Source organism: Bradyrhizobium sp. 14AA, assembly GCF_054185205.1.
Genome location: NZ_JAVAYM010000029.1, coordinates 1 through 57,671 on the forward strand (window position 1 = coordinate 1; position 57,671 = coordinate 57,671).

48 protein-coding genes, 1 tRNA gene and 2 pseudogenes are annotated in these 57,671 nt (G+C 64.5%); 25 read left to right on the top strand and 26 right to left on the bottom strand.

Features of this window, described 5'->3' with window-relative positions; genetic code table 11:
- Nucleotides 1–142 precede the first annotated feature (142 nt).
- A complete protein-coding gene (locus RAD15_RS36840) occupies nt 143–838 on the bottom strand; it encodes a hypothetical protein (RefSeq protein ID WP_458183627.1) in 696 nt (231 codons plus the stop codon).
- 195 nt (nt 839–1,033) lie between these two features.
- Here RAD15_RS36840 and RAD15_RS36845 point away from each other — a divergent pair, with 195 nt between their 5' ends.
- Both RAD15_RS36845 and RAD15_RS36850 read left to right on the top strand, forming a co-directional pair.
- Nucleotides 1,034–2,017, top strand: coding sequence for a LysM peptidoglycan-binding domain-containing protein (locus RAD15_RS36845; RefSeq protein WP_458183628.1), 984 nt, complete (start codon nt 1,034–1,036; stop codon nt 2,015–2,017).
- Nucleotides 2,018–2,162: 145 nt separating this feature from the next.
- Complete coding sequence (locus RAD15_RS36850) at nt 2,163–3,446, top strand: Spy/CpxP family protein refolding chaperone (protein WP_458183699.1); 1,284 nt, start codon at nt 2,163–2,165, stop codon at nt 3,444–3,446.
- Here the strand turns inward: RAD15_RS36850 and RAD15_RS36855 are convergent, their stop codons facing one another.
- From RAD15_RS36855 to RAD15_RS36865, 3 genes are all read right to left on the bottom strand, one after another.
- Entirely contained in the window at nt 3,447–4,274 is an 828-nt protein-coding gene (locus tag RAD15_RS36855) for a hypothetical protein (protein ID WP_458183629.1), read from the bottom strand.
- A 277-nt stretch (nt 4,275–4,551) separates the two neighbouring features.
- Nucleotides 4,552–6,999, bottom strand: coding sequence for an adenylate/guanylate cyclase domain-containing protein (locus RAD15_RS36860; protein WP_458183630.1), 2,448 nt, complete (start codon nt 6,997–6,999; stop codon nt 4,552–4,554).
- Between the two features lie 247 nt (nt 7,000–7,246).
- The gene (locus RAD15_RS36865; protein WP_458183631.1) at nt 7,247–9,322 is read right to left on the bottom strand and encodes an AsmA family protein; all 2,076 of its coding nucleotides are present in this window, start codon (nt 9,320–9,322) and stop codon (nt 7,247–7,249) included.
- A gap of 234 nt (nt 9,323–9,556) precedes the next feature.
- On the opposite strand from RAD15_RS36865, the gene RAD15_RS36870 reads away from it, so the two are divergent.
- On the top strand, nt 9,557–10,231 hold the full coding sequence (locus tag RAD15_RS36870) for a Crp/Fnr family transcriptional regulator (protein WP_458183632.1): 675 nt from the start codon (nt 9,557–9,559) through the stop codon (nt 10,229–10,231).
- A 158-nt stretch (nt 10,232–10,389) separates the two neighbouring features.
- Here the strand turns inward: RAD15_RS36870 and RAD15_RS36875 are convergent, their stop codons facing one another.
- The 4 genes from RAD15_RS36875 to RAD15_RS36890 form a co-directional block, all read right to left on the bottom strand.
- Nucleotides 10,390–13,533, bottom strand: a complete 3,144-nt coding sequence (locus RAD15_RS36875; RefSeq protein WP_458183633.1) for an efflux RND transporter permease subunit — start codon at nt 13,531–13,533, stop codon at nt 10,390–10,392.
- Nucleotides 13,533–14,462 (bottom strand): efflux RND transporter periplasmic adaptor subunit, encoded by a 930-nt coding sequence (locus RAD15_RS36880; RefSeq protein ID WP_458183634.1) that lies wholly within the window; start codon nt 14,460–14,462, stop codon nt 13,533–13,535. Before RAD15_RS36880 ends, RAD15_RS36875 begins: the two co-directional genes overlap by 1 nt.
- Before the next feature lie 191 nt (nt 14,463–14,653).
- On the bottom strand, nt 14,654–15,325 hold the full coding sequence (locus tag RAD15_RS36885; protein WP_458183635.1) for an OmpA family protein: 672 nt from the start codon (nt 15,323–15,325) through the stop codon (nt 14,654–14,656).
- Nucleotides 15,326–15,472: 147 nt separating this feature from the next.
- Nucleotides 15,473–17,017, bottom strand: coding sequence for a caspase family protein (locus tag RAD15_RS36890; RefSeq protein WP_458183636.1), 1,545 nt, complete (start codon nt 17,015–17,017; stop codon nt 15,473–15,475).
- 356 nt (nt 17,018–17,373) lie between these two features.
- On the opposite strand from RAD15_RS36890, the gene RAD15_RS36895 reads away from it, so the two are divergent.
- The 3 genes from RAD15_RS36895 (at nt 17,374) to RAD15_RS36905 (ending at nt 19,346) form a co-directional block, all read left to right on the top strand.
- A complete protein-coding gene (locus tag RAD15_RS36895; RefSeq protein WP_458183637.1) occupies nt 17,374–18,180 on the top strand; it encodes an N-acyl homoserine lactonase family protein in 807 nt (268 codons plus the stop codon).
- Between the two features lie 271 nt (nt 18,181–18,451).
- A complete protein-coding gene (locus RAD15_RS36900) occupies nt 18,452–18,829 on the top strand; it encodes a VOC family protein (RefSeq protein ID WP_458183638.1) in 378 nt (125 codons plus the stop codon).
- 172 nt (nt 18,830–19,001) lie between these two features.
- Complete coding sequence (locus RAD15_RS36905; protein WP_458183639.1) at nt 19,002–19,346, top strand: YciI family protein; 345 nt, start codon at nt 19,002–19,004, stop codon at nt 19,344–19,346.
- Between the two features lie 18 nt (nt 19,347–19,364).
- Here the strand turns inward: RAD15_RS36905 and RAD15_RS36910 are convergent, their stop codons facing one another.
- The 4 genes and pseudogenes from RAD15_RS36910 to RAD15_RS36925 form a co-directional block, all read right to left on the bottom strand.
- Nucleotides 19,365–20,084 carry a class I SAM-dependent methyltransferase gene (locus RAD15_RS36910; RefSeq protein ID WP_458183700.1) on the bottom strand — a complete coding sequence of 240 codons (720 nt, stop codon included), beginning with the start codon at nt 20,082–20,084 and terminating at the stop codon, nt 19,365–19,367.
- An 85-nt stretch (nt 20,085–20,169) separates the two neighbouring features.
- A pseudogene (locus RAD15_RS36915) lies at nt 20,170–20,259 on the bottom strand (MarR family winged helix-turn-helix transcriptional regulator); the annotation flags it as partial.
- Between the two features lie 171 nt (nt 20,260–20,430).
- Nucleotides 20,431–21,459 carry a c-type cytochrome gene (locus RAD15_RS36920; RefSeq protein ID WP_458183640.1) on the bottom strand — a complete coding sequence of 343 codons (1,029 nt, stop codon included), beginning with the start codon at nt 21,457–21,459 and terminating at the stop codon, nt 20,431–20,433.
- 131 nt (nt 21,460–21,590) lie between these two features.
- Entirely contained in the window at nt 21,591–22,130 is a 540-nt protein-coding gene (locus RAD15_RS36925; protein WP_458183641.1) for a MarR family winged helix-turn-helix transcriptional regulator, read from the bottom strand.
- A 110-nt stretch (nt 22,131–22,240) separates the two neighbouring features.
- Here RAD15_RS36925 and RAD15_RS36930 point away from each other — a divergent pair, with 110 nt between their 5' ends.
- The 5 genes from RAD15_RS36930 to fahA all read left to right on the top strand — a co-directional run bounded on the left by RAD15_RS36930 (nt 22,241) and on the right by fahA (nt 27,955).
- Nucleotides 22,241–23,869: an FAD-dependent oxidoreductase gene (locus RAD15_RS36930; RefSeq protein WP_458183642.1), complete on the top strand. Its 1,629-nt coding sequence runs from the start codon at nt 22,241–22,243 to the stop codon at nt 23,867–23,869.
- An 8-nt stretch (nt 23,870–23,877) separates the two neighbouring features.
- Complete coding sequence (locus RAD15_RS36935; RefSeq protein ID WP_458183643.1) at nt 23,878–24,114, top strand: DUF2783 domain-containing protein; 237 nt, start codon at nt 23,878–23,880, stop codon at nt 24,112–24,114.
- 36 nt (nt 24,115–24,150) lie between these two features.
- Nucleotides 24,151–25,107 (top strand): MBL fold metallo-hydrolase, encoded by a 957-nt coding sequence (locus RAD15_RS36940; RefSeq protein ID WP_458183644.1) that lies wholly within the window; start codon nt 24,151–24,153, stop codon nt 25,105–25,107.
- Between the two features lie 2 nt (nt 25,108–25,109).
- Nucleotides 25,110–26,456, top strand: a complete 1,347-nt coding sequence (gene hmgA / locus RAD15_RS36945; RefSeq protein ID WP_458183645.1) for a homogentisate 1,2-dioxygenase — start codon at nt 25,110–25,112, stop codon at nt 26,454–26,456.
- A gap of 224 nt (nt 26,457–26,680) precedes the next feature.
- Nucleotides 26,681–27,955: a fumarylacetoacetase gene (gene fahA / locus RAD15_RS36950; RefSeq protein ID WP_458183646.1), complete on the top strand. Its 1,275-nt coding sequence runs from the start codon at nt 26,681–26,683 to the stop codon at nt 27,953–27,955.
- A 135-nt stretch (nt 27,956–28,090) separates the two neighbouring features.
- Here fahA and RAD15_RS36955 read toward each other — a convergent pair whose 3' ends face one another.
- The 5 genes from RAD15_RS36955 to RAD15_RS36975 form a co-directional block, all read right to left on the bottom strand.
- Nucleotides 28,091–28,402 carry a DUF1272 domain-containing protein gene (locus tag RAD15_RS36955; protein ID WP_458183647.1) on the bottom strand — a complete coding sequence of 104 codons (312 nt, stop codon included), beginning with the start codon at nt 28,400–28,402 and terminating at the stop codon, nt 28,091–28,093.
- A gap of 104 nt (nt 28,403–28,506) precedes the next feature.
- Nucleotides 28,507–29,643, bottom strand: coding sequence for a CaiB/BaiF CoA transferase family protein (locus RAD15_RS36960; protein ID WP_458183648.1), 1,137 nt, complete (start codon nt 29,641–29,643; stop codon nt 28,507–28,509).
- Between the two features lie 198 nt (nt 29,644–29,841).
- Nucleotides 29,842–30,642: an FAD binding domain-containing protein gene (locus tag RAD15_RS36965; RefSeq protein WP_458183649.1), complete on the bottom strand. Its 801-nt coding sequence runs from the start codon at nt 30,640–30,642 to the stop codon at nt 29,842–29,844.
- Between the two features lie 15 nt (nt 30,643–30,657).
- A complete protein-coding gene (locus RAD15_RS36970; RefSeq protein ID WP_458183650.1) occupies nt 30,658–33,000 on the bottom strand; it encodes a xanthine dehydrogenase family protein molybdopterin-binding subunit in 2,343 nt (780 codons plus the stop codon).
- An 86-nt stretch (nt 33,001–33,086) separates the two neighbouring features.
- Nucleotides 33,087–33,572 (bottom strand): (2Fe-2S)-binding protein, encoded by a 486-nt coding sequence (locus tag RAD15_RS36975; protein ID WP_458183651.1) that lies wholly within the window; start codon nt 33,570–33,572, stop codon nt 33,087–33,089.
- A gap of 533 nt (nt 33,573–34,105) precedes the next feature.
- Between RAD15_RS36975 and RAD15_RS36980 the strand changes: the two genes are divergently transcribed.
- The 6 genes from RAD15_RS36980 (at nt 34,106) to RAD15_RS37005 (ending at nt 39,544) form a co-directional block, all read left to right on the top strand.
- Nucleotides 34,106–34,555, top strand: coding sequence for an SRPBCC family protein (locus RAD15_RS36980; RefSeq protein WP_458183652.1), 450 nt, complete (start codon nt 34,106–34,108; stop codon nt 34,553–34,555).
- A 283-nt stretch (nt 34,556–34,838) separates the two neighbouring features.
- Entirely contained in the window at nt 34,839–36,554 is a 1,716-nt protein-coding gene (locus tag RAD15_RS36985) for a PQQ-dependent methanol/ethanol family dehydrogenase (protein WP_458183653.1), read from the top strand.
- 133 nt (nt 36,555–36,687) lie between these two features.
- Nucleotides 36,688–37,875, top strand: coding sequence for a c-type cytochrome (locus RAD15_RS36990; protein ID WP_458183654.1), 1,188 nt, complete (start codon nt 36,688–36,690; stop codon nt 37,873–37,875).
- A 153-nt stretch (nt 37,876–38,028) separates the two neighbouring features.
- Nucleotides 38,029–38,715, top strand: coding sequence for a response regulator (locus RAD15_RS36995; protein ID WP_458183701.1), 687 nt, complete (start codon nt 38,029–38,031; stop codon nt 38,713–38,715).
- Nucleotides 38,712–38,843, top strand: a complete 132-nt coding sequence (locus tag RAD15_RS37000; protein WP_458183655.1) for a hypothetical protein — start codon at nt 38,712–38,714, stop codon at nt 38,841–38,843. The genes RAD15_RS36995 and RAD15_RS37000 overlap by 4 nt, the downstream gene beginning before the upstream one ends.
- Nucleotides 38,843–39,544 carry a response regulator gene (locus RAD15_RS37005; RefSeq protein WP_458183702.1) on the top strand — a complete coding sequence of 234 codons (702 nt, stop codon included), beginning with the start codon at nt 38,843–38,845 and terminating at the stop codon, nt 39,542–39,544. The genes RAD15_RS37000 and RAD15_RS37005 overlap by 1 nt, the downstream gene beginning before the upstream one ends.
- Nucleotides 39,545–39,555: 11 nt before the next feature.
- Here the strand turns inward: RAD15_RS37005 and RAD15_RS37010 are convergent, their stop codons facing one another.
- The 5 genes from RAD15_RS37010 to RAD15_RS37030 all read right to left on the bottom strand — a co-directional run bounded on the left by RAD15_RS37010 (nt 39,556) and on the right by RAD15_RS37030 (nt 43,543).
- Complete coding sequence (locus RAD15_RS37010; protein WP_458183656.1) at nt 39,556–40,431, bottom strand: alpha/beta fold hydrolase; 876 nt, start codon at nt 40,429–40,431, stop codon at nt 39,556–39,558.
- A 93-nt stretch (nt 40,432–40,524) separates the two neighbouring features.
- The gene (locus RAD15_RS37015) at nt 40,525–40,986 is read right to left on the bottom strand and encodes a carboxymuconolactone decarboxylase family protein (RefSeq protein ID WP_458183657.1); all 462 of its coding nucleotides are present in this window, start codon (nt 40,984–40,986) and stop codon (nt 40,525–40,527) included.
- Between the two features lie 53 nt (nt 40,987–41,039).
- Nucleotides 41,040–41,453 (bottom strand): cupin domain-containing protein, encoded by a 414-nt coding sequence (locus RAD15_RS37020; protein WP_458183658.1) that lies wholly within the window; start codon nt 41,451–41,453, stop codon nt 41,040–41,042.
- 24 nt (nt 41,454–41,477) lie between these two features.
- On the bottom strand, nt 41,478–42,818 hold the full coding sequence (locus RAD15_RS37025; protein ID WP_458183659.1) for an epoxide hydrolase family protein: 1,341 nt from the start codon (nt 42,816–42,818) through the stop codon (nt 41,478–41,480).
- A 47-nt stretch (nt 42,819–42,865) separates the two neighbouring features.
- Nucleotides 42,866–43,543, bottom strand: coding sequence for a VOC family protein (locus tag RAD15_RS37030; RefSeq protein ID WP_458183660.1), 678 nt, complete (start codon nt 43,541–43,543; stop codon nt 42,866–42,868).
- Between the two features lie 192 nt (nt 43,544–43,735).
- On the opposite strand from RAD15_RS37030, the gene RAD15_RS37035 reads away from it, so the two are divergent.
- Entirely contained in the window at nt 43,736–44,197 is a 462-nt protein-coding gene (locus tag RAD15_RS37035) for a MarR family winged helix-turn-helix transcriptional regulator (protein WP_458183661.1), read from the top strand.
- A 103-nt stretch (nt 44,198–44,300) separates the two neighbouring features.
- Here RAD15_RS37035 and RAD15_RS37040 read toward each other — a convergent pair whose 3' ends face one another.
- Nucleotides 44,301–45,650 carry a hybrid sensor histidine kinase/response regulator gene (locus tag RAD15_RS37040; RefSeq protein ID WP_458183703.1) on the bottom strand — a complete coding sequence of 450 codons (1,350 nt, stop codon included), beginning with the start codon at nt 45,648–45,650 and terminating at the stop codon, nt 44,301–44,303.
- 5 nt (nt 45,651–45,655) lie between these two features.
- The gene (locus RAD15_RS37045) at nt 45,656–46,822 is read right to left on the bottom strand and encodes an FIST N-terminal domain-containing protein (RefSeq protein ID WP_458183662.1); all 1,167 of its coding nucleotides are present in this window, start codon (nt 46,820–46,822) and stop codon (nt 45,656–45,658) included.
- Nucleotides 46,823–47,106: 284 nt separating this feature from the next.
- Here RAD15_RS37045 and RAD15_RS37050 point away from each other — a divergent pair, with 284 nt between their 5' ends.
- Nucleotides 47,107–49,146: a methyl-accepting chemotaxis protein gene (locus tag RAD15_RS37050; RefSeq protein WP_458183663.1), complete on the top strand. Its 2,040-nt coding sequence runs from the start codon at nt 47,107–47,109 to the stop codon at nt 49,144–49,146.
- A gap of 425 nt (nt 49,147–49,571) precedes the next feature.
- Nucleotides 49,572–51,605, top strand: coding sequence for a methyl-accepting chemotaxis protein (locus tag RAD15_RS37055; protein WP_458183664.1), 2,034 nt, complete (start codon nt 49,572–49,574; stop codon nt 51,603–51,605).
- Nucleotides 51,606–51,794: 189 nt separating this feature from the next.
- Here RAD15_RS37055 and RAD15_RS37060 read toward each other — a convergent pair whose 3' ends face one another.
- Nucleotides 51,795–52,163 (bottom strand): DUF3175 domain-containing protein, encoded by a 369-nt coding sequence (locus RAD15_RS37060; protein ID WP_458183665.1) that lies wholly within the window; start codon nt 52,161–52,163, stop codon nt 51,795–51,797.
- Nucleotides 52,164–52,343: 180 nt separating this feature from the next.
- Between RAD15_RS37060 and RAD15_RS37065 the strand changes: the two genes are divergently transcribed.
- The 3 genes from RAD15_RS37065 (at nt 52,344) to RAD15_RS37075 (ending at nt 56,363) form a co-directional block, all read left to right on the top strand.
- Nucleotides 52,344–53,828 carry an MFS transporter gene (locus RAD15_RS37065; protein WP_458183704.1) on the top strand — a complete coding sequence of 495 codons (1,485 nt, stop codon included), beginning with the start codon at nt 52,344–52,346 and terminating at the stop codon, nt 53,826–53,828.
- A 3-nt stretch (nt 53,829–53,831) separates the two neighbouring features.
- Nucleotides 53,832–54,650 (top strand): trehalose-phosphatase, encoded by an 819-nt coding sequence (otsB, locus tag RAD15_RS37070; RefSeq protein WP_458183666.1) that lies wholly within the window; start codon nt 53,832–53,834, stop codon nt 54,648–54,650.
- A gap of 252 nt (nt 54,651–54,902) precedes the next feature.
- Complete coding sequence (locus RAD15_RS37075; RefSeq protein ID WP_458183667.1) at nt 54,903–56,363, top strand: trehalose-6-phosphate synthase; 1,461 nt, start codon at nt 54,903–54,905, stop codon at nt 56,361–56,363.
- A 186-nt stretch (nt 56,364–56,549) separates the two neighbouring features.
- On the opposite strand, the gene RAD15_RS37080 is transcribed toward RAD15_RS37075, so the two are convergent.
- The gene (locus RAD15_RS37080) at nt 56,550–56,891 is read right to left on the bottom strand and encodes a hypothetical protein (RefSeq protein WP_458183668.1); all 342 of its coding nucleotides are present in this window, start codon (nt 56,889–56,891) and stop codon (nt 56,550–56,552) included.
- 195 nt (nt 56,892–57,086) lie between these two features.
- On the opposite strand from RAD15_RS37080, the gene RAD15_RS37085 reads away from it, so the two are divergent.
- Together RAD15_RS37085 and RAD15_RS37090 are read left to right on the top strand one after the other, a co-directional pair.
- Nucleotides 57,087–57,176 (top strand) — tRNA-Ser (locus RAD15_RS37085).
- A 97-nt stretch (nt 57,177–57,273) separates the two neighbouring features.
- Nucleotides 57,274–57,450: pseudogene (locus RAD15_RS37090) on the top strand (DUF6538 domain-containing protein); the annotation flags it as partial.
- Nucleotides 57,451–57,671: the final 221 nt, after the last annotated feature.

A 57,671-nucleotide genomic window follows, 5' to 3' on the forward strand; every position in this document is an offset into this window, starting at 1 on the left:
CTCATGCAGCGCCGCCGTATCGACAGCTTGCTCCAACCACCCACGATCAGCCAAGATCAGCCCCAGATGTGCCTAAGTCTGGCTCAAACCTAAACCGGACACCCGTGGGACAAGCCCGGGCATGACGATCGCGGCGTAATTCTTACCGCTTGATCTCCCAGTTCAGCGCTTCCGCATTGCCCTTGGCAAACATCGTCGGCACGTCGAACTTGCCGGTCTTGAGGTCATAGCGGCATTTCCAGTCGGCCAGTCCCTTCACGGCAACGTTCTTCGGATGCTTGTCCATTGCGCCCGACAGCGAGATCAGGAGGTAGCGGTTGTTGGGCCAGTCGACGCCGAGCCAGCGATAGGCATCTTCGGTGCCCTTCATCAGATTGGCCGAGATGTGATAGTCGAGCTTCATGTTCTTCGTGTCGGGCCGGTTGTGAAAATAGGCCCAGGCGAGATCGCTGAGCGACTTCTTCGTCGCGTTCACGAAGGCGCCGTTCTCGACATGATAGAGGAACAGATCCTGCGAGCCCGAACCGGTCTTCTGCATCCGCACCAGCCATTGCGAGTCGCTGGTGAAGCGGAAGCCGGCGCCATAGCCCTGCTCGGGCTTCAGCTCCGTCATCTGATCGCCGCGTCGCGCCCAGACCTGCCATTTGACGCCGAAAAGGTCTTCACTGTCCTTCATGTACTGCTCGAGCTTGGTGGCACCGTCGGGCGAGGTGAAGGCGAGGTCGGCGTTGTCAGTGAGGACGAAACCGGGCGGCGGGCCCGATGCGGCCAAGGCGGGTGAAGCGGCCAGCGTCAGGGCAAGCGCCAGCCATTGTGCGGGACGGCAAAATGCTTTCACGGGGAAAATCCCTAAAAAAATGCCGCGATGCGGCCTCGCTCATTTGACGCCGATGGGGCCGCGCCGGTTCATCCCCTGGCGCGCTGGAGCGAAAGACTCATCATCCCTTCGAACGTCTTGCTGCCGTAGCCAAATCGGCGCAATTTGCCGCCTTCGGCTGATTTGCGACCCAGCGTTCGCCAAGGTTCTGTTCTGATGATCACCGTATCCAAGGCCCTCATTGCATTCTGTCTGCTCGCATTGGCCGGCACCGTGCTGGTGATCGGCCCCACAGAGCTGCGCCGCCTGCTGCCCGGCGGGACGCAGAAAGAGATCGCCACGGCCATCAAACCGGAAGCCAAGGTCGAACCGAAGCCGGAGGAGCCGAAGCTCGCGGCCAGTGCGCCGCCGGCATCCGTCGCCGCTCCTGTCCCTGCCCCTGAGCCGAAGGCGAGTGCGATGGCCGAGACCCAGAAGCAGGTCGCGGCGCTGGCCGATATCGCACCGGTCAAGCCGCCGCCGGCGGCTGCCGATAGCGGTCCTCGTTTCGACGTCGCGCGCGTCGACGATCACGGCGAGGCGGCCGTGATCGCGGGCCAGGCCACGCCGGGCGCCAAGGTCGAGCTGCTGCGCGACGGCAAGCCGCTCGACACGGTGGTCGCCGATGCCTCGGGCCAGTTCGTGATGACCCCGCCGCAGCTTCCCTCGGGTACCTACGAGCTGACGCTGCGCGCCAGGGCGCCGGACGGCACCGTCACACAATCCGGCCGCAGCATGACGGTGACCGTCGCCGAAGCCGCGCCGCCGCCGCCGCGCCCCGCGCCGGTCGCGAAGCAGGCCGACAAGCCGGACGAAAAATCGGACGTCGTGGCATCCCTGCCGTCAACGCATCTGGCCTCGGCGCCTGACAGACCCCGGCCGAGATTGACGGGCGCACCGAAACCCAGGGCCATGGCGCGGGTGCCGGCGGCCACCACGGTCGCATCGGCTTCGCCGGCGGACGTCCTCAACACGGCACCGGCGGAAACAGGCGGCAACCGGGTGATCTCCCGCGGCGACAGCCTGTGGGCGCTCAGCCGGCTCGCCTATGGCGACGGTGCCCGCTACGCGGTGATCTTCAACGCCAACCGCGACAAGATCCACAATCCGAACCTGATCTACCCCGGTCAGACGTTCGTGTTGCCGCAAAAGGCGCAGTAAAACCGCGTCCGCGCTGCGCTTGCGCGTTGCGACGCTTTGCCCTCTGTGCCGGCGGAACATTTGGTTCCCCTGCGCGTCATCTCGGTGAGACGCAATGCGCGCTCGCGCGCGGGAGGAGGGCCAGGAAGTGGCCGGCTCTGTGGGCATGTCGGGATCACGCATGGGACTGGCGCTGGCCGGCGCTGCCCTCGTCATTGCGGCAGTGCTGCTGCCCAACAGGGCCGAGGCGCAGTTCGGACTGCGCGGCGGTCCGCTCGGTGTTGCGCGCTTCGCCGTTGGTCACGTGATCGGCCTGTCGCGCTTGCGCCATGCCCGCATGGCGGTGCGTGGTGGCCGCTATCGTTCCGCTGCGTTGCGGTCCCAGGATCCCCGTGGTGTCGAGCGCGGGCAGCCTTCCAATCCCTACATCATCCGTGCGGCGCTCACGGCGCAGGCTGCGCTGTCGGGCTGGCACGGTGGCCGCAGCCCGCAGGGCTGGTGGCGCCATCCCGACGGCAGCTATGGCTGGGCCGGCCCGGTGTTCTGGCCGTTCGCGCATGACGACCTCACCACCGCAATCGTGTTCGGCGACAGCACCAGCCTCTCGCTCTACGGCTATGGCGACATCTACGCCGCGATCTTCGCGCCCTATGCGGCCACCGAGCTTGCCGCCTACACCGCGCCGCAAGGCAGGCGCGGCCGAAAGGTCCTCTCGGCTGAGGCGATCTGCGATGCCAGCGACACCGGCGGCCTGCCGGTCGATCGCATCGCCGCGACTGTGGCACCCAACGAGTTGCAGCGCGCAGCGCTCGACGAGCTCGCGGCCGCCTGGAATGCGGCGCGCGACACCATCCGCGCCGCTTGCCCGGCGCAGGCGCCCGCGACGGCCGCGGAGCGCCTCGGCCTGATGCGCGAGCGCATCGAGGCGATGATCAAGGCAACGGATGCGATCGAAGCGCCGCTGGCGAAGTTTGCAGGTCTCCTCAACGACGACCAGAAAGCCAGGCTCAATGCCCTCGCCAATGATCGTCGCGCCGTGCTGGCGTCTCGCCAACCCAAGGATCAGTCCAAGGACGCACAGGCTGCCGCCGCGTGCCGGCCGGACTACGATCCCCGCTACGACGAAAAGGCGCAGCGCCAGTATGAGCAGCTCATGCAGCAGCAATGGCCCGCGGACGAGATTGCCTCCACGCTCCGCCTCGACGAAACCGCCCGCGCCCGCCTCGACGTGCTCCAGGACACCACGCTGCGCACCATGGAGACACTGAGCGCCTGCCCTGCGGAGGCCGCCGCGACACCGCTGGCCCGCCTCGCGGCCGTGAAGGCACGGCTGGCGACGATGCTGCAGGCAGTGAACGGCGTCACTGATGCGCTCGATGATTTCGAAGCGGATCTGAGCGACGAGCAGAAGGCGGGCTTCGAGGCGATCGGGCCGAAGCGGGGCGCGTGATCACCCGCACGCCCAGTCGAATTTCATATCCCTAAAATCGAGCTGCGCGTTGCCGCCGCCGAAATTGTAGCCGCCGAAATATTCCTCGAACTCGATGTAGAACGGGCTCATCTCCGGCACCGCCTGACAGGGCCGCATGGTGCCGCCGAGATGATTGTGGGCGTGGTCCTTGCCCCAATCGTGCAGGCGGTAATTGTCGCGGCTCGGCACGCCGCCGACGTAATAGTAGAACGGCTGATAGCCGGTCGGCGCAACGCGGCTTGTGTACTCGTCCTGCGGCGCCTTGCCGGCATTCGGATCGGTCGCGCGTGGGACGATCGCGATCGCGCGGGTCTCGTCGAGATCGGCGCGCGGGGCGCTGGCAAACATCTTCTTGGCGTAGGGCGCGGCAGTCTCGAAGAAGGCACTGGCGCCGCCGACATCGAGCCAGCGCGGCCGGTCGGCCGTCGCCAGCGCGAGCGGCGTCGGCGGCGTCGCGAACGGGCCTTCGTATTCGCTTTTCGTCAGCAGCAGCGCGGCATATTCGTAGTCGAGGATGTCGGTCATGCGCGAGAGCCGCGGATGCGAGGCGCGCGCCTGCACGGCCTCGCGGATTTCAGGATCGTCGGGCGCGCCGCCGTCATTGTGGTCGGGCGCGGTGGCAAAGAACGACACCGCGACGATGTCCTCGCCATGCACGCGGTAATCCTCCGGCAGCAGCAGCGTGAAGCCGTGCATCAGCGGATATCCGGTGACGGGATCGAGCGGCCATTGCTCGCTGCTGATGCCCGGCGGCAGGCCGTAGACCCAGCCCTGGTCGCGCGCGCGATCCGCGGGCCGGTCCAGCATCTGCAAATCATACGCACGCGAAGGCAAGGCAAGCGCCACAGATCGTCTCCATCGGAATTCCGCCTCGCCGTTGAGGCGATGGTTAGTCGCGGGGAGGAGGGATGTGGTTCGCATTCCCAACTGTCATCGCCCGCGAAGTGTTTAGACTGGGGACATAGCTGACGCCTGTTCGGACACATCACTGACAGGTTGGCCATTGGTCAAGCCGGGGCATGACAGCGGAGTGTTGAGTGTATGCCAGTGGTCACATCAGGGCTGCGACGCCCGCCGAAGGCGCTTACATCCTTCGCCTTGCCGCGGCAGCATCCACGACGTTGTCCACTTCCTCGCGCCAGTTCAAAATCTCCATCGCCAGCACCGGGTGATTGAAGCCCTTGAGCTGGAGATCGTCGAGCGCGCGGGCTTCCACCCAGGGCTCGACGATGCCGTAGACGCGGCGGCTGACCACGATCTGGTTGGGCTTGGCTTCGCCGCAAAGGCGCGAGGCGAGGTTGGTGACACTGCCGATCGCGGCATATTCCAGCCGCTGCTCGAAGCCGACCTGGCCGAGCGTGGCATAGCCGAGCGCGATGCCGATGCCGAAGCCGAGGCTGTGCCCGCGGTTGCGCCAGCGCTCGGTCAGCGGGCCGATGGTGTCGCGCATCTCCACCGCCATCTTCACGGCGCGCTGGGTGTGATCCTCGAACTGGATCGGCGCGTTGAACAGGATCATCACGCCGTCGCCGGCATATTTGTCGAGCGTGCCCTCATATTTGAAGATCAGCTTGCCGAGCGCCGCGTGATATTCGCGCAGCACGTTCATCGCCTCTTCCGGCTCGGTCGCTTCCGTGAACGCGGTGAAGCCGCGCAGGTCGCAGAACACCACGGTCACTTCGCGGCGCTGGCTGGTCAGCAGCCCCTCGGGGCTGTCGGAGGAGGCGATCAGCTGCGCCACCTGCGGCGCCAGGAAACGCTCGAGCTTGCGGATCCGCTCGATCTCGCCGAGCTGGGTCTTGACGCGCTCCTCCAGCGACTTGTTCCAGTCTGTCAGCTGCTCGGTCTGCACGCGCAGTTTGTCGGCCTGGGCGCGTACGGTCTCGTTCGCCGTCTCCAGGGCGTGGCTCTTGTGATCGACCTCGGTGAACAGCCGCGCATTGCGCATCGCCAGCACGGCCTGGTTGGCAAAGGTGCGCATCAGGCCGGTGAGGCTGCCGGCGAACTCGCCGCTGGCGCGGCGCAGCATCACCAGCGAGCCGAGCGTGCCCTGCTGGTCCACCAGCGGCACCACAAGCACCGAATGAAAGCCGGCATTGATCGCGACGTCGCGCAGCGGCTGCTCGGTCGCATGGTCGAGATCGGCAATCGCGATCGGCTCGCAGCTCGCCGCGGCATCGCTCAGGATATTCTGGCCCTCGTCGATGGTGAGATGCGCGCCGTCGGCGGATTTGTCGATGCCGTTGGCCTCGACCAGGTTGAAGCGGCGCGTTCCGGCATCAAAGCCATAGATCAGCACCGCATCGGCCTGGGTGATCTCGATCGCGCGCGCCGCGATCGTCGGCAGCACCGCGTTGAGATCGAGCGAGGAGGCGACCGCGCGGCCGACCTCTTCCAGCACCTTGAGCTCGTTGATCGACTGCGCGAGATCGCGGGTGCGCTCCTCGACCTTGGTCTCCAGGTTCGAATAGGTTTCCTGGATCTGGCCCGCCATGCGGTTGAACTGGCCGGCGAGGTCCTCCAGCTCGTCGGAGGTGTGCACGTCGATGCGGTGATTGAAATCGCCCTCGCCGAGCTTGTGCGCGCCGTCGCGCAGCGCGGTGATCGGAATGATCATGCGGCGGGCGAGCAGCGTGCCGGCGAGGATCGCGACCATGAGGCCCATGCCCATCAGCAATGCGATGCGCACAAGCTGGTCGCGGATCGGCATCAGGGCCTGCGTGGTCGGCTGCTCGAACATCACGCTCCAGCCGAGCTTCGGCACCGTGCTCGCGGCGCTCATCACCGCATGGCCGTTGAAGTCGGTGCCCGACGTGTCGGGCTCGTGGCCGGGCGCGATCGCGGCCGCCACCTGCGGCAGCTTCGACAGGTCCTTGCCGATTTCGGGCCCCTTCGACGACGTCGCCAGCACGCGGCCGCGCGGATCGACCACATAGGCGAAGGCGGCCTTGCCGACCTGGGCGTCGGACAGGAAGTCGGAGAGGAAGCTGAGATCGATCTCGGCCACGGTGACGCCGGCGTTGAAGCCGGAATGCGCCACCGAGATCGACATGAACGGCGTCCGGTCGACGAACCAGGCCGGCGCATAGCTGACGCCGCGGGCGACGGTGTCGGTGAAACGCATGTCGCGGGAGAGGTCGGCATTGCTGCCCGTCGTGGTCGACTGGCGCGAGACGCGCAGCACCTCGCGGCCCTCGCCGTTGAGCTGGAACAGCTGGTTGACGACCGAGACCTGGTGCAGGAGCGAGGCGTAGTCGGCCCGGCGCTTCTCGAGCGTGTCCTGGCTCGCCCGCGTCACCCAGCTGATCTGGCGCTCGAGTTCGGAGATCGACTGCTCCATCCGCCGGGCGGCGGACTGCGCCTTGTCCTCCAGCCCGTCGGTCAGCGACGTCCTGGTGGCGCGATAGGAGATCCATGTCTCCATCGCGCCGTTGACGGCGAGCACGAACACGACGAGGCCGACGAGGGAGACGACGTATTTGGCGAACAGGCCCTCGCGCAGAAACCGTGTCTTGTCGTTCGCTCCAGCCATCCCGATCCTCTTGCGCCGCCTTCGACGCCGGCGCTACGGGCCGTACAGGCCCCCGGAGCCTTCTACCACAATTTGGGCCGGCGGACCGTCCGGCACCGGCGGACCGGCTGGCGTGGTTACCCCGCCGTGGACGCCGGGGCGGGTGTAGGGGCGGTGAAATGTTGCCGCCTCATCCGTTCGGAGGAAGCCGTGGGCGGGCAAGCCGCTGTAAGGGATCGCGGTGAAGTCCAGCGCGTTGGTCCGCCCATCATCGATTGAAGAGCTGCCGCAGCACGTCGTTCATCGGCTGACTGTCCTGCTGCGCCACCGGCGGGTCCTCCAGGGCCGGAGACGCGGGCGAGGCCTGCGGTGCCGGTGTGGATGGCGTTGCCGGCAGGCCGCGGCTGCGGCCGGTGCCCGTGCTGGCTCCTGCGCCAGCTCCCGCGCCGCTGGAAAGCCCCTGCTGGATCAAATTGCCGATGGCCTCGCCCAGGGGGCCGCCGAGCAGATTGTTCTGCCCCGGCTGCTGCTGGGTTTGCGGATTGGCATTGCCGGTCGCATTGCCGCCCGGCGCGGCGGCGCCGCCGAGCCCAAGGTTACCAAGGCTGCCCAGGATGTTGCCGAGCCCGGCGCCATCGGGGCCGAACAGGCCCTTGCCCATCTCGCGCAGCTTGGCATAGGCGGCGTCCGGATTGTCCAGCATGCCGGCCATATCAGGGTAGATCCGCGGCTGCGACCAGGTGCCCTGGATCATCACGGGGATGCCGAAGCCGACCGGCTCGGAGGTGCGGCCCTGGCCTTCGGTCGTCATCACCAGCTTCGGCTCGACGCGAAAGCCCATCATCTTGGTGTCGAGCGCGATGGTGCCGGCGCCGGTGACGCGCACCAGCGGACCGATCAGATTGAGATCGGTCGTCACCGCCTGGCCCTTGTCGATGCGGAAGGAGGCCGAGAGCTGCGACAGGTCGGTGCTCTGCTCCCGGCTGGGGTCCTGGTTTTCCTGCCAGCCGGACAGCGTGCCCGACGTCAGCGAGCGGATCATCTGCGCGACGTTGATGCCGCGGATCGCGCCGTCCTGGAAATTGACGAAGGCCGTGCCCTGCATGTTCGCCATCAGCGCGCGCTGGCTGGTGCCGGCGCTGCGCAACGCGAGCTTGGCCTGCATCTTGCCGTCGATCCGGTCGAATTCGGCGAGGCCCTGGAGCAGCGGCAGCGCGCGCACGCCGACGAGGTCGGAATGCATGGCAAAGCTCGGTGCGCCGGTGGTCGCATCCAGGATCACTTCGCCCGAGACCTGGCCGCCATAGGCGCCGAGATTGGCGGTGCCGGCTTTCAGCACGCCGCCGGCGAGTTTTGCGTCGAGCGCCAGCGGCGCAAGGCGCGCATCGCCGATGACGGCTTCGTGCGCGGAGATCCTGATCTGCGCATCGACATAATTGAGCCCGGAGACGTCGATCGGCGCATTGCTCCAGGGCTGGCCGGCCGCGCCATCGGGCGTTTTTGCCAGGGGAATCGCGAGCCGCTGGAAGTCGAGATCAACCTTCACCAGAGGCTTGCTCGCGATGTCGACGGAAGCCCAGCCGTTGAACGCGCCCTCGCCGAGCGAGCCACTCACGCCGTTGATCATCATGACATCGCCGTTCAGCCGCATCTCGGCATGACCGGTGAGCTGGGACTTCAGCACATCGGGCATGTCGATGGCGAACTCCACTGGAACAGTCGGCCGATCGGCTGGCGGCGCCGGCGTGGCCGCCTTGATGTCGAACTTGGTCGGGTGCTCGCCGACACGCGCGGTGCCGGTGATATTGACCTTGCGGTCGCGGCCGACGACGGCCTCGGCGTTGATGGCGCTGATGCGGCCCTCGACGCGATCGCGCAGGCGCGCGAAGGCGATTTCGCCGTCGATGACCTTGACGCGATCGATGGTCGCGCCGTCCGTGTCGAGCGCGAGCGGCTTCGACGAGGCGCCGGCATTCGGCAGACGTTCGCGCAGCAGCGGCTGGTAGATCACGGGATGGGTGACGACGAGCTCGCCGATCTTCGGGCGGCCCGACCACACGCTGGACAGCGACATGTCGGCCTGCACGCTGTCGACCGTCAGACGGGTGATGCCGCTGCGGTCCTTCGGGTCCTGGAGCGTGAGGTCGTTCAGCGTGACGTTCAGCGTCGGCCACAGGCTGATCTTCGTGGTGCCGTCGATCGACAGGCGGTAGCCGGTTGCGCTCTCGACCCGCGAGGCAATCGTCGAGGTCAGGAAGCCCGAGGGGATCCCGACCACCAGCAGGAGTGCGATCACGATGATGACGGCGGCCACCGCCGCGCCGGCGAATTTCACTGCTCTCATGTCGACTTTCCAACGACGGATGATTGCCGTCGAATCCGGCAGATTGCCCGTTCTTTGCGCCTGAGTTTATCCCCGGACGGGAAGTGGCTCCAAGCGCGTAAAAATAGTCGAGGGGTGCTGCAAAGTTATGTGACTTATGACACACTTCTCCGGCGCGGTTTTACGCGATCCTGATGTTGATGGTTCCAAGCGATTTGCCAAGCAATTGACGAGTAGAATCACAAGGACATTGAAATGAGCAAGCAGGCCGAGTTTGCGGTCATCCTGAAGATGAACGCGATGTTCGCCGATCTTGGCGCGGACGAACTGCAGCGATTGTCCAATCTCTGCCATACCCAGCATCTGGGCAACGGCGAGGTGCTGTTCCAGAAGGGCGATGCCGGCAACGCGCTGTTCGGCGTGCGCCGCGGCCAGGTCCGCATCGAGACCGGCGCCTCCGACGGCAGCCGGCTGACGCTGAATTTCATGGGCCCGGGGGACCTGTTCGGCGAGGTTGCGGTGCTGGACGGCCAGAGCCGCACCGCGGACGCGACCGCGGGCGAGGCCAGCGAATTGTTCGTGCTGCGGCGCGAGGATTTCCTCGGGTTCCTCGAACGCGAGCCGAAGGTCGCGATCAAGATCATCGCGTTGCTGTGCCAGCGGATCCGCTGGCAGAGCGAACGCATGGAGGAATCCATGCTGCAGCCCCTGCCGGTGCGGCTGGCGCGGCGGCTCTGCGCGCTCGCGGCCGATTTCGGCTCCGAGGTTCACATCTCGCAGGAGCAGCTCGGCGTCTTCGTCGGCGCCGCCCGCGAAAGCGTCAACCGCCAGCTTCAGGCCTGGCGCAAGGAAGCGATCCTCGACCTCCAGCGCGGCCGCATCCTGCTGAGGAACATCACCAAGCTGACGGCGATCGCGCGGAACGAGTAGGCTGCCTCCGGCACGTCATGCAACGTCGGTAAACTCAGATCGCGGGCACGGGCGACGGCATATCGTCGCCCATCGTCGTCGCTGAATTCGACGAGCGCTGCCTTATTGTCGAGCTCTTCGAGGATCGTGCCGGCGTTTTGTCCCGGCTCCCGTGAACTCTACTCCGCGGCCGGATGGACGATATTCTTTGGCACGGGCGGCGTCGCCGCGGCTCCGTGATGACCATCGGTCTCCGCATCCTCGCTGTGCACGATCAGCCGCTTGCCGAAGCGCCAGATCAGCGCGCCGAGATCGTCCATCACCATGAACATCGCGGGCACGAACACCAGCGACAGGATGGTCGAGAAGATCAGGCCGCCGATCACCGCGAGTGCCATCGGCGAGCGGAATTCGCCGCCGGCGCCGACCGCGAGCGCGCTCGGCATCATGCCGGCGGCCATCGCGATCGTGGTCATCACGATGGGGCGGGCGCGCTTCATGCCGGCGTCGATCATTGCCTCTTCGCGCGGCTTGCCGGCGTGGATGGATTCGATGGCGAATTCCACCAGCATGATCGCGTTCTTGGTGACGATGCCCATCAGCATCAGGATGCCGATCCACACCGGCGTCGTCAGCTGCTTGCCGGTGATGAGCAGGGCCGCGATGGCGCCGCCGATCGAGAGCGGCAGCGAGAACAGGATGGTGATCGGCTGCAGGAAGGTGCCGAACAGCAGCACCAGCACGGCGTAGACCATCATCAGGCCTGCCGTGATGGCGGTGGCGAAGCCGTCGGACAGCTCGTTCAGGCTTTCGGCGTCGCCGGAGGGCGAGACCTTCACGCCCTTCGGCAGACTCTTCATCACCGGCAGCTCGGAGATCTTCTTGGTGGCATCGCCGAGCGCGGCGGAGCCGACGAGGTCGGCCGCGACGGTCGCCTGCCGCTCACGATCGTAGCGGTTGATGCTGGTCGGACCCTGGTCGAGCTTGACGTCGGCGATGACCGAGAGCGGCACGCCGCCCTTCTCGCCGTGCTCGCCGAGTGGCACGCGCAACTGCTCCAGCGTCTTCAGATTGCCGCGCGCGGCATCCTCGAGCTGCACGCGGATCGGCACCAGCCGGTCGCCGACGTCGAACTTGGCGAGCGCAGGTCCGACGTCGCCGATGGTGGCGACGCGGATGGTCTGCGACAGGCTTTCGGTGGAGACGCCGAGCCGTGCGGCGAGATCGGCGCGCGGTTCGATACGCAGCTCGGGGCGTTCCAGCGAGGTCTCCGAGATGACGTTGGAGATGGTCGGAATCCGCTTCATCTGCGTCGCAAGCTCGCTGGCGACGTTGTTGACGATGTTGGGGTCGACACCGGTCACCACCAGCGAGATCGCGCGGAGACCGTTCTCGTCCAGGAACCAGAAGCGGATGTCCGGAACGTTCTCCAGCTCCTGACTGATCGAGAATTCGAGCTCGCGCTGGGTGATGTCGCGGCTGTCCTTGGGCGTGTAGTTGATGATCAGGGCGGCGCGCCGCACTTCCTGGGTCCCCGGCGGGACGCGCCCGCCGTCGACGAAGATGCTCTTCACCTCGGGCCGCTTGCGCAGGCGCGCGACGATGTCCTCGGTGACCTTTTCGGTGTAGGCGAGCTGGGTGCCCGGCGGCAGCTCGAGGGCCAGCAGCGAGCGGGCGCTGTCCTGTGCCGGCAGGAAGCCCTGCGGCAGCAGCGTGATGCTCCAGATCGAGGCGGCGAAGACGCCGAAGCCGGCCAGCACCGTGATGAAATAGTGCTTCACCGACCATGCCACGATCCTGTGATAGGACCGCAGCACGCGGCCGGGCGGCGGCTCTTCGTGATGGCCATGCTTGAGGAAGTAGGCGGCGAGCACCGGTGTGACGAAGCGCGCCGCGAGCAGCGAGAAGAACACCTGCACCGAGACGGTGATGCCGAACTGCTTGAAGAACTGTCCGGCGATGCCCGACATGAAGCTCGCGGGCGCGAAGATCGCGATGATCGTCAGCGAGATCGCGATCACCGCGAGGCCGATCTCGTCGGCGGCTTCGAGTGCGGCACGATAGGGCGACTTGCCCATGTTCATGTGCCTGACGATGTTCTCGATCTCGACGATGGCGTCGTCGACGAGAATACCTGTCGAGAGCGTGATGGCGAGGAAGCTGACGAGGTTCAGCGAGAAGCCGAGCAGGTCCATCGCCCAGAACGCCGGGAAGATCGACAACGGCAGCGAGATCGCCGCGATAATGGTGGCGCGCAGGTCGCGCAGGAACAACAGCACGATGACGACGGCGAGGATGGCGCCTTCGAACAGGGTCGAGATGGCCGCGTGGTAATTGCCGTTGGTGTATTCGACCGAGGTGTCGATCACCTTCAGGTCGACATCGGGATAGGCGGCCTTCAGCGCGTCGATGCGCTTCTGCACGGCCTCGGCGACCTTCACGTCGCTGGCACCCTTGGACCGCTTGATGCCGAGCGCCACCACCGGCTCGCCGTTGAAGCGGGCGAAGGTACGGCGGTCGGCGATGGTGTCGGTGACGGTGCCGAGATCGTCGAGCCGGACCTCGCCGCCGCCGAACAACGGGATCATGGTGCCGGCGAGGTCGCCCAGCGTCTTGGCGCCGGCCAGCGTGCGGATGGCCTGGTCGTTCTTGCCGATCTCGGCGCGGCCGCCGGCGACGTCGACATTGGTGCCGCGCAGGCTCTGGCTGACATTGACGGCGGTCAGCCCCATCGCCTGCAAACGGTCGGGATCGAGCGAGACCAGGATCTCGCGCTCGACGCCGCCGATGCGCTCGACCTGGGCGACGCCGCGGACGCCCTGCAGCGCGCGCTTGACCACGTCGTCGACGAAATAGGAGAGCTGCTCCGGCGTCTTGCCGGGCGAGATCGCGGCATAGGTCACGATCGGCAGGCCGATGACGTCGACGCGCTGGATCAGCGGCTCGGTGACGTTCTGCGGCAGGTTGGAGCGCACGCGCGTCACCGCGTCCTTGACGTCGTTGAGCGCGCGGTCGGTGTTGGTCTCGAGCGCGAACTGGATCGTGGTCACCGACAGGCCGTCGGTGATCTGCGAGGTGATGTGCCTGACGCCCTCGACGCCGGAGACGGCGTCTTCAACCGTCTTGGTCACCTGGGATTCGAGTTCGGCCGGCGCTGCGCCGAACTGCGAGACCGCGACCGAGATCACGGGAATGTCGGCCGAAGGCAGTCGCGTCACCGCGAGCTTGGTAAAGGACGTCCAGCCGAGGATCAGGAGGATGATCGAAAAGACGACCGACGGCAGCGGATTACGGATCGACCATGCCGAGATATTGAGAGCCATCAGCGTACCCGCGTGCGATCGAGTTCATCGGCGAACATGGTCTTGATCTGGTCGCCGTCATGCAGTGAAGAGCCGGCATCGGCCACGACGATTTCGCCGACGTCGAGCCCTTCCAGGATTTCCGTTGCGGTGTCGGACGACAGTCCGACCCGCACCTTGCGCGTCTCGACAATGTTGCCTTTGACGACCTGTACGGTGAGATGGTCGATGGCGGTCTTGGGAACCGCGACGCCGCAGCTTCGCTTGGCGTCGATGGAGGCGCGGGCGAACACGCCGACCTTCAGCGAGGGATTGTTGGTGACGCTGATGCGGACGCGGCCGAGCTGCGTCGTGCGGTCGATCTCGGGCGCCACCAGGCGGACCCGGCCGATCAGGTCGGGCGCGTCGTCGCGGCTGATGCGCACGGTCGCGCCGGAGCTGAGCTTGGGCATGTGCACCGCCGGGACCTGGGCGTCGAGCTCGATCTCGCTGTTGACGGCAATGCGGAACATCGGGCCGGCCTGCGGCGAGGCCGGCGCGCCGACGATGGTGCGGACTTCGGTGACGAGGCCCGGCGCGGGCGCCTTCAGCGAGATCGGGCCTTGCGGGCCGGGGCGCTGCGGCTGGCCCGGGATCTGCGGCGGCGCCGTCAGGCGCGCCAGCTCCTGGTTGTCGGTGACGACAGTGCCCTCGGTCACGAAGAGGTCGGTGACCCTGGAACCTTCCTGGTCGGCGACGACGACGGCCTCGCGGCGCGGCACGAAGAAGCCGGTCACCCGCACCAGATCGGAGAAGCACGCATTGGTCGACTTCGTCACGATGACGAGCGCCTCGCCCGGCGTTTCCTTCGCCTCGGGACGATGCCGATGCTCGAACAGGTAGTAGCCGACGCCGAGCACGACGACGAACGCCACGGTTCCGGCAGGCTTGAGATATTCCTTGAAATTCATCGCCGGATCGTCCTGGCCTGGCTCACGGCCATCCGCACGCGGTCCATAGAGAGCGTTCCCCTGAAATAAAGCAGCGTCCCGCAAGGCTGCGGGACGCGCTCTGGAAGCGAGACTTTACACCACATCACGACTTGGCACGTCTAAGGATTGGCACTTCTAACGATTGGCACTTCAAAGCAGTGACGTCGTGCTCACTTCGATGCGGTGGTCTTGTTTTCCATGTTGACGACCTGCACGCGGCGATTGACCTCCGCCATCGGCTGGCCGGGGTCCTTCAGCTTGCTCTTGCCGTAGCCGACGGTGACGAGATCGGTCGCCGAGATGCTGTACTTCTCGACGAGGTAGCGCTTGATCGAATCCGCGCGGCGCTCCGACAGGTCCTGGTTGTAGGCCTCGCCGCCGGCGGCGTCGGTGTGGCCGGCGACCACGAAGGTCGAGCCCTTCAGGTCGGGGCTGGTCAGCGCGCGGCCGAGCGCCTGCACGGACGCCATCGACTTGGCGCTGATATTGGCCGAATTGTAGTCGAAGGTGATTTCGAGATCGATGTTCGGCTTGTCCTTGGCGACGGAGGCGATTTCCTCGCGCTCGGTCGACGACAGCGAACGCGTCGAGCGGCCGCGCACGGACTGGATCAGCTTGGTTTCCGCCGCGTTCGGCGCCGGCTCGGCCTGCGGGCTCATGGAAAGGCCGCGGGTCAGGGGCTTTTTCGCCGGCGGCGCGAGCGCGCGGACGATCTCGTCCTCGGTGACGTTCTTGCTGTTGCTCTCTTCGCCGGCGAATGCGGACGAGGGCGGCAGCGACAGGGCGGCGCCGATGGTCATGATCGACAGGATCGCGGTAAGTCCTTTTGCAGCCAGTCTCATAGCCAGTCCCTCCTGCGCAACTGCCCTGCGCGGTTCCAAAATTCCTGCAATTGGCCCCTCGGGAAAGGCCGCCTGCGGCATCCGTCCTTTAGTCTTCCCTGGGCCGCCGAGGGTTCGAGGCATCACTTGCCTCAACTCAAAAAAATACTAGCGTACTCCGTAGCTTGCGAATTCCTGAACGATGTTCGGATCCATCGCCTTGGCGTTCGCAATGTCCAGCGCCCCTTCCTGGGCGGAGCCGTTGCGCTGCTTGGCGAGGCCCCGTCCGAACAGCGAGGAGGTCAGGCGCGGGTTGATCCGCAGGGCCGCGTCGAAATCGGCAATGGCGTTCTTGACCGCTCCCGATTTCAAATTCACGAGCCCCCGGCTGTCCAGCGCATCGACGAAGTTCGGCCGCAGCCGCAGCGCCTCGTTGCAATCCTTCAGCGCGCCCTGGAGGTCACCGACCACGGTGCGGGTCCAGCAGCGGTTGTTCAGAGCCTCGACGTCCTTCGAGTTGATCCGGAGCGTCTCGTCGAAATCCTTGATGGCAAGGTTGTAGGCGCCCTTGCTGGCATAGACCTGGCCGCGCCGGTACAGCGCGTTCACGTCGTCCGGATTGGCCGCGATCTTGGCGGTCAGGCCCTTGATGGTGGGGTCTTCCGCCAGGGCGGCCGCGCTCGGCCCGCCATCCGCGTTCGGCGCGGGAGCGGGAGAGGGATCAGGCGATTTCGCCGGCGGTGCCGGCGGGGGCAGGGCGGCCTCGACCTGCGGCTTCGGTGACGGAGCCGGTGCGGGCGCCGGTGGAGGCGGGGGAGCGGGAGCTGCGACGGTGTCGGCCGGCTTCGGCGGCGGAGGCGGTGATGGTGGCGCGGGCGGTGCCGGCGGCGGGTTGTTGGCGACGACCGGCGGCGGTGCGGGGGGCGCGGCCGGCGGCGTCGCTGTCGGACGCGATCCGGCGGCTCCCGGGATGAACGAAAAGTCCTCGGCCAGCGAGGAGGATATCCACGGCACCTGCTCGCCGCGCGAGGCGCGGGTGACGCCCATCTTGGTCCGGTTCAGCGTCTCCTCCGCCATCAGGTCGGGGACGCGGATTTCCTTGAGCAGCTCCTGGACGAACAGACTGTGCTCGCCGCCGGCGTCCGAGACCACCGAGGCCAATGCTGCCGAATACATCACCAGCGTGCCGTTCGGCGCGATGACGGGGGTGAGGCCGGCCGAGAAGCTGCGGAACCGGCGCTCGAACGGGTTGCGCCTGGAGGCGTCGATCAGCGCGATCTTGACGCCGGCGCCGCGGGTATTGAGCTCGCCGAGAACGGTCTCCAGGCTGACGCCGTCACGGCGCACGTCGGATTCGGTCCAGATCTGCGCATCGATCGGCAGCATGTAGCTCTGGCGTGCCGACTGGATGCCGAAGCCGCTGAAGAACACCAGCGCCACCGAGCCCGGCTTGATCTTGGCGTAGAGCTTGTCGAAGGCGCGGCGCATGGCGTCGCCGCTCAGGTTCTCGCCGGTTTCGACGCTGAAGCCGTCGCGCTTGAGCTCGTCGGCGATGTCGCGCGCATCGTTCAGCGGTTCCTTCAGTGGGGCATCCGCATCCGGATATTTGGCGTTGCCGATGACGAGCGCAAAACGGTCGCCGGCTGCAAGCGATGGAGCAGTCGGGATCAACGAAGCGAGGAGGGCCAGAAGAAAAAGGAAGCGAATTTTCATAATCAGCGCGGTCCAGCCAAAAAGGCGCCGATCCAGCTTGCGCCGCGGCGACCTTAACTTACGCTCTAGGCATTATCAAACCGGGGGAGGGGGGCGTCAACTGCTTGGAGATTCGGCGTTATCGCGACGATTGATCGCAACGTATGGGCGCGCCGCGAGGGGAATAAACGGGTCGTCATGGTTGTGCTCGACGCGATCTGGTTTGACTTTACCGCAGCATGTTAGGGCAGCGATGGCGACGAAAATGTGATTGGGCTCACATTGGAGCCGCCACCCGCGGCGTTTGACCTTTCTCGCGGAGGATGGCTTGTTGGCTTCGATCGTCCCCTCGAAGGTCCAATCAGAAAAGCAAAACCATGGGAAACGTCTACGAAATCTACGCCCTGCGCTATGCGACGATGTCGCCGCGCACCCCCAACATGAATTTCCTGGCGCCCGACCCGCATGACAGTGCGGCGCAGGACCTCGACTATTTCGTCTGGCTGATCCGAGGGCATGGCCGCGATATCCTGGTCGATACCGGCTTCAATGCGGAGGAGGCCACCTTGCGGGCGCGCAAGCTGACGCTCAATCCGGTCGATGCGCTGGAGCGTTTTGGCGTCGCGGCGTCGAGCATCCGCGACATCATCGTGACGCATCTGCATTACGACCACGCCGGCAATCTCGATCGCTTCCCGGGCGCGCGCTTCCATCTCCAGGAGCGCGAGATGGCTTACGCGACCGGGCGCTGCATGTGCAACGGACTGCTGCGACATCCGTTCTCGGTCGAGCACGTCACGCAGATGGTGCGCCATGTCTATGGCGAGCGCGTCAATTTCTATTCCGGCGACGGCGAGGTCGCGCCCGGCGTCACCGTGCACCGTGTCGGCGGCCATTCCGACGGCTTGCAGGTGGTCAAGGTCGAGACCGCCCGCGGGCCCGTGGTGCTGGCGTCCGACGCGGCGCATTACTACGCCAATCTGCAGCGCCGCAGCCCGTTCCCGATCGTCTACAATGTCGGCGACATGGCGCAGGGCTGGGAGACGATCGAGCGCCTCGCCGGCCATCCTGATCGATTCATTCCCGGCCACGATCCGATCGTGACCGAGATCTATCCGCGCGCCAGCGACAAGGTCGATGCCTGGGCGCTGCATTTGCCGCCGTCGCGATCGTTCGCGAAGTGACGGCGAAGCCGTCATTCCGGGGCGCGCGAAGCGCGAACTACGGTGCGCAATTGCGCACCTGAGAATCTAGAGCTTGTTGAGCGAGATTCCGGGTTCGCCGCTTTGCGGCGCCCCGGAATGACGAGGGGAGAGAGCGAAAACCCCGCTCTAAACCTAGTGACCCGAAGCGGTCATCTGGCTGTCCCAACTCCAACTCCCACCTTAAAGGCGACAAATTTTCAGACATTGAAAAGAGCAGACGAAAATTGTTGCATGACGTCGGAGTGCACGAATGAGCCCTTCCGGAGCTTTGATCGCGATCCTGCCGTGTAATGACCTTGATGCGTCGGAGCGTTTCTACAAACGGCTGGGCTTTGCGCGCCCCGACAGCGAAAGGCCTGCTCCGGGAGAGCCCGACACCTATCGCATGCTGTCGAACGGGAAGGGCGGATATCTACATCTGACGGACGCGGTCGAGGGATGGCTAACGCCGGGTAGAAACCCTTTTGGGGTCTATCTTTACCTCGAGAGTGTTGATGCCGCGGCGCGCGAATTTCAGCAATCACCCGAAGACAAGCCGTGGGGGATGTACGAATTTGCGATCTCTGACCCAGATGAAACGTTGGTCCGTGTCGGTTGGCCAACCTCTCTCCGCGCGGGAGCGCAATAATTCGAGCAACAGGCCCATCGTGACATTCTTGCGCTGCCGGATCGCGGAGCGAATCTTGGCAAGTAGGAAATCGTCTCCTATGGGACGCAGGCACTAAAGCGCGACGGGCCATAAGCGGAACTTGCGAAATGGTCGACGGGTGTTCTTCGGGCCGCAGATAACAGGAGATCACATGACGCACTACATTATCTACTTCAACCAGCAATGGGTCGGTGATCACTCCAAAGAGTGGTTTCAGTCCCGTGGGTCGTTGGTCAGGGCAGTCTTAGCGGAGATGAAGGAGGCGGGCGTGCTCGTCTTCGCCGCGGGAGTAGACGAAGACCTGAGCAAGGCTTTCAGTGCTGACGAGACCAGCGGCGAACTGCACTTCGCCGAAGGCCGGTATTCCAATGTCCCCGAGTATCTCGGTGGCTTCACCGTCGTCGATGTCTCCAATCGGGAGTCGGCAAAGTTTTGGGCCGGCAAGATCGCAATGGCTTGTGGCTGGCCACAAGAGGTCCGACCACTCCATGTATGACGGGCGGCAGATATGGTTTCAACGAGTGCCGGCAGGATCCACACAAGCAACGATATCGCGGGGAGATTTTCGAGCCGCTGGCTCCGGCGGAGAGAATATCGCCAGGTATCCTCCGTCCCCTGCGAGCTTATATGTGGCGACCTCGCGATAGCCGACGGCAGTTAATTCGCAGCGCAAGAGCGCAATTGGCGTGCCATGCTTCGACGTCGGAAGCTCAAGATCGACAATTCCGACCCGCGCACCCTGCTTCAAGGCGGGCGCGAGATTGTAGAGGAAGGCATAGGGGTAGGCTATCTCGTGGTACATATGCACAAGGATTGCGGCGTCCAGCGAGGAAGCGGGCAGACGCGGGTCGTATGGTTCGCCGAGCGCGAATTGCACGTTCGTCAACTTCAGACGTTCTGTCCGCGTGGCGAGTTCGATGAGGTAATCCCGCGTGACGTCCTGGGCAATGACAGAGCCGGCGGGCCCGACGAGGCGGGAGAGCCTGACCGTGTGGTAGCCATCGCCTGCTCCAATGTCGCCGACTGTCATGCCTGGTTTCAGTTCGAGCATACGTGCGATTTGACCGGCCTCATTGAGGCCGTCGCGGTGCTCTTCGGCGGAGCGGCGTGGGCTGACGATCCGTGCAACAGGACGCTGTGGTGAGGGAAACTCGTTTGCAGCGACTCCAGGGGGAGCCAGATGACTAATGTCAGCGGCGTATGCGCGAGTGGCGGCAAGCGCCACAAGAAGCATCACTCTATAAGCCAGTGCCGTCACGGGCCTACCAAGCTCCTCAACCGGCCCCCCAAAACGCCGACGTCCGCGCCTCTATGAGTCCCTAATACGCCTGCTTGGCGTCGGCCTCTTCGCTGGTCTGGATCAGGTCGAGGCTCTGCTCGATCTTGCCGAGCAGGGCCGAGCTCTTGCGACTCAGGTCAGGCGGGCCTCATGTCCGCTATGCTCCCGAATGCGGCGAAACCTCGTCGGAGGTCCGAGTCGGGCCAACAACAGACACGCATGCTTCCCACCTTTCGAGCGCAAGGCGAAGGTCCTGTCATTGCACCCCAAACAAAGGTTCTGCCGTTGATAGTCGGCCGCTTCACCGATCGAGCGTGGCGAGATAGGCGGCAAGTGGCAAAAAGTCCGCCTCCTTGAGCGTTTTGACCACATCGATCATCGGCTTGCTCTCCGGCCCAGCGCGGAAGCCGTGCCGGTATTCGTAGAGCTGGCGGAAGATGTAGGTCGGCGAGCGCCCCGCGATGCTCGGCACGACGTCGGTGCCGGTCAGCTTCTCGCCATGGCAGCCGGCGCAGGCGATCTCCGGCTTCGCGGCCAGCCCACGACCGGCAGCGACGCTGCCGGGCGGTACATAGGCTGTGAAGCGGACGCGCGCGTCGCGGTTGACGAAGCGGCCAACGTCCGCCGGTGTCTCGATGATGCGCATGCCGATCAGCTCGCGTTCATCGCCTTGAGTGACGAAGAACCAGCCCGCGACCGTTGGTTTCGGCACGGTCTCGGTCTCCACCACATCAACCAACTTCTTTGGCTTGATGGCGGCAAAATATTCAGCCGCCGCCTTGATCTCATCGTCGTTCGCTGCCTTCGCGAGCGAGATCATCCATGCTTGCGGAATGCGGTCGGGCAGTGCTGTCGTACGTTTGCCGCTCCTGTAGTCTTGCATCTGTTGGATAAAGTAGGCCACCGGCAGGCCGGCGATGTCGGCGTTCTCCGGACCACCCGTTCCAGAGGCACGATGGCAGAAGCCGCAGGCGTAGACGTCAGGCGCGCGGCCGCTCGCCACCACCGTCGGCATCGCCGGATGGTCGCCCGGGTGCCAATCCGGTGCGAGGAAGCGATCGCGCGTTTGTGGAACTGTATAGCTCACCGTGCTGTCGGGAACGTGGCGAGGTTGGCCGTCATCGGACGGCGGCTTGAAGTCAGGCGGATTGTAAGTGTAAGCCCAGAACGGCGGCTTGTCGGTGGTCTGCGCTTGCGCGCCCGCCGCAGATACGAAAATTATGGGCAGTGCAACTAACGCCTGAACAGCCGCTCCCAATCGTGCCATGTTCGCCTCCGGCTTTCGGGCAGCGAAGAGAAATAAACTAGCCCTGAATCCGCGCGGGAACAATTGGCTTGCTTGTTATTGAGGCCGGTCGTCCTGAGGCCCGCTTTGGGTCAAAACCCGCAATGCTCTGACAAGGCATAAGACGTCAGCTCAACCCCTGAGAAGCCGACATCGGTACCTTGCGAGTTCACGCGCTAATACGCCTGCTTCGCGTCGGCCTCTTCGCTGGTCTGGATCAGGTCGAGGCTCGTTTCGATCTTGCCGAGCAGGGCCGAGAGCTGCTTGCGCTCCTGCGCGGAGAGGCAGGCGAGGATCTCGTCTTCCCGCCGCAGCAGCTGCGGGAACAGCTCTTCATAGAGCGCGCGGCCCTTCGCCGTCAGTTGCAGGCGGAACTCGCGGCGGTCGGCCTCGTTCTCGACCCGCTCGATCAGCTTCTCGTGCAGCAGCGTGGTGACTGCGCGGCTGATGGTGGATTTATGCGTGCGGGTGCATTGCGAGATGTACTGCGCGCTGCAGGCATCGTTGCGGAAACCGAGCGTGGCGATCACGCGCCATGCCGGAATGTCGAGGCCGTGGCGTTCCTGATATTCCACCGCGAGCGCGGAACTCACTTCCGCCGCGAGCCGGTTCAGGCGGAACGGCACGAATTTGAACAAGTCGAGCCGCGACTTTGCTTTCGGCGATGGCTGGTCTGCCTCGCGTGCCTTCAGCGCAGTGTCTGTCGTCCTCGCCAAGGAGAGCGCTCCGAATTCCAGTTGACGACCGGCCGGCTCCGGTCCTAAATAGTTGCACGTGAGACTATCTAGCAGATCAGTCCTCTCTTTACCAGAGCCGAGGTTAGTGTATGGCGCAGGCCAATACGCATCAGGCCAAAATCCAGTTCGGCTACCGCCGCCACCCCGATCAGGACCACACCGGCCCGGGTCCGGCCGAGCATCCGGTCGTGATCGTCGGTGCGGGCCCGGTCGGGCTGTCGCTGGCGATCGACCTTGCCCAGCGCGGCCAGCGCGTCGTCCTTCTGGATGACGCCGACCGCATCGGCGAGGGCTCGCGTGCGATCTGCTTCTCGAAGCGGTCGCTGGAGTATTGGGACCGGCTCGGCGTCGGCGATCGCATGGTCGCGAAGGGCGTGGTGTGGAGCGTCGGCCGGATTTTCCACGGCGAGTCCCAGCTCTACCAGTTCAACCTGCTGCCCGAGGACGGACACAAGCGGCCGGCCTTCATCAATCTCCAGCAATATTACGCCGAAGCCTATCTGGTCGATCGCATCGGTGATCTGCCCGGGATCGACCTGCGCTGGCGCAACAAGGTGACGGCGCTGGAGCAGCGCAACGACTCTGTTGCGCTGACCATCGAGACCCCCGAGGGCGCCTATCGCCTGCACGCGCAATATGTGATCGCCTGCGACGGCGCGCGCTCCTCGCTGCGGCAGATGGTCGGCGCCGAATTCGCCGGACAGGTGTTCGAGGACCAGTTCCTGATCGCCGACGTCAAGATGACGGCGGAATTTCCGACCGAACGCTGGTTCTGGTTCGATCCGCCGTTCCATGCGGGGCGTTCGGCGCTGCTGCACCGGCAGCCCGACGACGTCTGGCGCATCGATCTCCAGCTCAATCGCTACGCCGATCCCGTCGTCGAGAAGAAGCCGGAAAACGTGCGGCCGCGGATCGCGCGCATGCTCGGCCACGACAAGTTCGAGTTCGAATGGATCTCGCTCTACAAATTCCAGTGCCGCCGGATGGACCGCTTCATCCATGGTCGCGTGATCTTCGCCGGCGATTCCGCGCACCAGGTCTCGCCCTTCGGCGCGCGCGGCGCCAATTCCGGGCTTGAGGACGCCGAGAATCTCTCCTGGAAGCTCGATCGCGTGCTGCGCGGCATTTCGCCCGCAAGCCTGCTCGAGAGCTACCATGTCGAGCGCAGCATGGCGGCGGACGAGAACATCCGCGAATCCACCCGCTCGACCGACTTCATGGCGCCGAATTCGCATCAGGAAGCGCGGCTGCGCAAGGCGGTGCTGTCGCTGGCCAAAGAGACCGAGTTCGGCAAGCGCATGGTCAATGGCGGCCGGTTGTCGGTGCCGTGCAGCTACGATACGCCGCTGTCGTCACCCGATGCCGACGCATGGACGGCGGGCCCGCGGCCCGGCTGCTCGATGCTCGATGCACCTGTTGCCACACGCGGGGGCGCGCCGGGGTATTTGACGGATGCATTCCGCAGCAACGGAACGGACTTCACCCTGCTGTCGTTCAGCAATGGGACTGCAATCGATGCCCCCGATGGCGTGAAGGACATCCGCATCGGCGGCGAGGGCGGACTTGCCGATCCGTCGGGCGTTGTCGCAAAGCGCTATGGCGGCGCGCCGGGAGCGGCCTATCTGCTCAGGCCCGACGGCTACGTTGCCGCACGCTTCCGTCATCCGACGCGCGACGCGATCGCAGCTGCGCTGTCGCGGGCTGCAGGCTTGAATTGAGGTTTCATATGCCGCTGTCCACCAGCTCCAATTTCGCGCGACCCGATGATGCCTTCCGCGCCATCGTCGAGGCGCATCGCGGGCTCACCGAGGAGCAGAGTGCCGATTTCGACGCGGCGCTGGTTTTGACCCTCGCCAATCATATCGGCGACATCGGCGTGCTGCAGGAGGCGATCTTGCTCGCCAAGCGCCGCATGATCGACGGCCAGCAGCAGCAGCAGCAACAGCAACAGCAACAACAATGACCCAGTGACTTGAAGCAAAGACCTAAGGATGAACTGATGGCGAAGAACTTCGCATCCACCGGCGATCTCTCCGAGAAAACAATCACCTTCTCCGAGATCGGCACCGATCTCTATGCCTTCACCGCCGAGGGCGATCCCAACACCGCCGTGATCGTCGGCGACGATGGTTGCCTCGTGTTCGACGCGCAGGCGACGCCCGCGATGGCGAACAAGGTGATCGAGCGCGTCAAGGCCGTCACCGACAAGCCGATCAAATACGTCGTGCTGTCGCACTATCACGCCGTGCGCGTGCTCGGTGCGTCCGCCTATCACGCCCAGGGCATCGTCGCCTCGCAGGAGACCTATCGTCTCATCGAGGAGCGCGGCAAGCAGGATTGGGATTCCGAATATGGCCGCTTCCCGCGGCTGTTCCAGGATGCCTCGAGCATTCCCGGCCTGACCTGGCCGACGCTGACCTTCGAAGGCGAGATGTCGATCTATCTCGGCAAGCGCGAGGTGCGGCTTATGCAGCTTGGCGCCGGTCATACCTCCGGCGACATCGTCGCCTGGGTGCCGGATGCGGAAGTGATGTTCTCCGGCGATCTCATCGAATATCACTCGGCCTGCTATTGCGGCGATGCGCATTTGCGCGAATGGCCGCTGACGCTCAACGAGATCCGTAACTTCAATCCCAAGGCGATCGCGCCGGGGCGCGGCGATGCGCTCAACGGCACGGCCACGGTGCGCGAAGCCATCGCGATGACGCGCGACTTCGTCACCTCGCTCTACGGTGCGGCCGAAATATCGGTCGCCAAGGGGCGCACGCTGAAGGAATCGATGGCAGCGACGCGCGAGGTGATGGATCCGAAATTCTCGGGCTTCGCCATCTACGAGCACTGCCTGCCGTTCAACGTCTCCCGCGCCTTCGACGAGGCGTCGGGGATCGACGACCCCGTGATCTGGACCGACAAGCGCGACCAGGAGATGTGGGCCGCCCTGCAAGGAGGAGGATAGTCATGAACATCAATACCTCGCCCGATCAGATCGTTCGCAGCTCGGCCCAGGTCACGCCGGGCTACATGTCCGGCTTCGGCAACAGTTTTGAGACCGAGGCGCTGCCGGGCGCGCTGCCCCTGGGGCGCAACTCGCCGCAGCGCTGCGCCTACGGGCTCTATGCCGAGCAGCTTTCCGGCTCGCCCTTCACCGCGCCGCGCGGCACCAACGAACGCTCCTGGCTCTATCGCATCCGGCCCTCGGTGAAGCATTCGGGACGCTTCGAGAAGGCCGATGCCGCTCTCTGGCGCTCGGCGCCGTGCCACGAATACGATCTGCCGATCGCGCAGATGCGCTGGGATCCGACGCCGCTCCCGAAGGATGACGTCACCTTCGTTCAGGGCGTGCAGACCATGACGACGGCGGGCGACGTCAATACGCAGGCCGGCATGGCCGCGCATGTCTACCTCATCACCAAATCGATGGTGGACCAGCATTTCTACAATGCCGACGGCGAGCTGATGTTCGTGCTGCAGCAGGGCAATCTGCGCCTCGTCACCGAGTTCGGCCGCATCGACGCCGAGCCCGGCGAGATCGTGGTGATCCCGCGCGGCGTCAAGTTCCGCGTCGAGATTCCGAACGGACCGGCACGCGGCTATCTCTGCGAGAATTACGGCGGCGCGTTCACGCTGCCGGAGCGCGGCCCGATCGGCGCCAACTGCCTCGCCAACGCGCGCGACTTCCTGACGCCGGTGGCTTACTACGAGGACAAGGACACGCCGACCGAGCTCCACGTGAAATGGGGCGGGGCGCTGTTCAAGACCACGCTGCCGCATTCGCCGATCGACGTCGTCGCCTGGCACGGCAATTACGCGCCCTACAAATACGATCTGCGCACCTTCTCTCCGGTCGGTGCGATCGGCTTCGATCACCCCGATCCGTCGATCTTCACCGTGCTGACCTCGCCGTCGGAAACGGCCGGCACCGCGAATATCGACTTCGTCATCTTCCCCGAGCGCTGGATGGTGGCCGACAACACTTTCCGTCCGCCCTGGTACCACATGAACATCATGAGCGAGTTCATGGGCCTGATCTACGGCGTCTACGACGCCAAGCCGCAAGGCTTCGTCCCCGGCGGCATGAGCCTGCACAATTGCATGCTGCCGCATGGCCCCGACCGCGACGCCTTCGAGCACGCCAGCAACGGCGAATTGAAGCCGGTGAAGCTGACCGGCACCATGGCCTTCATGTTCGAGACCCGCTATCCGCAGCGCGTCACCGCGCATGCGGCGAACGCGTCGACGCTGCAGGACGATTACGCGGATTGCTGGAAGGGCCTGGAAAAGCGGTTCGACCCGAACAAGCCGTAGCTTCTTACCCTCTCCCCTTGTGGGAGAGGGCGGTTCGCCGCACAGCGGCGAGACGGGTGAGGGGTTCTCTCAGCACGGAAATCTCTCATTGGAGTTCGCGGAGACAACCCCTCATCCGGCGCCATAGCCGATGCGAAGCATCGGCGTTCTTAAGGACGGCGGCCGAAGGCCGCCTATGCCACCTTCTCCCACAAGGGGAGAAGGAAGAAAGGATCGAGCCGAAAGTGACAACCCACCCGAACGACCCCAGCCTCCGCGCCTTCATCGAAATTGATCCCGCCTCCGACTTCCCGATCCAGAACCTGCCCTACGGCGTGTTCTCGACCGCGGCCAACACGACGCCGCGCGTTGGTGTGGCGATTGGAAGCTACGTGCTCGATCTCTGGGAGCTCGAGCAGGATTCCCGGCTCGACGTCGGCCCGCTCGGCGTGTTCTCGGGGGCCTCGCTCAATCCCTTCATGGCGCTGGGGCCAAAGGTGTGGGCGAAGACGCGGGCACGGATCAGCGAGCTCTTGCGTCACGATCATCCGGAGCTGCGCGACAATGAGGAGCTGCGCAAGCAGGCGCTCGTGCCGATGCGTGATGCGAGACTCCATCTGCCGTTCGCCGTCTCCGGCTACACAGACTTCTACTCCTCGAAGGAGCACGCCACCAATGTCGGCGTGATGTTCCGCGGCAAGGACAATGCACTGCAGCCGAACTGGCTGCATATGCCGATCGGCTATAACGGCCGAGCCTCGACCGTCGTCGTGTCAGGCACCCCAGTGAAGCGGCCGCGCGGGCAGCTCAAGCCGCCGAACGTCGAGGTGCCGAGCTTTGCGCCATGCAAGCGGCTCGATTTCGAGCTGGAGATGGGCGTCGTGGTCGGCCAGCCCTCGCCGATGGGTGGCATGCTCACCGAGCAACAGGCCGAGGAGATGATCTTCGGCTTCGTGCTGCTCAACGACTGGAGCGCGCGCGACATCCAGCAATGGGAATATGTGCCGCTCGGCCCGTTCCTCGCCAAAGCGTTCGCGACCTCGATCAGCCCGTGGGTGGTGACGCGCGAGGCGCTGGAGCCGTTCCGGCTGACGGGGCCGGAGCAGCAGCCGGTGCCGCTGGACTATCTCAGGCAGGCCAAGCCCCAGAACTACGATCTGGAGCTCGACGTCTCCTTGCGCGCCGCCGGCGCCAACGCGCCCGCCAGCATCAGCCGCACCAATTTCAGATACATGTACTGGTCCTCGGTGCAGCAACTGATGCACCACGCGTCCTCTGGCTGCGCCATGAATGTCGGCGATCTCCTCGGCAGCGGCACCATCTCCGGCCCGGAGAAGAGCCAGCGCGGCAGCTTGCTCGAGATCAGCTGGAACGGCACCGAGCCGGTCGAGCTGCCGGGCGGCGCCAAGCGCTCGTTCCTGGACGACGGCGACAGCCTCGTCATGCGCGGCTGGTGCCAGGGCAAGGGTTATCGCGTTGGGTTTGGCGAGGTCGAGGGGACGATTCTCGCGGCGGAGTGAGCCGCGCGTTCCGATGTCGTAGGGTGGGTTAGCCCTGCGATTGCGCAAAGCGCAATCGCTCGGCGTAACCCACCTCTTTGGCGTCCGCGGCAGCAGAAGTGGTGGGTTACGCTGCGCTAACCCACCCTACGAGACCTATCGCTTCTCCGGCGGCACGCCCTTGATCCTCGCGCAATGCGCCGCGACATCCTCAGCGCTGTACTTCAAATGCACCCGCTTGTCCGATGGCGCCTGCTTGGTCGTGCACACACCCAGCCGCCATTCCTGCGTCGGCCTGATCGGGCGCGGCGCAAAGCCGCCGCCGCAGTTCGGGCAGACGTTGGAGAGTTTCGTCTCCACGCAGTCCGCGCAGAACGTGCATTCATAGGAGCAGATCCACGCATCCGTCGCATCAGGCGGCAAGTCGCGGTCGCAATATTCGCAATTCGGTCGAAGCTGGAGCGCCATGGCTGAATCTCCCGGATTGACCGGGATCATCGCAGATCGCGCACACGGCGCGAATGCCGTAGTTCCCTCGATTTCAGCCGGGCTTGAGGCGATTGCCAGCGCCGCTAGTGTCCAGCCTTCCACGCCTTCGTAACCGCAGCGATCTCCGCCGCCTCCGGCTCGCGCACTGCCGACGGCGTGCGTGAGAATCTCGGCGCCGGCGCGGGCTGCTTCACGCCGTGGCGCTCGACGAAGACGTTGCGGGCGACCATGTGCGGATGCCCGGTGGCTTCCGACATGGTCAGCACCGGTGCGAAGCAGATGTCGGTGCCTTCCATGATCTTGCACCAGTCCTCGCGCGTCTTGCTCTTGAACACCGCCTTGAGCTTCTCCTTCAGTGCCGGCCAGGCCTTGGGGTTCATCTGCGCGTCGAAATCCGAATCGGTCAGGCCCGCGTGCTCGCGCAGCAGCGCGTAGAACTGCGGCTCGATCGAGCCGATCGAGACGAAGTGGCCGCAGGCGCATTCGTAGACGCCGTAGAAATGCGCGCCGCCGTCGAGAAAGTTCTGGTTGCGCCCCTCGGTCCAGCGGCCGAGTGTGGTCATGTCGAAGAAGAACGACATCAGCGATGCTGCGCCGTCGCACATCGCCGCGTCCACGACCTGGCCCTTGCCGGACTTTGATGCCTCCAGCAGCGCGGCGAGCACGCCGACGACGAGATAGAGCGCACCGCCGCCGAAATCGCCGACCAGGTTGAGCGGCGGCACCGGCGCCTCTTTCGTGCCGATCGCGGCGAGCGCACCGGTGATCGAGATGTAATTGATGTCATGGCCGGCCGCGTTCGCCAGCGGGCCTTCCTGCCCCCAACCGGTCATGCGGCCGTAGACGAGCTTTGGATTACGCGCGAGCACAACGTCGGGGCCGAGTCCGAGCCGCTCCATCACGCCGGGGCGAAAGCCCTCGACCAGCGCATCGGCGCTGGCGAGCAGGTCGAGCACCTCGGCGATCGCCGCCTTGTCCTTGAGATCGAGCTCGATCACCTTTCGGCCGCGGCCCGCCACCGACTTCATGCTCTTCTTCGCGCCGACCCGGTCGAGCGTGACGACGTCGGCGCCCATGTCGGCCAGCATCATGCAGGCGAACGGGCCGGGGCCGATGCCGGCGAATTCGACGATGCGGAAGCCTGAAAGCGGGCCGGAGCTGCGGACGGACGAGCCTTTTGATCTTTCTTGAGCGGATTCTTGGGCTGATTGATCGAGCACGTTGTTGTTTCCTCGGGTCGCGGGCAGATGCCGGTGGTGCGGCAATCGCCTCTGACGTTGCTCTTGGGGGCGAGTTAATTGGCTGATTAACTTTTCTCGCCTTCACGCCAGCGAGGCAAGCGGTTTTGATGCCGCACGGCCAAAATAAAACGGCGCGCACCGAAGTGCGCGCCGCGGAAAATTTGTGTCGAGACGCTGTCAGCCGGCAGCGGCCACCGCGCGCTGCGCCATCACCTTGACGAGGTTGGCGCGGTATTCCGCCGTGCCGTGGATGTCGGCCAGCAATCCGCTTGCGGGGATGCTGACGCTGTCGATCGCCGACGGCGACCAGTTCGCCTTCAGCGCAGCTTCGATGGCGCCCACCCGCATCACGCCGCTCTGCGAGGCGCCGGTGGCGGCGACCCGGATCTCGCCCGCCTTCGTCTGCGCCACGAACACGGCGGTCAGCGCGAAGCGCGAGGCCGGATGCCGCATCTTGGCGTAACCTGCCTTGGCCGGAACCGGGAACGACACGGCGGTGATGATCTCGCCGTCTTCAAGGGCGGTCGTGAACAGGCCCTGGAAGAAATCCTCCGCCGAGATCGACCGCTTGTTGGTCTTCACGGTGGCGCCGAGTGCGAGAAGTGCGGCCGGATAATCCGCGGCGGGGTCGTTGTTGGCGATCGAGCCGCCGATCGTGCCGCGATAGCGCACGGCGGGATCGCCGATCAGCGAGGCCAGATAGGCGAGCGCGGGGATCGCCTTCTTCGCAGCGTCGCTGGTCGCCACGTCGTAGTGCGTCGTGGCGGCCTTGATGGTCAGCGTGTCGCCGGAGGCCTCGACGCCGATCATGTCCTTGATCTTGGCGACGTCGATCACGTCGGAGGGGCCTGCGAGCCGCTGCTTCATGACCGGCAGCAGCGTCTGCCCGCCGGCCAGGAACTTCGCCTCGCTGCTCTTGCCGAACAGGCTGGCGGCCTCGTCGACCGAGGAAGCACGATGATAGGTTGTCTGGTACATCTTCGTTCCTCCCTCTTAAGCCGCGTGGATCGTGCGCCACACCCGGTCAGGGGTTGCGGGCATTTCCAGATTGTTCTTGCCGATCGCATCCGTGATCGCATTGATCACGGCCGCTGACGCCCCGATGGCGCCGGCCTCACCGCAACCCTTGATGCCCAGGGGATTGCCCGGGCACAGCGTCGTGGTGTGGGAGAGGTTGAAGGAGGGCACGTCGTCGGCGCGCGGCATGGCGTAGTCCATGAACGAGGCCGTGACCGGCTGGCCGTTGGCATCGTAGATCGCGTGCTCGAGCAGCGCCTGTCCGATGCCTTGAACAAGGCCGCCATGGACCTGGCCCTCGACGATCATCGGGTTGATCAGCCGGCCGAAATCGTCGGCCGCGACGAAGTTGACGAAGGAGGTCTTGCCGGTGCCGGGATCGACCTCGAGCTCGCAGATATAGGTGCCGGCCGGGAAGGTGAAGTTGGTGGGGTCGTAGAAGGCGCTCTCCTTCAGGCCCGGCTCCATCCCGTCAGGCAGGTTGTGTGCGGTATAGGCCGCGAGCGCGACCATCGGCAAAGCGATCGCCTTGTCGGTGCCGGTCACCTTGAACTCGCCGTTCTCGATGACGATGTCGGCTTCCGACGCCTCCAGCGCATGCGCGGCGATCTTCTTGGCCTTGGATTCCATCTTCTCCATGGCCTTCAGGATCGCGGTGAGACCGACGGCCGCCGAGCGCGAGCCGTAGGTGCCCATGCCGAACTGCACCTTGTCGGTGTCGCCATGGACGATCGAGACCTGGCTGATGGGAACGCCGAGGCGTTCCGCGACCAGCTGGCAGAACGTGGTCTCGTGGCCCTGGCCGTGGCTGTGCGATCCCGTGAGGATCTCGATGGTGCCGACCGGGTTGACGCGCACCTCGGCCGATTCCCACAGGCCGACGCCGGCGCCCAGGCTGCCGACCGCCTTCGACGGCGCGATGCCGCAGGCCTCGATGTAGCAGGACACGCCGATGCCGCGCAGCTTGCCGTCGGCTTTCGCCTTGGCCTTGCGGGCGGCGAAGCCGGCATAGTCGATCGCCTTCATCGCGGCATCGAGCGAGGCGTTAAAGTCGCCGGTGTCATAGGCCATGATGACCGGTGTCTGGTGCGGGAACTGGGTGATGAAGTTGGCCCGCCGCAGCGCCGCCGGATCGACCTTGAGCTGCCGGGCCGCCGTCTCCATCAGACGTTCGATCAGATAGCTCGCCTCGGGGCGGCCCGCGCCGCGATAGGCGTCGACCGGCGTGGTGTTGGTGTAGACCCCGATCACCTCGGCATGGATGGCCGGGATGTTGTACTGGCCGGACAGCAGCGTCGCGTAGAGATAGGTCGGCACCGAGGACGAGAACAGCGACATGTAGGCGCCGAAATTGGCGTAGGTCTTCACCTTCAGGCCGGTGATCTTGTTGCTGGCGTCGAACGCCAGCTCGGCATGGGTGACGTGGTCGCGGCCATGCGCGTCGGTGAGGAAGGCCTCGGTACGGTCGCCGGTCCATTTGACGGGACGGCCGATCTTCTTCGAAGCCCACAGCGCCACCATCTCTTCCGGATAGATGAAGATCTTGGAGCCGAAGCCGCCGCCGACGTCGGGTGCGATCACGCGCAGCTTGTGCTCGGGGGCGATGTTGTAGAACGCCGACAGCACGAGGCGGGCGACGTGCGGGTTCTGCGAGGTCGTGTAGAGCGTGAAATGCTCTTCCGCCGCATCGTAATCGGCGATCGCCGCGCGCGGCTCCATCGCGTTCGGGGCGAGGCGGTTGTTGGTGACGTCGAGCTTCACGACGTTGGCGGCCTTGGCGAAGGCCGCATCGGTTGCGCCCTCGTCGCCGATCACCCAGTCATAGACCTGGTTGCCGGGCGCTTCGGGATGCAGCTGCGGCGCGCCTGATTTGATCGCGGCGTGCACGTCGGCGACTGCCGGGAGCTCTTCATAATTCACGACGACGGCCTCGGCCGCGTCGCGCGCCAGATTCTTGCTGTCGGCGATCACGACCGCGACGGCCTGGCCGACGAAGCGCACCGTCTCCGGCGCCATCGCCGGCCATGCGCCCATCTTCATCGGGCTGCCGTCCTTGGAGGTGATGGCCCAGCCGCAGATCAAATTGCCGACCTTGTCGTCGACGATCTGCTGTCCCGTGAGCACCGCGACCACGCCCGGCATTTTCAGCGCGGCGGAGGAGTCGATCCCCTTCACCTTGGCGTGCGCGTGCGGGCTGCGGATGAAGTGGGCATGGGTCATGCCCAGCAATTTGATGTCGTCCACGTACCGGCCCTTGCCGGTGATGAAACGCTTGTCTTCCTTGCGCACGACTCGCGCGCCGATGCCTTCAACACCCATGTCTGGTCCTCCCGACCGGAAATTTTATGGCTGCGCTATCCTTCGAGAGCGGCAGCGGTGATTTTGTTCGTTCGAGGCGCGCCGCTCTACTCGGCCGCCTGCGAGACTTTCATGCGCCCGGCTGCATCCAGCACGGCTTTCACGATGTTGTGGTAGCCGGTGCAGCGGCAGATATTGCCTTCGAGCTCCTGGCGGACGGTGGCCTCGTCGAGCTGGCCACCGTGACGATGCACGATGTCGATCGCCGACATGATCATGCCCGGCGTGCAATAGCCGCACTGCAGGCCGTGATTGTCGCGGAAGGCGGCCTGCATCGGATGCAGCTCGTCGCCCTTGGCAATGCCTTCGATGGTGGTGACGCAGGCGCCGTCGGCCTGTCCTGCCAGCATAGTGCAGGATTTCACCGCGCGGCCGTCCATGTGCACGACGCAGGCGCCGCACTGGCTGGTGTCGCAGCCGACATGGGTGCCAGTGAGGTTGAGGTGATCGCGCAGGAGATGGACCAGCAGCGTGCGATCCTCGACGTCGACAGCAACGGCCTTGCCGTTCACTGTCAGTTTGACTGTAGACACGGTGAAGTCCTCCCGAGTGTTTGTAGTTATTCTAATTAGAGACAGCGCCAACGGAACTTTGCAACTGGGATTTTGGGGGCCGCGCGTCATGGAAAGGTCATCGTGACGTATGTCGCAGGTGCGATTCGGTCACGATGCTCCGTGCCGCCGCCGGTGCGTGGCGCGACCTTGCAAGGTGCTCTGGAAAAGATGGTCGCTTCGTCTGTGACGGCGTGTTCCCCGCCCTCGCGCGAAGCGCTTCGGACGTCGGGCACTCCTCCGCGTCGTTTCTCCCTTGATGCCTTGTTCGTTGTCGCGAATAGGAGCACGCGCCGAGGCCTCTGTAATCGCGATCTTGGTAGTAGGCGGCGGCGAGCTAAGTCATTGATTTCATTCGCGGCAATGCAGCAAATCGCCGCCGGCGCGATGCCGCGGCAAGCCCTGCCGGGCGGGACGCTGGTCGTCGTCACGCCCTAGTACTTCCTGGCGATTGATCGCCGGCGTGCGCCACCCTAGTCGAACCGTACAAGCAACGGCAAAAAGGGGTGGAAGCGATGCAGATGAATGACAGTCAGCGGATCCCGGCGTCGAAAGCCAAGGTGTGGGCTGCGCTCAACGATCCCGATGTTCTCAGGCGCTGCATTCCCGGCTGCCAATCGCTCGAGATGGCATCGCCGACGGAGATGACGGCGACCGTGGTCCTGAAGGTCGGTCCGGTGAAGGCGACGTTCAGCGGCAAGGTGACGCTGACCGACATCGACGCGCCCAACGGCTACCGCATCGTCGGCGAAGGTGCCGGCGGCGTCGCGGGCTTTGCCAAGGGCGGCGCGAAGGTCAGGCTGGAAGAGGAATCGCCCGACGTCACCATCCTGCATTACGAGGCCGACGCGCAGATCGGCGGCAAGCTCGCACAGCTCGGCTCGCGGCTGATCGACTCGACGTCGCGAAAACTCGCCGCGAACTTCTTCGAAAACTTCGCAGGCCTGGTAGCGCCATCATCGTGATCGATGCGCGCGGAGTTTGATGGGAGCCATCGGATTGCGGCGCGATGTTGCCTGAATTCGATGGCGCATTTCGTTCTGCAAGACACCGGCAAGATGCAAGCCCGGACAACGAGATGCGCAGCGAAACGTGCCGATGATCTGCACTACTACCTTCCGCCTATACTAAGCGCGAAAAGGCGATGCTGTAATTTCGAACGATGGCTCGCAGGCAAACTGCACATCACGAGCGCGACGCGCGCAGGCGCCCAACGAGGCGTACACAACAAACACCGCGGAGGGATACATGACCTTTGGAACGAAGGGCTTCTTGGCCGGCATCTCCATGATTGCGATGCTTGCCGCCGTTACACCGGGCGTTCGCGCCAACGACTCCCTGCTCAAGGCGCAATCCGATTCGAACCAGTGGGCCGTTGCCGGCCACGACTATGCCAACACGCGCTTCAGCCCGCTCAAGCAGATCAACACCGAGAACGCCGGCAAGCTGACGCTCGCTTATTCCTTCTCGCTGGCGTCGCTGCGCTCGAACGAATCCTCGCCGATCGTCGTCGGCAACACGCTCTACGTTTCGAGCTCGTGGGGTCCGAAATACGTCTACGCGCTCGATGCGGCCACCGGCGTGCGCAAGTGGACCTACGAGCCCGACATTCCCGATGACGTGCTGCAATACGCCTGCTGCGACGTGAACAGCCGCGGCGTCTCCTATGCCGACGGCAAGATCTTCGTCGGCCGCCTCGACGGCAAGCTGACGGCGCTCGATGCCGCGACCGGCAAGGCGCTGTGGACGGCGAAGGTGGTCGATTACAAGCAGGGCTCGGTCATCACCTCGCCGCCGCTCGTCGTGCGCGACAAGGTCATCACCGGTTTCGGCGGCGGCGAATACGGCGTGCGCGGCTCGCTGCAGGCCTTCGACATCAACACCGGCAAGCAGGTGTGGCAGACCTTCACCGTTCCTTCGCCCGACGAGCCCGGTGGCGATACCTGGAAGGGCGATTCCGCGCAGCATGGCGGCGGCGCGGCCTGGCTGGTCGGCTCCTACGATCCGAAGAGCGACACGGTCTATTGGGGCACCAGCAATCCCGGCCCGTGGAACACGGCGGTGCGCTCGACCGGCGACGGCAATTTCGGCAAGCTGACCAACCTCTACACCGCCTCGACGCTCGCGCTCGATCCCAACACCGGCAAGATCAAGTGGCACATCCAGACCACGCCGGCCGATGCCTGGGACTATGACGGCGTCAACGAAGCGGTGCTCGCGGATCTGAAGATCGGCGGCAGCACCGTCCCGACGCTGATGAAGGCGGATCGCAACGGCTACTTCTTCGTCGCCAACCGGGAGACCGGCAAGGTGCTTTCGGCGGAGAAATACGTGTTCTCCAACTGGGCGCAGAAGTGGGACATCGCCACCATGCGCGCGGTCGAGGATCCCGACAAGCGCCCCGGACCGAATCATCCCGCCAAGGACATCTGCCCGAACCTGATCGGCGGCAAGAACTGGCAGCCGATGTCGTTCAACCCGCAGACCGGCCTCGTCTACATCCCGTCCAACAATGTCTGCATGGACTGGTCGGTCAGTGATGTCGCCTACAAGCGCGGCGTGTTCTATCTCGGCGCGGAATTCCCGACCAAGGCGGGCCCCGGCGGGTTCCTCGGTGAGCTCGTGGCCTGGGATCCGGTTGCGCAGAAGAAGGTCTGGTCGATCAAGGAAGACCTACCGTTCAACGGCGGCACCTTGACCACCGGCGGCGGCCTGGTGTTCGCCGGCAACATCCATGGCGACTTCCGCGCCATCGATGCGAAGTCCGGCAAGGTGCTGTGGAGCAAGAATCTCGGCTCCGGCATCGGCGCGGGCCCGGTGACCTACCAGGTCGACGGCAAGCAATATGTCGCCATCGTCGTCGGCCGTACGGCGGCGCTGCCTGCGTTCCTGGGCGAGGTAGGAAAGAAGATGACGGCCGCAGCTCCCGAGGGCGGTTCGCTCTTCGTGTTCTCCGTCCAGTGACCACTCGCGCGCGTATCCTCGAGGTGACGGATACGCGCGCGCTTTTTCCAGACGACAGTTGCGGCATCGGCTGATGCCCTGCCGCAGCGCTGTTTCACAAAGCTCCGGCTCAACAAAGCTACGGGAGACGAGGATGCGTCCGAATCATTCTGGCATCGGTGCGACCCGACATCGCTCCATCACGGCCCTGTTCGCATGTGCCGCCGCGGCGCTGATCACTCCGGCCTCGCCGCTGCACGCCGACGAGGCGCAGCCGCTCCGTCTCTGCGCCGATCCGACCAATCTTCCATTCTCGAGCGATAGTCCGTCGCAGCCGGGCTTCTATGTCGAGATCGGGCAGGCCCTGGCGCAGGCACTCGGCCGGCCGATCGCCTACGATTGGTACAAATCCTATTTCGGCAAGCGCACCGTGCGCGTCACGCTGCTCGGCAAGCAATGCGATGCCATGATCGGGCTGCCGCGGTCCGAGGATTTCATGGGACCGGCCGTGATCTTCTCCAACACCTTCGCGAAGCAGGGCTATGCCCTCGTGGCCGCCAAGGGGAAGGCGATCGGCGGCATCGACGGCCTCAGGGGCAAGCGGGTCGCCGTGCAGTTCGCCAGCACGCCGCAAAACCTGCTCGCGAGCCGCGATGACATCCAGAAGGTGACCGTGCTGTCGCCCGAGGAAGGCATGCAGGCGCTTGACCAGGGCAGGGCCGACGTCGCCTTCATCTGGGGTCCGGTCGCCGGCTGGCTGAACAAGACCAGCTATGGCGATCGCTATCAGCTTCAGCTCACCGAGGGCGAAGGCCTGTCATGGGACGCGGCCATCGGCTTTGCGAAGACCTCGACCGAGCTGCGTGACCGCGTCGATGCCGTGTTGCCGCAGCTTCAGGGCACGATCGGCGATCTCGCGGTGAAATACGGCTTGCCGACCAGTCAACCGGTTCGCTTCGGCGCGGCGCAAACGGTGCCCGCGGCAGTGACCACGGGGACGGGAACCGGAACCAGCGTGACGCAGATCGCCAATGTGGTGGCGACCGAGACCAAGGCCGACGCGGCCGCGCCGGGGGCCGAGGCCGTCGGCACCGGCAAGGAGATCTTCAACGGCACCTGTGCGCATTGCCATGGTCCCGACGCGATCCAGAGCGAGCGGAAGATCGATTTGCGGCTGCTGCGTCACCGCTACGGCGACGAGATGCGCGAGAAATTCTGGACGACCGTGCATGACGGCCGGCCGTCCAAGGGGATGCCGGCCTGGAAGGAGGTCTTCACCGACGACCAGTTCGACAACATTTATTCCTTCCTGCTGACGGTCCAGTCCGAATCGAACGACTGAACGATCTTGACCGAACCCGATCAGGAGGATGTGGTAGCGTCCGTCCGGCACCATCCCGGCGCCGGACGGGTGCCGCATGGTGGTGCCTCTTCCGCTGCTGCGGTGGATGCCTGTGCGGTGCAGTGTTCGGCGATGCAGTCCTGTGAAGGCGCCATGACCAGCTTCCTGATCATCGACGATCATCCGCTGTTTCGCGAGGCGCTCGGCAATGCGGTGCGGCTGGCCCTGCCGGACGCGCGGATCTTCGAGGCGATGTCGATCGAGGATGCCCTGCATATCCTGACGGCCGAGCAGGGCATCGACCTCGCGCTGCTCGACCTGTCGCTGCCTGATGCGACCGGCTTCTCCGGCTTTCTGCGTTTGCGCGAGGCCTATCCGCGCCTGCCCGTCGCCATCGTGTCGAGCGAGGAGGACCAGCACGTCGTCCGCGAGGCGCTGGCGCTGGGGGCCGCCGGCTATCTGCCGAAGTCGACGTCGAAGCGCGAGCTGGCGCAATTGATCGAGGGCGTGCTGAATGGATCGGTGTCGGTGCCGAAGGATTTCGTGGCGGCGCCGCAGCGGCGGCGGGCCGATGCCAGCAAGGCGCTCGAGGTCAAGCTGCGCGAGCTCACCCCGCAGCAGCTTCGCGTGCTCGACCTGTTGCGGCGCGGCTATCCGAACCGGCAGATCGCCCAGGAGCTTCAGCTCGCCGAATCCACGGTGAAGGCGCACATCACCGAGATCCTGCGCAAGCTCGGCCTGTTCAGCCGCAACAAGGCGATCATCGAGATCGGCAAGATGGACTTGCCCGATCCCAAGGGCCGGCCCTATGCGCGGCTCGATCGCGGGCGGCCGCAATGACGCGCGGTGTCGTTCTTGACCTGGATCAAGCCGGTTTGACCCGGCTGAGCCATTCTCGGCTCGCTCAATTCAACATCGATCCCGGCAACATCTTCGGCAAGGTCTTCAGAATGATGGCTCATACGTGATGCGATTTCTGATCGTCGAGGACCATCCGCTGTTCTGCGAGGCGCTCGAGGGCGCGCTCCAGATGGTGGCGCCGGCGGCCGAGATCCTCCAGGCGACGTCGATCGACGGTGCGCTCGATCTGGTGGCGGCGACCACGGAGCTCGACCTCATCCTGCTCGATCTGTCGATGCCGGGCACAACAGGTCTTTCGGGCATCATCCGCATCCGCAAGGCGTTTCCCAGAATTCCCGTCGTCATCGTGTCGGGGCATCAGGATCGGCAGATCATGTCGGGCGCCTTGTCGCTCGGCGTCTCCGGCTACATCCTCAAATCATCGTCCAAGCAGGATCTGGCGCAGGCGATCGGCGAGGTGCTGCGCGGTGCGGTCTGTGTGCCCGCCGCCTATCGTGGGCTCATCCGCCCGCAACGCGCCTCCGGCCCCGCGCAGGATCTCATCAAGCGCCTGCACGAGCTGACGCCGCAGCAGTTGCGTGTGCTCGAAATGCTCAAGCGTGGCCTGCAGAACAAGCAGATCGCCTACGAGCTGAAAATTTCGGAGACCACCGTGAAGGTCCACGTCTCCGACATCCTGCGCAAGCTCAACGTGCTGAGCCGCACCAAGGCGATCGTCGAAATGTCCAGGATCGATTTCGCGACGCTGGCAGCCGAGGGGACCGGCACGAAGCGGGAGCGTTCGCAGGCCGATCCGCCCTCGGGATAGCCAGGCGTCAGTCATCGGAACGAGGCGCGAACGTCGTCGACGGTTCTCTCCGGATTTTGGAGGTGAGGGTAGTGTCCAATGCCGGGGAGAAGCGCGAATTCCGCGCGGACCCTTTCAGCGAGTTCTACTCCCATCTCCTTCTTGATGTAGAGATCTTTCTCACCCCAAACCACCTTCAACGGAGTTTTGAGCCGAGCGAGTTGCGATTCGAAGTGGTCTTGGTCTCGCGTGAAGTGCGAGTAGTAGTGGGAGAAAGCGTCTACGGTCGTCATGGCGCCGTGACTCCATCCGTGAGACATGTCGTCCCTGAATTCCTGCGAAACTTCGAACTGCGCTTCCTTGGGCAAGCCTCTTGTGAAGACGTTTTTCAGGATCTCGTCGCGATTCCTGTTCATGTTAGCGCGGACCTGCTCCATGGCAGGCCCCGCCTTCAGATTTTGCAGATTCTCGGACATGAACTGCGGCCGGTTGAACGGGGCGAAGTCGCCAACGATGATGGCCCTTGCGATATAAGGTTTTTCCACCGCCAGCAGGAGTGCCGGTAGGGCTCCGATGTCCGTTGCGTAGATCGTGAGCCTGGATGCGTCGATGTCTGCTTTCGCGATGTACTGGTCCAGAACATGCGCGTAGTCCTTTGGCGCGTAGGAAAACCTGTCGACCGCGGGCCTCGATGAAAGACCGTAGCCCGGCCAATCGAAAGCATGGATTTCGTAGTCATCGGCGAGGGCCGCGCCGATATCCTTCCAGGCATACAGGGTCTCTGGAAAGCCGTGCAGAAAGAGAACGGTCCCCCTCGGTCTCGTGCTGCGCAGAACCATCCTTCTGAGCGTGATATCTTCGCTGATCTCGAAGAAACCGATCGGGTTTTCGTTGATCCGGTGTGACATGGTCAGTGTCCTTTCATCCCGTTACGAGATCGGCGTCCAGTCGAGGTGATCTTTGGGCCAAGGAGGCCCGGCGGAGAAGAGTTCGGGCTGCTGCTACGCCTGATGCTCGAGTACGGCCTGCGGCGTGTTCCGAAAGCTGATGGCCATGCGATTGTAGGCGTTCATCAAGCCAATCGCGATCGTGAGGTCCACGAGCTCTCGTTCGTCGAACACGACACGGGCGGCCTGATACGATTCGTCCGGTACGTTGGTCTCCGCGACGCGTGTCACCGTTTCGGCCCATGCCAGGGCGGCGCGTTCGCGCTCATCGAAGAGGTTGCCGGCCTCCCTCCACGCCTGTAGCAGCGCGAGCTTTTCCATCTTCACTCCCTTCTTGAGCAAGTCGCGCGTGTGCGAGTCGAGACAATACGCGCAGTTGTTGATCTGCGAAATTCGCAGATAGACCAGGTCGACCAGCGCAGGGGAAAGGCTGCTCTGCATGACGTAGCCGTAGACGCCGCCCAGCGCTTTCACGCCTGCCGGTGCGATCTGATTGTAGTCGAGGCGCTTGCTCATTTTAGCTCCTTGATAAACGGAAGTGCTCAGGTCTTTTTCGTCGCTCGCCGCCGTCACTTCACCAATGCGAGCAGCGGCTTACCTTTTTCGACGATATAGGTGGCGAGTTCGCTGCCGGTGACGCTGCCGACGTTCCTTGCCGCATGAACCGTTCTGGCCGGAATGAACAGGACGTCGCCGGCCTTCAGCGTGATCGGCGGCTTGTCCTCGATCTGGTACTCGAGCGAACCCTCGAGGACATAGATGATCTCTTCGCCGGGATGCGTGTGCTTGCCGAAGGCCACCCCCGGAGCAAGGTCGACGCGTACCTGGACGGCTTCGCGTCCGGGGGCGGAGAGATCGTGCCGCTGCAGATCGGTGCGTGTCACGCCCGCCTGCTGAGCTTGCGCCGCGCTGGAAGCCAGGACGCTTCCGGCGACAAGCGCCGCGATCGCCAGGATTTTCTTCTTCACCTGATGCTCGGTCATTTCGTGCTCCCTTGGGCAGAATGTTCAGATCGATTTGCGCAGCGACCGGAAGCCTGTGCGGACTTCTTCCGCAAAAAGTTGCGGCTGTTCCCAGGCTGCAAAGTGTCCGCCCTGGTCGACCTTGTTGTAGTGAATGAGCTTGTGATAGGCGCGCTCGGTCCAGCTGCGCGGAGCCTGGTAGATTTCGCCTGGAAAGACGCTCACGGCAGCGGGAATCGAGATGTCGACCGCGTTCAGTGCGCTCATTCCCTTGTTTTCCCAATAGAAGCGGGCCGCCGAGATCGCGGTGTTCGTCAGCCAGTAGAGTGTGATGTCGTCGAGGACGTCGTCGCGTGTGACGTCGCCTGCGGAATGCCCATTGATGGTGCGCCCGAGCACGGCCGAAGTGATCGCCGCCGCCGGCTGCGCATCACCGTCGCCGTGGTCGAGAATCCAAGCGGCGAGGCCAACCGGCGAATCCGCCAAGCCATAGAGCGTCTGCGGCCGCGTCGCCATCATTGCGGCGTAGGCAAAATGCTTGGCGCGAAAATCCTTCACCTGGCCGAAGGCGCGGTGCTCGTCGGCTGAGAGACCGGATGGTGCCTCACCGATCTGCAACGCCTTTGTGATCTCCGGCGGAATCGTGCCGGGGAAGTTGGTGTGGATGCCCAGCAGTTCCGGCGGCGCCTGTTCCGCCATCGCATTGGTAATGAGAGCACCGATGTCCCCGCCTTGCGCGACAAAGCGGGTGTAGCCAAGGCGCTTCATCAGCTCGACCCAGGCGCGCGCGACGCGAGGGGGGCCCCAGCCGCTGGTGGTCGGTTTGCCCGAAAAGCCGTAGCCGGGAACGGACGGGATCACGACATGGAAAGCGTCCGATGCGCTCGCTCCGTGTGCCGTGGGATTGGTGAGAGGATCGATGATCTTCAACTGCTCGATGATCGAACCGGGCCATCCATGCGTGACGATGAGCGGCAGGGCATTTTCATGTTTCGAACGAACGTGAAGGAAATGAATGTCCAGTCCATCGATCTCGGTGATGAACTGGGGCAGGGCGTTCAACTTTGCCTCGATCTTCCGCCAGTCGTAGTCCGTCGCCCAGTAGCGCGCGAGGTCCCGAAGGATCGCAAGCTGTACGCCCTGCGACTCGTCGGCGACGGTTTCCTGTTCCGGCCACCGCGTCGCGTTTATGCGGCTGCGCAGATCGATCAGCGCCTCTTCCGGAATATTGATCCGGAAAGGCCGGATTTCGTCGCTTGTGGCTGCCGTCGCCGGGTGCGTGGAAAGAACACTTGCGGCCGCCGCCGCGGCAATTCCCATCGCGGCGGTAAGCATGAGCTGGCGCCGGTCCGGGTTGATGATTTCCGAAACTGATTGCGCACGCATTGGGACTCTCCCTCACTCGTTCAATTGGGTGACGTTGCAGCTGCGGCTCAGGCCGGCAGCGGCTGGCCGGCCTGCTCGCGGGCGATGTAGTCAGCGTACCAGTCCGGCCAGTTCGCATCGTACTGACCGCCGTTCCGCTTCTCGTGCTCACCGTGTGCTGCGGCCGCACGTCGGAGCGCGCTCGCGAGCTCGGGCGAGGAGGTGAATGTCGTGCCTGCTGCCTCTATGCGTCCCGGTAATCGCGTGGTGATCTCCTGGAACAGCCAGCCGTTGCCGTCGGGATCGTTGAACGAGACGTACGAACGATAGCTGGTGCGCACGGGATCCAGACCAGCAATCCGACGGCGGCCGAACAGATAGGGCTCGTCGGGTCCGGTGTGCACGTCGCCTTCAGCGTGGAAGACCTCGCTGACCTCGACACCGCGACCGCGCAGATCGTCTCGCGCGGCTTCAATGTCGGAGACGATCAGGTACAGGCCCTGGGCGGAGCCGGGTGCCGCCGCGGTCACGTTCTTGCCGAAGATGACCGAGGAGGGGGAGCCGGGCGGTGTGAACTGGATGACGCGGTAGTCGTCAGGCCCCGCGAAATCGGTATCGAGCCTCCAACCGAGGTTCGCATAAAACTTCTTGGCGCGATCGACGTCGGAAACAGGGATGACGACGACCTCGAGCTTCATGTCGATCGTTGGCGCGCGGGTGGTCTCGTTTGCATTCTGGGCAGGCATGGCTCTCTCCTAAATTAGATCGTATCCGATGTAATCGCGTGCGCCGTATAAAGTGCCGCGGGGCCTCAATGTCAACCCTTCCGATTTAATCGGATGCGATATATATGCATGCGGAACTTCACATGTCCGTGTCGGAAAGGGTGCCCAATGAGCCTGAAGAACGGTCCCAGGGCCGATTCCAGAGACGATTCAATGACCAACCAGAAACCGGGACCGGCCGAGGGCGCCCGGCGCCTCGACGATTTCCTGTGCTTCGCGATCTATTCGGCCAACCTCGCCTACGGACGAGCCTACAAGCCGGGTCTCGATAAACTCGGCCTGACCTACCCGCAGTGGATCGCGATCGTGGCGCTGTGGGAGCAGGACGACCAAACCGTGAGCGAACTCGGCGACAAGATGTTCCTGGAATCCAACACCCTGACGCCGATCCTCAAAAAGCTCGAGGCGATGGGCTATTTGCGCCGCCAGCGCGATCCCGCCGACGAGCGGCAGGTGCGCGTCAGTCTCACCGACGCCGGCCGCCGCCTCCGCGAGAAAGGCATGCACATGAATCTCGTGAAGTCGAGCGGACTCAAGCCGGATGAGTTCGCGCGGCTGCAGAAAAGCGTCGTCAGGCTCCGCGACAATTTAATCAAGGCGATGGAGGAGGAGTGACAGGCCCTACCTACTTTGCATGAGGTTGCTTTCGACAGTTTTGTTTTGGCTATGCCCGATAGCGCCGCCGCAAGCGGAACCAGGCGAAGACCATCCGTGCCGGCTAGCTTAGCAGGAACGACAGCAGCGCCCGCATCTCGGCGGGCTTGATCGGCTTCTTCAGCACCTCGAGGCCGTGGAGGCTCGCTTCCTTCGCCGCCTTCTCGGAGTAGTCGGCGGTGATGATCATGGCGGGGGTGTCGAGCCTCAGATGCTCCCGAACGTCGGCGATGGCCGACAGGCCGCTCTCGCCGTGATCGAGGTGGAGGTCGGCGATCACGGCATCGGGCGCGCCGCCGAGCTCGCTGAGGCGCAGCAGCGCATCCGCCGCCGAGCGTGTGGTCGCGACGTCGCAGCCCCATCCCTCCAGCAGCGCGGCCATCGCCTCCGAGCCGTTTGGATCGTTCTCGATCAGCAGGATCTTGGCGCCTTCGAGCCCGCTATAGTGCCGCTCGGCGAGCTTGACCTCGTGCACCTCGTCGCCGACTTCGGTGAGGTCGGCCGGCTCCAGCTCCAGGGTGAAGGTCGATCCCCTGCCGACCTGCGATGACAACCGCACCTCGTGCCCGAGCACGGTCGCGAAGCGGCGGACGATGGAGAGGCCGAGCCCGAAGCCGGCCTGGTCGGTCGCAATGGCCTCGCCGCGCTGGAATTCGCGGAAGATCGCTTCCTGCTGCGCCTGTGCAATTCCAGGCCCGGTGTCGGAGATCTGGATGCAGATGTGGTCGCCCCTCAGCCGGCATCCCATGACGACGCCGCCGTTGCGCGTATAGCGGATGGCATTGGCAAGCAGGTTCTGCAGGATCCGCCGCAGCATCATCGCATCCGACATCACGGCAAGCGGCGATGTGCGGATGCGCAAGGACAGGCCTTGCCGCGCGGCGATCGGCTCGAACTCGTTGCGGAGCTGCTCGAACAAGGGCGCCAGCGCGATCGCGCGCACGTCCGGCTTGAGCGCGCCGGCGTCGAGCTTGGCGATTTCCAGCAGCGACCGCAGCAGGTCCTCCAGCATCACCAGCGAGCGGTCGGCCTGATCGATGAGCAGGCCCGCCTCCTGCGATTCCATCATCTCGGTCAGCGCCGACAGGGTCAGGCGCGCCGCGTTGAGGGGCTGCAACAGGTCGTGGGTGACGGAGATCAGCACCGAGGATTTCAGCGAGCTTGCCGCCTCGGCCTGCTGCTTGGCGCGGTAGAGACCCTCATTGGCGTGCTCCACCGAATGCAGCGCTTCGCGCAGCTGGTGCGTCCGGTCGCGAACCTTGTGGTCGAGCGCAATGGCGGTTTCGAACAATGAAAAGGCGTTGAGCTGCTGGTCCATCGAGCGCTCGACGCGTGACATCAGAGCGGCATTGATCTTCTTCAGCTTGGCGGCCTCGCGCCGCAGCTGGTCGACCGCATCGGGGCCCTGCCACATGTCCGTCACGACGGGCGCCTTCCGATCGCGACGCCCGTGAAGGTCTGGTTCACATGCATCGAGCCGAACTGTTCGCCATAGGTGTGAAAGCCGACGACGCGGTTCTGCCGGTACAGTTCGGACATGTCGCGGGCGAGCTGGTGCTGCTCGGCGTCGAGCCGGCGGAGCAGGCACTCGAAGCCGATATAGAGCGAAACGTCTCCGATCTGGTCGCGGATTTCGGCGAACGTCTCGCGGGTCGAGCCGACCAGGCTTCGCGACGTCGCTGCGGTCAGCACCATGCCCTCATCGATGGCGCAGAAAAAATGCAGGGAGCCGTCCGGTTCGACGCGCTGGATCGACCGCGCGTAATAGGAGCCGCCGACGCGCACCAGGACCGGATGCGACGCAAAGGAGAACGGATCGAGCTTGGCGTCGATGATGCCGACCACACGCGAATATTCCAGCGCGGCAGGCTCTGCATTCAGCTCCCTGACCATTCGATTTTCGATGTCGGCCTCGGTCACCACCATCTTCTGCGCCCGCGGCTCGAAATTGTCGCACTTGAAGGCGCGGAACGGCAGCGATGTGTTCAACAGGATCAGCAGGGCAGCATTGGTGTGCGCCTTGCCGTCGAAGAACACCCAGGTCTTCTCGAAGCGCATCCCGTCGCCCGCGGACCCGCCGACGACCGGAATGTCGTCCAGCGATGCATAGATCGCCGACATCACCGCCTCTTCACGGCGGCACAGGCCGTCGATCAAGACCAGGCCGAAGGGGCTGCCGCGGTCGACCTGCGGGGTGGCCCGCAGCAGCTCGTGCCGGAGCTCGCCGCCGATCCTGCGGCCGTCCTCGACGCGGAAGCTGTCGAGGTTGAAAATGGGCCGCACCGCCGCGGCGAAGTCGGCACGGCTGAACGCCAGCGCCACGACGCTATTCTCGTCCCAGCCATCAGGGGCGAGCTCGCCCGCGGTGGTGCAACCGCAGACCTGGGTCTCGTCGAATTGCCGGGTGATCTCGGCGATGAAGTGATGGGGGTCGTAGCTGGGGGAGAGGAACAGCAGGATCAGCGCCAGCTCGTCGGAGGGGAGCTGCGCGGCGAGCTCGGCCACGGCTTCATCGACGCTCGCAGCCTTCGACTTGGCCACGGCAACGCCAGACGCACCGCCAAACCGAAAATCGGTTTGCCCCACTCCGTTTCTCCCCTCGATGACCAGCTTGGTCTAAGCGCCAAGTGCCTGATAAGTATCCGAGAGTAAGGCGATTTCCGGTTAGCCGCAACACGGCGCCCGCGGTCCCCCAGCAAGGCTGGACAAAAGGCGGGACAAGCCCTGCGGGCAGAGACTCTCTCCATCCAGGTTGCGGCCCGGACGAATTTACCACCCCTTGACAATTCTGCCTTAATTTTCCGCACGGGTTCGGAAAAGGGCTGCTTCCGGGCCGCAAGATCGTTGCAAGAACATGGCTGGGGGTGGGAATGTCCGGACGTATCGCGTCGGCGTCAAAGCGCACAATATTTCCGACCCTCAGGTTCCGCGCCAAGATCATTCTCGGCTTTGCCGCAGTGCTGGTGATCTCCGCCGGCAGCATGGCCTTCTCTTATTTCGGCTTCGAGCGGGTCTCGTCCGGGGTCGGGTCGTACCGTGCCAGCGTTTCGGAGGCCGATCTCGCCCGCAACATCGATCGCGAGCTGCTCGCCTATCGTTCGGCCGTCAGATATTTCGTCGTCACCGGCAAGGAGGATGATGCCAAGGCGGCGCTGGAGACGGAGACTGGCCTGAAGAACGCCATCGACCAGGCCATCAAGAGTGCCAAGAAGCCGGCGCGGCAGGAGAGCCTGGGCAAGCTCGCCAAGGAGTTTGCGAATTTCTCCGCGACCTTCGCAAAAGTCCTCCAGGCCAAGCGCGACAGTGCGCTGCTGGTGCAGAACCAGCTCACCCGCAACGCCAACCTGCTGAAGTACAAGCTCGACGACATCGGCAACAACGCTTCCGATTCCGAGGCGCAGGCGATTGAGTTCGGCACCAAGCAGGTCAACGCCCAGTTCCAGACCGCGAGCGCGGCGGCGACCAATTTCGTGCTGACGTCCGACCAGGCGATCGCGACCAGCGCGCTGGCGCGGCTGAAATTCGTCGAGAACTCGCTCGGCGCGGTCTACTCCATGGACGACAAGATCGTCACCGGGCTGAAGGACGCCAAGGGATTGCTGGGCGCCTATCGCGAAGCGCTGGAAAAGCTGATCGCCAACGCCAAGATGATCGATGACCTCGTGACCGAGATGAGCGGTTCGGCCGGCGCGATCCTTCAGGGCGCGACCGCCATGAAGGCGGACCTCGTCGCCGAACAGCAGCGGCTGGATTCCGAATCGGAAGCGACCATCGGGAAGACCGAGCAACTGGTGCTGATGCTGGCGGTCGGCGGCACGCTGCTCGGCGCGATCCTCGCCTTCCTGCTCGGCACCGGCATGTCGCGCCCGATGATCGCGATGTGCAAGGCGATGCGCGAGCTCGCCTCGGGTAATTTCGACGTCGTGCTGCCGGGCCTCGGCCGCAAGGACGAGATCGGCGAGATGGCCGGTGCGGTCGAGGAGTTCAAGGTTCAGGCCGTCGCCAAGGCCGAGCGCGATGCCGCCGCCAACGAGGCCCAGAACAAGGAGGCGGGCGCTGCGCGCCGTTCGGAGCTGATCCGCTTTGCCGATGATTTCGAGAGCGCGGTCGGCGCCATCGTCTCCAACGTCTCGGCCTCCGCCGTGCAGCTGGAATCGGCGGCCTCGACGCTGACCCGCACGGCCGAGACCACACAGTCGCTATCGAGCCAGGTTGCCGGCGTCTCCGAGCAGGCCTCCAGCAACATGCAGTCGGTCGCGACCGCGACGGAAGAACTCTCAGCCTCGGTCGAGGAGATCGGCCGCCAGGTCCGCGACTCCAGCCGCATCGCGGAAGCCGCCGTCGTGCAGGCCAGGGAGACCGACACCCGTATCGGCAAACTGTCGCATGCCGCCCAGCAGATCGGCGAAGTCGTGAAACTGATCACGGCGATTGCCGAGCAGACCAATCTGCTGGCGCTCAACGCCACCATCGAGGCGGCGCGTGCCGGCGAAGCCGGCCGCGGCTTTGCGGTGGTTGCCAGCGAAGTGAAGTCGCTGGCGAGCCAGACGGCGAAGGCGACCGACGAAATTTCCTCGCACATCACGGGCATGCAGGGCGCCACCGCCGAATCGGTTGCCGCCATCAAGGAGATCGGCGCGACCATCGGGCAGATCTCGTCGATCTCGACCTCGATCGCCAGTGCGGTGGAGGAGCAGGGGGCCGCCACCCAGGAGATCGCGCGCAGCGTCCAGACGGTTGCGCAGGGCACCCAGACCGCGGCCACCGATATCGGCCAGGTCAACCGCGGCGCCGCCGAGACCGGCTCCGCCTCGGAAGAGGTGCTGAACTCGGCCAAGACGCTGTCATCCGAAAGCACCCGCCTCCGCGCCGAGCTCGACCGCTTCATGGCGAATATCCGCGCGGCGTAGGGTCGCTGCGCGTGAAGTTCGCGCCGTCGCCTCATACTCCGCTGTCGTCCCGGACAAGCGCGCCTCAAGCGCGCGCCGATCCGGGATCCATACTCCCAGGGAGAAGTTGCGGCGCGAGCTGGTAACTCCGAGTCATCGCCAAACCCAGTTCTGTGGCTATGGGTCCCGGATCTGCGCTCCGCTCCTGACAGCGCTTCGCGCTGCCACGGCTCTACTTGTCCGGGACGACAGCGGAGATCGCCGGCACTCAATTTGTAACGGCGCGAGAAAGCGCGCCTTAACAAATCCCCGCGACACCTAACCGCCAGTTGCGGCGCCACAAATTTACCACAGCTTATCCTTTGCCCCTTAACGTGCCGGAGAGTCAGGGAGCGGGCTGCTTCCGGGCTGCGCCTGGTTTTCCGCGAATGGAATGGGGTGGGGGAATGTCGGTCAAGTCGAAGTCGAGCCAATCGAAGCTGCCAACGCTGCGTTTTCGTGCAAAAATCATCCTCGGCTTCGTGGCGGTGCTCGCCATCCTCGCCGTCAGCATGGCTTTCGCCTATTTCGGCTTCGAGCGGATCCAGGGCGCCGTAGCTTCCTATCGCACCAGTGTTGCGGAAGCCGATCTGGCGCGGACGGTCGATCGCGAACTGATCGCCTATCAGGGGCTGGCGCGGGCCTATACCCTGACCGGTTCGGCCGATGACGAGACCGCGGCCAAGGCCGCCGAAGGCAATCTGAAGGGCGCGATCGCCAAGTCGCTGGCCGCCACGACCGGTGCCGCCCGCCGCGAACAAGTCGGTAAGCTCGAAACGGAATTCCAGGGCTTCACGAAGGTATTCGGTGAGATCATCACCCTGACGCGCGAGAACAACAAGATCGCGGCCGATGAGCTCAACAGCGTCGGCAACAAGATCCGCTTCAAATTCGACGATCTCGCCGACACCGCCGCGCTGGCGGGGCTTGCCTCGGTCCAGACCACGGCCAAGGACATCACCTCGCAATATCTGGCGGTCTCCACCTCGGTCAGCGCCTTCGTCGCGAAGCCGGAGCCGAAGACCGCCGACGGCGTGATCGCGCGAGTAAAATTCCTGGAGACCCTGCTGGTCTCGATCTATGCGAACGACCAGAAGATCACCGACCGCGTCACCGAGATCGGCAACCTGCTGAAGCAGTACCGCACCTCCTTCACGAAGCTGTCGGAGAACGTGAAAGTCATCGTCAAGCTGAACGGCGAGATGACCAAGACGGCGGCGACCATCCTCAAGCTCTCGGCCGACCTGCGCTCGGACCTCTCGGCCGATCAGCAGCGCATCGAGGCGAGCGCCAATGCCACCATCGGCGACACCGAGCGGACCATGCTGATGATGGCGCTCGGCGGCCTCGCCATCGGCGCCGCGCTGGCCTGGATGCTGGGCAATGGCATTTCGCGTCCGATGATCGCGATGTGCAAGGCGATGCGCGAGCTCGCCTCGGGCAATTTCGACGTCGTGCTGCCGGGTCTCGGCCGCAAGGACGAGATCGGCGAGATGGCCGGTGCGGTCGAAGAGTTCAAGGTTCAGGCCGTCGCCAAGGCCGAGCGCGATGCTGCCGCCAGCGAAGCCCAGAATAGGGAGGCAAGCGCGGCGCGCCGCTCCGAGCTGATCCGCTTTGCCGATGATTTCGAGGGCGCGGTCGGCGCCATCGTCTCCAACGTCTCGGCCTCCGCCGTGCAGCTGGAATCGGCGGCCTCGACGCTGACCCGCACGGCCGAGACCACACAGTCGCTATCGAGCCAGGTTGCCGGCGTCTCCGAGCAGGCCTCCAGCAACATGCAGTCGGTCGCGACAGCGACCGAAGAACTCTCGGCCTCGGTCGAGGAGATCGGCCGCCAGGTCCGCGACTCCAGCCGCATTGCGGAAGCCGCCGTCGTGCAGGCCAGGGAGACCGACACCCGTATCGGAAAACTGTCCCATGCTGCCCAGCAGATCGGCGAAGTCGTGAAACTGATCACGGCGATTGCCGAGCAGACCAATCTGCTGGCGCTCAACGCCACCATCGAGGCGGCGCGCGCCGGCGAAGCCGGCCGGGGCTTTGCGGTGGTTGCCAGCGAAGTGAAGTCGCTGGCGAGCCAGACGGCTAAAGCGACCGACGAGATTTCCTCGCACATCACGGGCATGCAGGGCGCCACCGCCGAATCGGTTGCCGCCATCAAGGAGATCGGCGCGACCATCGGGCAGATCTCGTCGATCTCGACGTCGATCGCGAGCGCCGTCGAGCAGCAGGGCGCGGCGACGCAGGAGATCGCCCGCAGCGTTCAAACCGTCGCGCAGGGCACCCAGACCGCGGCCACCGATATCGGCCAGGTCAATCGCGGCGCCGCCGAGACCGGCTCTGCGTCGGAAGAAGTGCTGCACTCCGCCAAGACGCTGTCCTCCGAAAGCACCCGCCTCCGCGCCGAGCTCGACCGCTTCATGGGGAATATAAGGGCGGCGTAAGGGCATTGCGGGTTAGATGTTCCGCCGTCGCCTCACTCTCGGTGTCGTCCCGGCCTAGTGCGCAATTGCGCACGAGGGGCCGGGACCCATCACCACAGGGAGACGTTATAGGGCGAGATGATAACTCCGAGTCTTCGCCAAACTACTTTTCGTGGCTATGGTCCCGGCCTTCGCCGGGACGACAACCAATCATTCCCTCCCAAACGCCCGCTTCAACTCCACCTTCGCTCGCTCCAGGCGCGAGCGCTGCGTCTTCGGCAGCGTCTTGCCGGCGCGATTGATATAAAACGTCAGCATCGACAGCGCTGACCGGTACGCGCCGGTCTTGCGGCGCGAGCTGTGCTCGGCCGAGCGTTTCAGCGAGGCCGCGATCTTCTTCGGGCTCGCCAATTTGAACACGCCTTGCTTGAGATCGAGCGCGTTGCTCTCCTTCGTCACGCGCTGCGACCAGCGCTTCGGCGTCGCGCGTTTCGCGCTCTTGCGCGCGGTGCCGCGCCTTGCACTCGTTTTCTTGCGCGCAGTTTTGTGGGAATGTGTCGTCTTTCTGACATGAGCCATGCGTCAACTCCTTGCGGCTCCATCCGAAACGGACGGCCACAAGCGCCGTTCCAGGGGAACCGGCCCTGGCCGCAGACGTTGTCGCAGGTGGCAGGCGGAATGCCGCATCCCGATGATCGGATCGGCCCCGTCCACATAACGTGAAGCGGGGCGCTTCCATTGATCAGACGCAACAGCCCGATGGAATTGCAGCAGAGCCCAGCGCTGAACTATGGACCTGTGGTCGCGGCGGCCGCGACCGACCGTATCGTCGAGACCAGCATTCCGGCGCGGCTCGACGCGCTGCCCTGGAGCGGCTTCCACACCCGTGTCGTGCTGGCGCTCGGCATCACCTGGATCCTCGATGGACTCGAGGTGACGCTCGCCGGCGCGCTCTCGGGTGCGTTGAAGCAGAGCCCGTCGCTGCAATTCTCCAATCTCGATCTAGGCATTGCCAATTCCGCCTATCTCGCCGGCGCCGTGCTCGGCGCGCTCGGCTTCGGCTGGTTGACCGACCGTATCGGCCGCAAGAAACTGTTCTTCATCACGCTCGCACTCTATCTCTCGGCGACCGCTGCGACCGCCTTGTCGTGGAATGTCGCGAGCTACGCGCTGTTCCGCTTCCTTACCGGCGCCGGCATCGGCGGCGAATACACCGCGATCAACTCGACCATCCAGGAACTGGTGCCGGCGCGCTATCGCGGCTGGACCGATCTCGTCATCAACGGCAGTTTCTGGATCGGTGCCGCGATGGGCGCGGTCGCGGCCATCGTGCTGCTCGATCCCGCCGTGATCGGCCCCGACCTCGGCTGGCGTCTTGCCTATCTCATCGGCGCGGCCATCGGCCTCGTCGTGCTGCTGATGCGGATGTGGATCCCGGAAAGTCCGCGCTGGCTGATGATCCACGGTCGCCCCGACCAGGCCCATGCCATCGTCGACGAGATCGAGCGCTCGGTGATCGGCCAGGACCAGGATACGAGCGACGGGCGCTTCACGAAGATCCGGCTGAAGATGCGCGATCACACGCCGATCAGGGAGGTCGCGCACACGCTGTTCTCGACGTATCGCCGGCGCGCATTGGTCGGTCTCGTGCTGATGAGCGCGCAGGCGTTCTTCTACAATGCCATCTTCTTCACCTTCGCGCTGGTGCTGACCGATTTCTACGGCATCAGCGCCGAACATGTCGGCTGGTACCTGCTCCCCTTCGCGGCCGGCAATTTCCTCGGCCCGCTGCTGCTCGGCCGCCTGTTCGACACGCTCGGCCGGCGCACGATGATCATGTTCACCTATGGCGTGTCGGGCGTGTTGCTGGCGGTGTCGGGCTATCTGTTCTCGATCGGCGCGCTGAGCGCGCAGGGACAGACTATCGCCTGGATGGTGATCTTCTTCTTTGCCTCGCCCGCCGCGAGCGCGGCCTATCTCACCGTCAGCGAGACCTTCCCCCTGGAGGTCCGCGCGTTGGCGATCGCGGTGTTCTACGCGGTCGGGACCGGCATCGGCGGCGTGATCGGGCCGGCGCTGTTCGGCGCGCTGATCGACACGGGATCACGCACCAGCGTGTTCGCCGGCTATCTGCTGGGAGCCTTCCTGATGATCGCGGCTGCGATCGTGGCGTGGCGCTATGCCGTCTCCGCGGAACGCAAATCGCTCGAACAAATCGCGCGGCCGCTGGCCTTTATGGAGTAGACTATGAAATCGGAACTTGCGGAAATGGCATTGGACCAGACGCGCACCATGCCCGACGATGAGGCGCCCGACGCGGTGCCGGTGCCGCATGCGCTCGTGCCACACCTCGACCAGACCGCGATCCTGCTCGACATCGACGGTACGTTGCTCGATTTGATGCCGACGCCGCGCGAGGTGTGGGTGCCGCCGGGCCTGTCCGATACGCTCAACCGGCTGGTGGAATGCACCTCCGGCGCGCTGGCGCTGGTCAGCGGCCGCTCGCTCAACGACATCGACCTGATCTTCGCGCCCGATGTCTTTCGCGCCGTCGCCGGTCATGGTGCGGAGATGCGGCTGTCAGTGGACAATGAGGCGGACGACGTGCACGCGCCGCCGCTGGACAAGGAGCTGAAGCGGCGGCTCGCCGCGATCGCCAAGCTCAGCCCGGGCATTCTGCTCGAGGACAAGGGCTATTCGCTGGCACTGCATTACCGCCTCGCGCCGCATGCGGAGAAGGCGATCTACGAATCCGTCTCGCTGATCCGCGCCGATCTGCCCAATGCGCCGATCGAAGTGCTGCCGGGCAAGTTCGTCTGCGAGATCAAGCATTCCGGCTTCACCAAGGCGACCGGCGTGCGCGAATTGATGACGCACGAGCCGTTCAGGGGACGCCGTCCTCTGTTCATCGGTGATGACGTCACTGATGAGACGGTATTTGCGATCATGCCCGACATGAACGGGCTTGCCTTCTCGGTCGGTCGCCGCGCCATGGGCGTGAACGGTCACTTCGACGCGCCAAGCGATGTGCGCACGTTCCTTGCGCGCCTGCTTGATCCGAGGTGAAACAAAGGCAACGCCACCTCGCAGACATAATGCCGTCGGCACGGTGCCATTGCGCGCCGTAATGCACGTTGCGCAACACGACCGCAAAAGCTGTCTTTGCAGGGGAATTTCCAGGGAATTTGGGAGTTCCGCGGCAAAACCAGTTCCAACGCGCGCGCCCGATTTTGGTTTCAATTGGTTGGAACGATGATCAGGAACCATATTGATGAACGGCAGTTAAACGGGGTGGAATGAAACAGGAGGGGACGACCTGTGAACTTAGTCGTCGTTTCAAATCGTGTCGCGCGTGGCAAACCCAACGAGCCCATGACGGGCGGCCTTGCGGCAGCATTGCTGCCGGTGGTGGAACATTCGGGCGCGATCTGGGTGGGGTCCTCGGGCCGCGTGCGCGATGGTCATCAGAAGCAGCCATTCGCCGAGATCGAAGCGCTCGGGTCGGGAGCCATTGCGACGCTGGATCTGCCAGCAGCGCATTATGGCGGTTATTACGAGGGCTTTGCCAATTCGGCGCTGTGGCCGGCGCTGCATTCGCGCAGTGATTTGATCCGCGTCTCGCGCGACGATTACGTCAGCTATCGCGAGGTCAACGCCTTCATGGCGCGTGCCCTGATGCGCTTCCGGAAAGCCAAGACCGCGTTCTGGGTGCAGGATTATCATTTCCTCGCGCTTGGCGCGGAACTGCGCGATCTCGGCCTCGACGATCCGATCGGCTTCTTCCTGCACACGCCGTGGCCGGTTACGGCAGTGATGCAAGGTGTGCCCAATCATCGCGAGCTGATCACGGCGATGCTGGCCTATGATCTCCTGGGCTTCCAGACCGAGGAGGATTGCCAGAATTTTCTGGGTTACGTCGCGGGCGAGCTCGGCCTCTCCGTTGAGGACGGCGTTGCGATCTCGCAGTATGGCCGCACGCGCTGCGAAGTCTTTCCGATCGGCATCGATGCCGAGAAGTTCGCGCAATACGCCGCGAAATCGGCCTCGCATCCCGACGTGTCGCGGCTCCGGCGCAGCCTCAATGGCGAGCGCCTCGCGATCGGTGTCGACCGGCTCGACTATTCGAAGGGCCTCGTCAACCGCATCAGCGCGTTCGACCGGCTCTGGACCGAGCAGCCGCAGTTTTCGCGCAGCGTCTCGCTGCTCCAGATCGCCAACCCTTCGCGCGGCGGCATCGAGGCCTATGGCAATCTCCAGAACGAGGTCGCGCGCCTCGTCACCGACGTCAACGGTCGTCACGGCGAAGTCGACTGGACGCCGATCCGCTACCTCAACAAGGGCTTCAGTCAGGCCGTGCTTGCGGGCCTCTACCGTACCGCGCAGATCGGCGTGGTGACGCCGTTGCATGACGGCATGAATCTCGTCGCCAAGGAATATGTCGCCGCCCAGAACCCGGCCGATCCCGGCGTGCTGGTGCTGTCGAAATTCGCGGGCGCTGCCAACGAGCTCGATACGGCGCTGGTCGTCAATCCGCACGACATCGACGGCATGGCGCGCGCGATCGCGGTCGCAGCCGCGATGCCCCTCACCGAGCGCAAGATGCGCTGGGACGCGATGATGAAGAAGCTGCGCGGCCACACCATCCAGCAATGGTCCGCGGATTTCGTCGCCGAACTGGAAAAGTGCCGGACGGAGAAGGCTGTCGCGCCGCTCGCAGCGCAGCCGCCGCAGGCATTGCGCTGGCTGAAGTCGGCGATCTCAGGCGTGCGGTTGATCTAGAGAAGCTTGCTCGATCTCACCCTCTCCCCTTGCGGGAGAGGGTGGCTCGCCGCGGAAGCGGCGAGACGGGTGAGGGGTCTCTCTCCGCGCATGACTCTCTTGATCTCGAACCGCGGAGAGATACCCCTCATCCGTCGCGCTCGCGCGCCACCTTCTCCCACAAAGGGGAGAAGGGAAGAGCGGGCCTCAATAGCAATACGACACGCCATCCAGAATCGCGCATTGCCGCTTGTTCGGCGCGTTCGGATCATCCATCGGCACCATGCCCTTGCCCTGGCCGACGAACACGCCGGGCCCGACATGCACCGAGCTCTTGTTGCCGATGATCACGCTTTGATGCGGCGTCGAGCTGGAACGGGTCCCGTCCGGCCAGATGATGGCGTCGCCCGAAAGAACCCCACGCCGGCCGTCGTCGCAGCTGACGTCGCCCCCCTGCCGGGTGCAAACCTGCGCCAGGGCCGGCACGGCAAAAATGGCGCCAAGGGCCGAAATCAGGCTCAGCGCGGCGATGGTCTTGCGGGTGGTCATGGCGTCCCCGGTGGTGGTTGGCACTCTCAGATGAATCGTCGCGCCAAACCGGCTGTCGGTTCAGCCGGCAGAAGGCCCCACGCATGACTCGGTGCCATATATTCCCTAGAAAATACAACAAGTTGCGGAAATTTCACCTGATTCCCCCGCGGTCTCTTGCAAAATCAGCGGCGCCCCTTCAAGAGAGGGCGCTCCGGAGAGATGGCCGAGTGGCTTAAGGCGCACGCTTGGAAAGCGTGTGTGCGGGAAACCGTACCGTGGGTTCGAATCCCACTCTCTCCGCCACCGTTCAGGTAACCACCTGCTCTCACAGCGATATTAGAACAGGCTCCCGCGCAGCCTCTCCGACTGGGACAGAACCCTGGTACAGAGAGCTGCTCTGATGGCTCAGCCTCACCTCGTCAGACGAGGGTCTACGTTTTACTTCCGGATCGCGATCCCGCTGGTGCTAATCGGGGTGCTGAGGCGACGAGAATTTAAAACGTCGCTCCGAACTTCGGACGCAATTTTAGCCAGGATACGAGCACGGGTTCTGAGCAACAGGCTCGAACTGATCTTCAGGGACATTCGATCTATGGCTCAGGCAACGCCAGACGCGATCGTGAAGGGGGCGCAGGACTATTTCCGTGTCCAGCTGAGCAAGTCTCTCGAACTCGCCTTTTTAATACCCAACGACCCCGCCCTAGACAGGGATATCGAAATCGCTGGGGCGAAACAGCTTGCGGCAGAGATGCAATCAGACTTGGCGAAGCAGCACTTCTCGCCAAGCGTTCGCTCGGA

Coding starts and splice junctions, on each gene's coding strand:
- RAD15_RS36845 (WP_458183628.1), top strand. CDS start 1,034: ATGATCACCGTATCCAAGGCCCTCATTGCATTCTGTCTGCTCGCATTG.
- RAD15_RS36850 (WP_458183699.1), top strand. CDS start 2,163: ATGTCGGGATCACGCATGGGACTGGCGCTGGCCGGCGCTGCCCTCGTC.
- RAD15_RS36855 (WP_458183629.1), bottom strand. CDS start 4,274: ATGCTGGACCGGCCCGCGGATCGCGCGCGCGACCAGGGCTGGGTCTAC.
- RAD15_RS36860 (WP_458183630.1), bottom strand. CDS start 6,999: ATGGCTGGAGCGAACGACAAGACACGGTTTCTGCGCGAGGGCCTGTTC.
- RAD15_RS36865 (WP_458183631.1), bottom strand. CDS start 9,322: ATGAGAGCAGTGAAATTCGCCGGCGCGGCGGTGGCCGCCGTCATCATC.
- RAD15_RS36870 (WP_458183632.1), top strand. CDS start 9,557: ATGAGCAAGCAGGCCGAGTTTGCGGTCATCCTGAAGATGAACGCGATG.
- RAD15_RS36875 (WP_458183633.1), bottom strand. CDS start 13,533: ATGGCTCTCAATATCTCGGCATGGTCGATCCGTAATCCGCTGCCGTCG.
- RAD15_RS36880 (WP_458183634.1), bottom strand. CDS start 14,462: ATGAATTTCAAGGAATATCTCAAGCCTGCCGGAACCGTGGCGTTCGTC.
- RAD15_RS36885 (WP_458183635.1), bottom strand. CDS start 15,325: ATGAGACTGGCTGCAAAAGGACTTACCGCGATCCTGTCGATCATGACC.
- RAD15_RS36890 (WP_458183636.1), bottom strand. CDS start 17,017: ATGAAAATTCGCTTCCTTTTTCTTCTGGCCCTCCTCGCTTCGTTGATC.
- RAD15_RS36895 (WP_458183637.1), top strand. CDS start 17,374: ATGGGAAACGTCTACGAAATCTACGCCCTGCGCTATGCGACGATGTCG.
- RAD15_RS36900 (WP_458183638.1), top strand. CDS start 18,452: ATGAGCCCTTCCGGAGCTTTGATCGCGATCCTGCCGTGTAATGACCTT.
- RAD15_RS36905 (WP_458183639.1), top strand. CDS start 19,002: ATGACGCACTACATTATCTACTTCAACCAGCAATGGGTCGGTGATCAC.
- RAD15_RS36910 (WP_458183700.1), bottom strand. CDS start 20,084: ATGCTTCTTGTGGCGCTTGCCGCCACTCGCGCATACGCCGCTGACATT.
- RAD15_RS36930 (WP_458183642.1), top strand. CDS start 22,241: ATGGCGCAGGCCAATACGCATCAGGCCAAAATCCAGTTCGGCTACCGC.
- RAD15_RS36935 (WP_458183643.1), top strand. CDS start 23,878: ATGCCGCTGTCCACCAGCTCCAATTTCGCGCGACCCGATGATGCCTTC.
- RAD15_RS36940 (WP_458183644.1), top strand. CDS start 24,151: ATGGCGAAGAACTTCGCATCCACCGGCGATCTCTCCGAGAAAACAATC.
- hmgA (WP_458183645.1), top strand. CDS start 25,110: ATGAACATCAATACCTCGCCCGATCAGATCGTTCGCAGCTCGGCCCAG.
- RAD15_RS36955 (WP_458183647.1), bottom strand. CDS start 28,402: ATGGCGCTCCAGCTTCGACCGAATTGCGAATATTGCGACCGCGACTTG.
- RAD15_RS36965 (WP_458183649.1), bottom strand. CDS start 30,642: ATGTACCAGACAACCTATCATCGTGCTTCCTCGGTCGACGAGGCCGCC.
- RAD15_RS36970 (WP_458183650.1), bottom strand. CDS start 33,000: ATGGGTGTTGAAGGCATCGGCGCGCGAGTCGTGCGCAAGGAAGACAAG.
- RAD15_RS36980 (WP_458183652.1), top strand. CDS start 34,106: ATGCAGATGAATGACAGTCAGCGGATCCCGGCGTCGAAAGCCAAGGTG.
- RAD15_RS36985 (WP_458183653.1), top strand. CDS start 34,839: ATGACCTTTGGAACGAAGGGCTTCTTGGCCGGCATCTCCATGATTGCG.
- RAD15_RS36990 (WP_458183654.1), top strand. CDS start 36,688: ATGCGTCCGAATCATTCTGGCATCGGTGCGACCCGACATCGCTCCATC.
- RAD15_RS36995 (WP_458183701.1), top strand. CDS start 38,029: ATGACCAGCTTCCTGATCATCGACGATCATCCGCTGTTTCGCGAGGCG.
- RAD15_RS37000 (WP_458183655.1), top strand. CDS start 38,712: ATGACGCGCGGTGTCGTTCTTGACCTGGATCAAGCCGGTTTGACCCGG.
- RAD15_RS37005 (WP_458183702.1), top strand. CDS start 38,843: ATGCGATTTCTGATCGTCGAGGACCATCCGCTGTTCTGCGAGGCGCTC.
- RAD15_RS37010 (WP_458183656.1), bottom strand. CDS start 40,431: ATGTCACACCGGATCAACGAAAACCCGATCGGTTTCTTCGAGATCAGC.
- RAD15_RS37015 (WP_458183657.1), bottom strand. CDS start 40,986: ATGAGCAAGCGCCTCGACTACAATCAGATCGCACCGGCAGGCGTGAAA.
- RAD15_RS37020 (WP_458183658.1), bottom strand. CDS start 41,453: ATGACCGAGCATCAGGTGAAGAAGAAAATCCTGGCGATCGCGGCGCTT.
- RAD15_RS37025 (WP_458183659.1), bottom strand. CDS start 42,818: ATGCGTGCGCAATCAGTTTCGGAAATCATCAACCCGGACCGGCGCCAG.
- RAD15_RS37030 (WP_458183660.1), bottom strand. CDS start 43,543: ATGCCTGCCCAGAATGCAAACGAGACCACCCGCGCGCCAACGATCGAC.
- RAD15_RS37035 (WP_458183661.1), top strand. CDS start 43,736: ATGACCAACCAGAAACCGGGACCGGCCGAGGGCGCCCGGCGCCTCGAC.
- RAD15_RS37040 (WP_458183703.1), bottom strand. CDS start 45,650: ATGTGGCAGGGCCCCGATGCGGTCGACCAGCTGCGGCGCGAGGCCGCC.
- RAD15_RS37050 (WP_458183663.1), top strand. CDS start 47,107: ATGTCCGGACGTATCGCGTCGGCGTCAAAGCGCACAATATTTCCGACC.
- RAD15_RS37055 (WP_458183664.1), top strand. CDS start 49,572: ATGTCGGTCAAGTCGAAGTCGAGCCAATCGAAGCTGCCAACGCTGCGT.
- RAD15_RS37060 (WP_458183665.1), bottom strand. CDS start 52,163: ATGGCTCATGTCAGAAAGACGACACATTCCCACAAAACTGCGCGCAAG.
- RAD15_RS37065 (WP_458183704.1), top strand. CDS start 52,344: ATGGAATTGCAGCAGAGCCCAGCGCTGAACTATGGACCTGTGGTCGCG.
- otsB (WP_458183666.1), top strand. CDS start 53,832: ATGAAATCGGAACTTGCGGAAATGGCATTGGACCAGACGCGCACCATG.
- RAD15_RS37080 (WP_458183668.1), bottom strand. CDS start 56,891: ATGACCACCCGCAAGACCATCGCCGCGCTGAGCCTGATTTCGGCCCTT.